Origin of the sequence: Aeromonas sp. R9-2 (assembly GCF_040908025.1) — a bacterium.
GTDB classification, from domain to species: Bacteria; Pseudomonadota; Gammaproteobacteria; order Enterobacterales; family Aeromonadaceae; genus Aeromonas; species Aeromonas veronii.
This window is the reverse complement of sequence record NZ_JBFOCX010000006.1, coordinates 1-57671: the sequence shown is the minus strand read 5'-3', so window position 1 is coordinate 57671 and position 57671 is coordinate 1. Positions and strand designations below refer to the sequence as shown.

Annotated in this window: 53 protein-coding genes (1 of these 53 running past the window's edge); 41 read left to right on the top strand and 12 right to left on the bottom strand. The window is 57.2% G+C overall.

Annotated elements, in window-relative coordinates:
- From fhuB to AB5Y71_RS01390, 5 genes are all read right to left on the bottom strand, one after another.
- On the bottom strand, nucleotides 1–505 hold the 5' portion of the coding sequence (gene fhuB, locus AB5Y71_RS01410) for a Fe(3+)-hydroxamate ABC transporter permease FhuB (protein WP_368170823.1). The gene continues 1478 nt to the left of window position 1, outside the view; the window shows 505 of its 1983 coding nt (coding positions 1–505); the start codon lies at nucleotides 503–505; the stop codon falls past the left edge of the window.
- A complete protein-coding gene (locus tag AB5Y71_RS01405) occupies nucleotides 502–1386 on the bottom strand; it encodes an ABC transporter substrate-binding protein (protein WP_368170854.1) in 885 nt (294 codons plus the stop codon). Before AB5Y71_RS01405 ends, fhuB begins: the two co-directional genes overlap by 4 nt.
- A 34-nt stretch (nucleotides 1387–1420) precedes the next feature.
- Nucleotides 1421–2185, bottom strand: a complete 765-nt coding sequence (locus AB5Y71_RS01400) for an ATP-binding cassette domain-containing protein (protein ID WP_076494161.1) — start codon at nucleotides 2183–2185, stop codon at nucleotides 1421–1423.
- Nucleotides 2186–2231: 46 nt separating this feature from the next.
- Complete coding sequence (locus AB5Y71_RS01395; protein ID WP_368170822.1) at nucleotides 2232–3878, bottom strand: multidrug ABC transporter permease/ATP-binding protein; 1647 nt, start codon at nucleotides 3876–3878, stop codon at nucleotides 2232–2234.
- A 79-nt stretch (nucleotides 3879–3957) separates the two neighbouring features.
- Nucleotides 3958–6081 (bottom strand): TonB-dependent siderophore receptor, encoded by a 2124-nt coding sequence (locus AB5Y71_RS01390; protein WP_368170821.1) that lies wholly within the window; start codon nucleotides 6079–6081, stop codon nucleotides 3958–3960.
- Between the two features lie 396 nt (nucleotides 6082–6477).
- Between AB5Y71_RS01390 and mioC the strand changes: the two genes are divergently transcribed.
- The 26 genes from mioC to AB5Y71_RS01260 all read left to right on the top strand — a co-directional run bounded on the left by mioC (nucleotide 6478) and on the right by AB5Y71_RS01260 (nucleotide 32493).
- The gene (gene mioC, locus AB5Y71_RS01385; RefSeq protein ID WP_033138545.1) at nucleotides 6478–6927 is read left to right on the top strand and encodes an FMN-binding protein MioC; all 450 of its coding nucleotides are present in this window, start codon (nucleotides 6478–6480) and stop codon (nucleotides 6925–6927) included.
- A 508-nt stretch (nucleotides 6928–7435) separates the two neighbouring features.
- Nucleotides 7436–9325, top strand: coding sequence for a tRNA uridine-5-carboxymethylaminomethyl(34) synthesis enzyme MnmG (gene mnmG / locus AB5Y71_RS01380; protein WP_005357220.1), 1890 nt, complete (start codon nucleotides 7436–7438; stop codon nucleotides 9323–9325).
- An 8-nt stretch (nucleotides 9326–9333) separates the two neighbouring features.
- On the top strand, nucleotides 9334–9960 hold the full coding sequence (gene rsmG / locus AB5Y71_RS01375; RefSeq protein WP_123174231.1) for a 16S rRNA (guanine(527)-N(7))-methyltransferase RsmG: 627 nt from the start codon (nucleotides 9334–9336) through the stop codon (nucleotides 9958–9960).
- 26 nt (nucleotides 9961–9986) lie between these two features.
- A complete protein-coding gene (locus AB5Y71_RS01370; protein WP_005357226.1) occupies nucleotides 9987–10790 on the top strand; it encodes a ParA family protein in 804 nt (267 codons plus the stop codon).
- Entirely contained in the window at nucleotides 10787–11695 is a 909-nt protein-coding gene (locus AB5Y71_RS01365) for a ParB/RepB/Spo0J family partition protein (protein ID WP_005342343.1), read from the top strand. The genes AB5Y71_RS01370 and AB5Y71_RS01365 overlap by 4 nt, the downstream gene beginning before the upstream one ends.
- A 190-nt stretch (nucleotides 11696–11885) precedes the next feature.
- Nucleotides 11886–12296, top strand: coding sequence for an ATP synthase subunit I (locus AB5Y71_RS01360; protein ID WP_019445506.1), 411 nt, complete (start codon nucleotides 11886–11888; stop codon nucleotides 12294–12296).
- Between the two features lie 8 nt (nucleotides 12297–12304).
- Nucleotides 12305–13087 carry a F0F1 ATP synthase subunit A gene (atpB, locus tag AB5Y71_RS01355; protein ID WP_005339335.1) on the top strand — a complete coding sequence of 261 codons (783 nt, stop codon included), beginning with the start codon at nucleotides 12305–12307 and terminating at the stop codon, nucleotides 13085–13087.
- A gap of 58 nt (nucleotides 13088–13145) precedes the next feature.
- Nucleotides 13146–13388, top strand: a complete 243-nt coding sequence (gene atpE, locus AB5Y71_RS01350) for a F0F1 ATP synthase subunit C (RefSeq protein ID WP_005307205.1) — start codon at nucleotides 13146–13148, stop codon at nucleotides 13386–13388.
- A gap of 54 nt (nucleotides 13389–13442) precedes the next feature.
- Nucleotides 13443–13913, top strand: coding sequence for a F0F1 ATP synthase subunit B (gene atpF, locus AB5Y71_RS01345; RefSeq protein ID WP_005339336.1), 471 nt, complete (start codon nucleotides 13443–13445; stop codon nucleotides 13911–13913).
- Nucleotides 13914–13926: 13 nt separating this feature from the next.
- Nucleotides 13927–14460, top strand: a complete 534-nt coding sequence (atpH, locus tag AB5Y71_RS01340) for a F0F1 ATP synthase subunit delta (RefSeq protein ID WP_005339341.1) — start codon at nucleotides 13927–13929, stop codon at nucleotides 14458–14460.
- Nucleotides 14461–14475: 15 nt separating this feature from the next.
- Nucleotides 14476–16017 (top strand): F0F1 ATP synthase subunit alpha, encoded by a 1542-nt coding sequence (atpA, locus tag AB5Y71_RS01335; protein ID WP_005339342.1) that lies wholly within the window; start codon nucleotides 14476–14478, stop codon nucleotides 16015–16017.
- 43 nt (nucleotides 16018–16060) lie between these two features.
- Entirely contained in the window at nucleotides 16061–16927 is an 867-nt protein-coding gene (gene atpG, locus AB5Y71_RS01330; protein ID WP_005339343.1) for a F0F1 ATP synthase subunit gamma, read from the top strand.
- A 33-nt stretch (nucleotides 16928–16960) separates the two neighbouring features.
- Nucleotides 16961–18349: a F0F1 ATP synthase subunit beta gene (gene atpD, locus AB5Y71_RS01325; RefSeq protein ID WP_005339344.1), complete on the top strand. Its 1389-nt coding sequence runs from the start codon at nucleotides 16961–16963 to the stop codon at nucleotides 18347–18349.
- Nucleotides 18350–18367: 18 nt separating this feature from the next.
- Nucleotides 18368–18796 carry a F0F1 ATP synthase subunit epsilon gene (locus AB5Y71_RS01320; protein ID WP_005339345.1) on the top strand — a complete coding sequence of 143 codons (429 nt, stop codon included), beginning with the start codon at nucleotides 18368–18370 and terminating at the stop codon, nucleotides 18794–18796.
- Nucleotides 18797–18889: 93 nt separating this feature from the next.
- A complete protein-coding gene (glmU, locus tag AB5Y71_RS01315; RefSeq protein WP_368170820.1) occupies nucleotides 18890–20257 on the top strand; it encodes a bifunctional UDP-N-acetylglucosamine diphosphorylase/glucosamine-1-phosphate N-acetyltransferase GlmU in 1368 nt (455 codons plus the stop codon).
- Between the two features lie 20 nt (nucleotides 20258–20277).
- A complete protein-coding gene (locus AB5Y71_RS01310) occupies nucleotides 20278–21681 on the top strand; it encodes an undecaprenyl-phosphate glucose phosphotransferase (RefSeq protein ID WP_139473916.1) in 1404 nt (467 codons plus the stop codon).
- Nucleotides 21665–22984 (top strand): outer membrane beta-barrel protein, encoded by a 1320-nt coding sequence (locus AB5Y71_RS01305; protein ID WP_368170819.1) that lies wholly within the window; start codon nucleotides 21665–21667, stop codon nucleotides 22982–22984. The genes AB5Y71_RS01310 and AB5Y71_RS01305 overlap by 17 nt, the downstream gene beginning before the upstream one ends.
- A 1-nt stretch (nucleotide 22985) precedes the next feature.
- Entirely contained in the window at nucleotides 22986–23525 is a 540-nt protein-coding gene (locus AB5Y71_RS01300) for a polysaccharide biosynthesis/export family protein (protein ID WP_368170818.1), read from the top strand.
- A 15-nt stretch (nucleotides 23526–23540) separates the two neighbouring features.
- Entirely contained in the window at nucleotides 23541–25682 is a 2142-nt protein-coding gene (locus AB5Y71_RS01295; protein WP_368170817.1) for a GumC family protein, read from the top strand.
- Nucleotides 25679–26893 carry a lipopolysaccharide biosynthesis protein gene (locus tag AB5Y71_RS01290; protein ID WP_368170816.1) on the top strand — a complete coding sequence of 405 codons (1215 nt, stop codon included), beginning with the start codon at nucleotides 25679–25681 and terminating at the stop codon, nucleotides 26891–26893. Before AB5Y71_RS01295 ends, AB5Y71_RS01290 begins: the two co-directional genes overlap by 4 nt.
- Nucleotides 26890–28269: a capsular biosynthesis protein gene (locus tag AB5Y71_RS01285; RefSeq protein WP_368170815.1), complete on the top strand. Its 1380-nt coding sequence runs from the start codon at nucleotides 26890–26892 to the stop codon at nucleotides 28267–28269. Before AB5Y71_RS01290 ends, AB5Y71_RS01285 begins: the two co-directional genes overlap by 4 nt.
- Nucleotides 28266–29276, top strand: a complete 1011-nt coding sequence (locus tag AB5Y71_RS01280) for a glycosyltransferase family 2 protein (RefSeq protein WP_368170814.1) — start codon at nucleotides 28266–28268, stop codon at nucleotides 29274–29276. The genes AB5Y71_RS01285 and AB5Y71_RS01280 overlap by 4 nt, the downstream gene beginning before the upstream one ends.
- Complete coding sequence (locus AB5Y71_RS01275) at nucleotides 29273–30487, top strand: glycosyltransferase family 4 protein (RefSeq protein ID WP_368170813.1); 1215 nt, start codon at nucleotides 29273–29275, stop codon at nucleotides 30485–30487. The genes AB5Y71_RS01280 and AB5Y71_RS01275 overlap by 4 nt, the downstream gene beginning before the upstream one ends.
- Nucleotides 30484–30975, top strand: a complete 492-nt coding sequence (locus AB5Y71_RS01270) for a serine acetyltransferase (protein WP_368170812.1) — start codon at nucleotides 30484–30486, stop codon at nucleotides 30973–30975. The genes AB5Y71_RS01275 and AB5Y71_RS01270 overlap by 4 nt, the downstream gene beginning before the upstream one ends.
- Entirely contained in the window at nucleotides 30962–32089 is a 1128-nt protein-coding gene (locus tag AB5Y71_RS01265; RefSeq protein ID WP_368170811.1) for a glycosyltransferase family 4 protein, read from the top strand. Before AB5Y71_RS01270 ends, AB5Y71_RS01265 begins: the two co-directional genes overlap by 14 nt.
- Entirely contained in the window at nucleotides 32086–32493 is a 408-nt protein-coding gene (locus AB5Y71_RS01260) for a hypothetical protein (protein ID WP_368170810.1), read from the top strand. Before AB5Y71_RS01265 ends, AB5Y71_RS01260 begins: the two co-directional genes overlap by 4 nt.
- A 32-nt stretch (nucleotides 32494–32525) precedes the next feature.
- Here the strand turns inward: AB5Y71_RS01260 and AB5Y71_RS01255 are convergent, their stop codons facing one another.
- The 6 genes from AB5Y71_RS01255 to blrA form a co-directional block, all read right to left on the bottom strand.
- Nucleotides 32526–33923, bottom strand: a complete 1398-nt coding sequence (locus AB5Y71_RS01255) for a DUF4832 domain-containing protein (RefSeq protein ID WP_368170809.1) — start codon at nucleotides 33921–33923, stop codon at nucleotides 32526–32528.
- A gap of 134 nt (nucleotides 33924–34057) precedes the next feature.
- Nucleotides 34058–35407 carry a cell envelope integrity protein CreD gene (creD, locus tag AB5Y71_RS01250; protein WP_368170808.1) on the bottom strand — a complete coding sequence of 450 codons (1350 nt, stop codon included), beginning with the start codon at nucleotides 35405–35407 and terminating at the stop codon, nucleotides 34058–34060.
- Between the two features lie 116 nt (nucleotides 35408–35523).
- Nucleotides 35524–36003, bottom strand: coding sequence for a DUF1566 domain-containing protein (locus tag AB5Y71_RS01245; RefSeq protein ID WP_041210468.1), 480 nt, complete (start codon nucleotides 36001–36003; stop codon nucleotides 35524–35526).
- A 112-nt stretch (nucleotides 36004–36115) separates the two neighbouring features.
- A complete protein-coding gene (blaOXA, locus tag AB5Y71_RS01240) occupies nucleotides 36116–36910 on the bottom strand; it encodes an OXA-12 family class D beta-lactamase (RefSeq protein WP_368170807.1) in 795 nt (264 codons plus the stop codon).
- 80 nt (nucleotides 36911–36990) lie between these two features.
- Nucleotides 36991–38412 carry a beta-lactam sensor histidine kinase BlrB gene (gene blrB / locus AB5Y71_RS01235; RefSeq protein ID WP_368170806.1) on the bottom strand — a complete coding sequence of 474 codons (1422 nt, stop codon included), beginning with the start codon at nucleotides 38410–38412 and terminating at the stop codon, nucleotides 36991–36993.
- On the bottom strand, nucleotides 38409–39083 hold the full coding sequence (gene blrA, locus AB5Y71_RS01230; RefSeq protein ID WP_236368129.1) for a beta-lactam response regulator transcription factor BlrA: 675 nt from the start codon (nucleotides 39081–39083) through the stop codon (nucleotides 38409–38411). The genes blrB and blrA overlap by 4 nt, the downstream gene beginning before the upstream one ends.
- A 122-nt stretch (nucleotides 39084–39205) precedes the next feature.
- Between blrA and AB5Y71_RS01225 the strand changes: the two genes are divergently transcribed.
- The 9 genes from AB5Y71_RS01225 (at nucleotide 39206) to AB5Y71_RS01185 (ending at nucleotide 51135) form a co-directional block, all read left to right on the top strand.
- Entirely contained in the window at nucleotides 39206–39979 is a 774-nt protein-coding gene (locus AB5Y71_RS01225) for a DeoR/GlpR family DNA-binding transcription regulator (RefSeq protein ID WP_005355851.1), read from the top strand.
- 56 nt (nucleotides 39980–40035) lie between these two features.
- Nucleotides 40036–41868, top strand: a complete 1833-nt coding sequence (gene glmS / locus AB5Y71_RS01220) for a glutamine--fructose-6-phosphate transaminase (isomerizing) (protein WP_139410403.1) — start codon at nucleotides 40036–40038, stop codon at nucleotides 41866–41868.
- Between the two features lie 117 nt (nucleotides 41869–41985).
- Complete coding sequence (locus AB5Y71_RS01215; protein WP_368170805.1) at nucleotides 41986–42840, top strand: TnsA endonuclease N-terminal domain-containing protein; 855 nt, start codon at nucleotides 41986–41988, stop codon at nucleotides 42838–42840.
- A complete protein-coding gene (locus AB5Y71_RS01210; RefSeq protein WP_368170804.1) occupies nucleotides 42824–44908 on the top strand; it encodes a Mu transposase C-terminal domain-containing protein in 2085 nt (694 codons plus the stop codon). The genes AB5Y71_RS01215 and AB5Y71_RS01210 overlap by 17 nt, the downstream gene beginning before the upstream one ends.
- Entirely contained in the window at nucleotides 44909–46579 is a 1671-nt protein-coding gene (locus tag AB5Y71_RS01205) for an AAA family ATPase (protein ID WP_368170803.1), read from the top strand.
- A gap of 2 nt (nucleotides 46580–46581) precedes the next feature.
- The gene (locus AB5Y71_RS01200) at nucleotides 46582–48087 is read left to right on the top strand and encodes a TnsD family Tn7-like transposition protein (RefSeq protein ID WP_368170802.1); all 1506 of its coding nucleotides are present in this window, start codon (nucleotides 46582–46584) and stop codon (nucleotides 48085–48087) included.
- Entirely contained in the window at nucleotides 48087–49685 is a 1599-nt protein-coding gene (locus AB5Y71_RS01195) for a Tn7-like element transposition protein TnsE (RefSeq protein WP_368170801.1), read from the top strand. The genes AB5Y71_RS01200 and AB5Y71_RS01195 overlap by 1 nt, the downstream gene beginning before the upstream one ends.
- Nucleotides 49686–49805: 120 nt before the next feature.
- Nucleotides 49806–50225 (top strand): GNAT family N-acetyltransferase, encoded by a 420-nt coding sequence (locus tag AB5Y71_RS01190; protein WP_368170800.1) that lies wholly within the window; start codon nucleotides 49806–49808, stop codon nucleotides 50223–50225.
- A 13-nt stretch (nucleotides 50226–50238) separates the two neighbouring features.
- Complete coding sequence (locus AB5Y71_RS01185) at nucleotides 50239–51135, top strand: GNAT family N-acetyltransferase (RefSeq protein ID WP_368170799.1); 897 nt, start codon at nucleotides 50239–50241, stop codon at nucleotides 51133–51135.
- 464 nt (nucleotides 51136–51599) lie between these two features.
- Here the strand turns inward: AB5Y71_RS01185 and AB5Y71_RS01180 are convergent, their stop codons facing one another.
- Nucleotides 51600–52376, bottom strand: coding sequence for a LuxR family transcriptional regulator (locus AB5Y71_RS01180; protein ID WP_005357256.1), 777 nt, complete (start codon nucleotides 52374–52376; stop codon nucleotides 51600–51602).
- A 210-nt stretch (nucleotides 52377–52586) separates the two neighbouring features.
- Here AB5Y71_RS01180 and AB5Y71_RS01175 point away from each other — a divergent pair, with 210 nt between their 5' ends.
- From AB5Y71_RS01175 to AB5Y71_RS01150, 6 genes are read left to right on the top strand one after another with little or no spacing between them, the layout of a single operon-like run.
- Nucleotides 52587–53348: a DUF3450 domain-containing protein gene (locus AB5Y71_RS01175; protein ID WP_236368131.1), complete on the top strand. Its 762-nt coding sequence runs from the start codon at nucleotides 52587–52589 to the stop codon at nucleotides 53346–53348.
- Nucleotides 53345–54649: a MotA/TolQ/ExbB proton channel family protein gene (locus AB5Y71_RS01170; protein ID WP_236368132.1), complete on the top strand. Its 1305-nt coding sequence runs from the start codon at nucleotides 53345–53347 to the stop codon at nucleotides 54647–54649. Before AB5Y71_RS01175 ends, AB5Y71_RS01170 begins: the two co-directional genes overlap by 4 nt.
- Nucleotides 54646–55176 carry a MotA/TolQ/ExbB proton channel family protein gene (locus AB5Y71_RS01165; RefSeq protein ID WP_005339367.1) on the top strand — a complete coding sequence of 177 codons (531 nt, stop codon included), beginning with the start codon at nucleotides 54646–54648 and terminating at the stop codon, nucleotides 55174–55176. The genes AB5Y71_RS01170 and AB5Y71_RS01165 overlap by 4 nt, the downstream gene beginning before the upstream one ends.
- Nucleotides 55173–55574 carry a biopolymer transporter ExbD gene (locus AB5Y71_RS01160; RefSeq protein WP_005339369.1) on the top strand — a complete coding sequence of 134 codons (402 nt, stop codon included), beginning with the start codon at nucleotides 55173–55175 and terminating at the stop codon, nucleotides 55572–55574. Before AB5Y71_RS01165 ends, AB5Y71_RS01160 begins: the two co-directional genes overlap by 4 nt.
- Entirely contained in the window at nucleotides 55571–56233 is a 663-nt protein-coding gene (locus tag AB5Y71_RS01155) for a TonB family protein (protein ID WP_368170798.1), read from the top strand. The genes AB5Y71_RS01160 and AB5Y71_RS01155 overlap by 4 nt, the downstream gene beginning before the upstream one ends.
- Before the next feature lie 2 nt (nucleotides 56234–56235).
- Nucleotides 56236–57414, top strand: a complete 1179-nt coding sequence (locus AB5Y71_RS01150) for a hypothetical protein (protein ID WP_167574090.1) — start codon at nucleotides 56236–56238, stop codon at nucleotides 57412–57414.
- Nucleotides 57415–57671 lie beyond the last annotated feature (257 nt).

The window sequence follows — 57671 nt, the reverse complement described above, 5'->3', positions numbered from 1 at the left end:
AGAACAGCAAGAGCCCCATGCTGATGGCCGCCAGATAGAGGTTGATCACCAGCCCGGCAAAGACGATGACCACCGGATTGAGCTGACGACGCCAGGCCAGGGCAAACACCAGTGCCATCGCGAGGCTGCCACCGGCCATGGCGATCCACTCCCGCCCCAGCAACAGCCAGGAGGGGGCAAACAGGGTCACCATCATCAACGCCAGTTGGGCACCGGAGGCCACCCCCAAGGTGGTCGGTGACGCGAGCGGGTTGCGCAGCACCTGCTGCATCAGGGTGCCTGCCAGCCCGAGCGCCGCCCCAGCCAGCAGGGTGACAACCAAGCGGGGCAGCCAGCTGAAATGCACCACCGCTTGGCTGACGTCATCCAGATTGGGGGCGAACAGGCTCTGCCACCAGAGCGCACCGGGCAGCTGGCGAGCCAGCTCCCAATACGCGAGCGAGAGGGTCAACCCCAGCAGGATCGAGACCGGCCGCAGCTGCGGCGATGTGAGCAGTCGCTTCATCGACCAGCCTCCATACGCTCGGCATCTTGCAGCAATGCATCACTGAGCAGACCGGCGAAACGGCGGGCGGCAAGTACGCCGCCAAAACTCCAGACCGCAGGCAGATGCAGCACGGGGACTTGGCGTACCAGCGGCAGATGCTGCCACAGCCCAGGCTCCTGCAGCCGTTCGCTCACCCCTACCGGGATGGGATCGACCACCACCAGCCGCGCGGTTGGCAAGGTCATAAACTGCTCGATGCTGACCACCGAGAAACCCCAGTCATTGGTCTGCTCCTGCCAGCCATTACGCAGCCCAAGCCGCGTCATCACCGCATCGAACAGGCTGTGGCGACCAAACACCCGCACATGGCGCTCATCGATAAACTGCACCACCAGCAGGGGCGGCAGATCCGCAGGCAATCCGGCCTGCATACTGGCAAGATCCCGATCCAGCCCGGCCAGCAGCCGTTCGCCCTCGGCGGTTTTGCCCACCATACGGGCGAGGGTCAGGGTCACCTCGTGCAGTCTCTGCCACAGATCGGTTTGCCCATCATAGAGGGCGATAGTGCTCACCGGTGCAATGCGGGAAAGAGTTGGCGCCAGCGGGGCCGCCAGCGGCGAGATGAGGATGCGATCGGGTTTGAGCTCCGCCAGCAGCTCACGGTTGGGCTGGGTGCGCAGGCCGATATCCACCACTCCGGCGGGTAGCCGTGGCTCGCCAACCCATGCCTGATAGGGGCCAACATCCCCCACCGCCAGCGGCGTCACCCCGAGTGCCAGCAGGGTTTCGGCTATGGTCCAATCGACGGTGGCGATACGGGGTAGCGGCGCAGAGGCGATCGGGGATGTTTCGGCCTGCGCCGCAAGTGGCAGCAGCAGGCTAATAAGGCAGGGTGCCATCTTCTTCAATAAACGGTTCAAGAGGGCCCCCCGGTCAGACGATGGCGATGGGATGAGCATGAGCCGGGTGGCGAATGACCTCCATCGGAATGCCATAGATGGCGTGCAGGGTCTCGCTGGTCATGAGCCCCTCAGGTTCGCCGTGGGTAAGCAGGCGGCCGGAGTGGAGCGCCACCAGCCGATCACAGAAGCGGGAGGCCATATTGATGTCGTGAATGACGATGATGACCCCAAGGTTCAGCTGACGGCTCAACTGCTTGACGAGCGTCAGCACCTCCACCTGATGGGCCACATCCAGCGCGGCCAGCGGCTCGTCCAGCAGGATGAAGCGGCTCTCCTGAGCCAGCAGCATCGCCAGCCAGACCCGCCCCCGCTCTCCGCCAGAGAGGGTATCCACCAGCCGATCTGCAAAGCGTTCAGTATGGGTAAGGGCGATAGCCCGATCGACCTGACGGTGATCCTCCGCCCCCATCCGGCCCAGCAGGCCACGCCAGGGGTAGCGGCCCATCTCCACCAGCTCCCGCCCGAGCAGATTCTCGGCGCTCGGCAGATGCTGGGGCAGATAGGCCACCTGACGGGCAAACTCCCGGTTGCCCCAGTCAGGCAGCGGCTTGCCATCGAACAGGATCTCGCCGTCGCTGAGGGGTTGCTGGCGTGCCAGCAGCTTGAGCAGGGTCGATTTGCCCGACCCATTGTGGCCGATGAGGCCATAGACCTGTCCCTGCTCGAAACGCAGGTCGGTGGGGTGCAGCAGCGTGCGGTCATTGACCGTGAAGCTGGCTGATTTCATCTCGAACATAAGCAATTCCTGTGCTGGCTTGCCGCCAGTCTCATCGGTGCCGGCATCAAGCCGGCACCTCGCAATCCAGATGGGCGATCGCATCGCGGCTCACCTCAGTACGGCGCGCGCCGGTCAGTTCGGTGAGCTGGCCCTGACGCATCTCCAGCAGGCGATCGGCCAGCGGGAAGTAGTGATCGTCGTGACTGATGGCAATCACCGTCTTGCCCATCTCCTTGAGGCGCGGCAACAGCACCTGATAGAAGATGCGGCGGAACTGGGGATCCTGATCCGCGGCCCACTCGTCAAACAGCATCACCTCGCGCTGCTCGGCCAGCGCCAGCAGCAGGGCGACCCGCTTGCGCTGCCCTTGGGAGAGATCGATATCGGTGATAAAGCCATCCTCGATGGTGAGCTTGCTGCCCATCTGCAACCGATCCAGCCACTCGGCCACCAGCTCATCCTTGGGTTCCGGCCCCAGCAGGTGCTGGAACAGGTGATAGTCGGTAAAGATGGCGGAGAAGAGCGCCAGATAGCCATTGCGATCGGTGATCGGCTCACCATCCAGCAGGATCCGGCCCGATACCGGCTGGTAAAGGCCGGTCAGCAGCATGGCCAGGGTCGACTTGCCGGAGCCATTGCCACCGATGATGAAGATCTGCTCCCCCTTTTCTATGACCAGATCGATGGGGCCAACGGCAAAACCGCCCTCCCCCTGGTAGTGAAAGCTCACCTGCTCCAACTCGATACGCTGCCAGGGTCGCATGGCGGGCGGCAGCGGGAAGTCCGCATCCGGCTCGGCCAGATTGAGGGCGGCGATCTTGTCGAACGCCACCTGAGCGGCAAGCAGGGTCGGCAGGGCGCCAATCCCCTGCAACAGCGGGGTGCGCAGGAACAGCAGGGTCAGGGCGAAGGTGGCGGCCACATTGGTGTTGGCCCAGCCAAGGCCGTTGGCCAGAAAGAAGACCAGACCGATGGCCCCCAGCATCATGATATTCGACCAGTTCACCGCGCTCAGGTGATAGGTGTCGGCGCGGATGATCTGCTGGCGGTAGTCACGGGCATTCTGCTCATAGAGCTGGTGGTAAACGAAGTGAGCCCGCTCGCGGTTGAGCGCCAGCTCCTTGCTGCCCGCAATGATGGCCTGATAGTTCTGATAGAGCCGATCTTCGGCCTGACGCATGTGGGAGAGATGGCGATAAACACGGTTCACCAGCAACCAGCCCACCACCATGGTGACGGTGACCCAGAGCGCAGTCACCCCGAGTAATGCAGGAGAGAGCCAGCCAAGATAGAGGGCAGAGCCCAGCGTGAGTACCAGCCCCTGCACCAGCTCAGGCAGGCGCACGAAGGCGATGGTGATCTGGCCGATATCGCTGGAGAGGGAGGCCAGCAGCGGCCCCTGACCAATCTGGCGGATGCGGGCGACATCGCTATCCAGCAGTTGCTTGAGCAGACGGCCACGCAACCGGTAGACAAAATGGTGACCGAGAGTGGTCAGGGCCAGCTGAGATCCGAGAGTGATCACCAGCAGCAACACAATCAGGCCGACCAGCTGACCGAGGATCGGCAGCGGATCACCTATAGATTCGATAAGAGACTGATTGATAAAAGCAATGACGCCAATCCCGCTGACGGCACTGAGCAGACTGAGCAGAGTAATGGTGATAAAGGGCCAACGATATTGGCGATAAACCAGAGACAAGAGTTCCATAACGGACCGGTATTCCAGAGAGATCAGAACAACTGCGGGTGAAAAGAAGGGCGGGAACCCGGTTCCCACCCGACTTCGATTACCAGCGGTAGTTGATGCTGCCCACTACGCTGCGCGGCTCGCCGTAGTAGCAGTAGTAGTCACAACTGGCCACGTAGGTTTCACCCAGCAGGTTGTTGACGTTGAGCTGGGCACGCCAGTTCTTGGCAAAGTCATACCCGATCATCGCATCCCAGACGGTATGGGCCGGCACCTCGGCAGAGCCGTAGATGGGGGTATAGTCCGCATTCACGGCGCCAATACCCACACTGGAACCGATATAACGCACACCGGTCCCCAGCTCCAGACCCGAAGCCACCCCTTGCTGCACCTTGTAGTTACCCCAGAAGGAGGCCTGGTGGCGCGGGATCAGGCTGGCACGGCGATCGCCACTGCCGGTGTCGTTAGTTTTGGCATCGGTGTAGGTATAAGCAGCGGTCAGACGCAGTGCATCGGTCACCTGCACGCTCCCTTCCAGCTCAATCCCCTGAGAGGTCACTTCACCCGCCTGGGTCTGCTGGCCGGAACCGGTAGAGACCAGCGAGTTGGTCTGGGCCAGATCGAACAGCGCCAGATTGATGTAACCGTCGAGGAAGGCTGGCGCATATTTGACGCCTGCTTCATACAATTTTCCCTCACGGGATTTATATGAAGTTTTGGTATTCGGATCGATCCCGGGCAACATCAAGAACGACTCAGAATAAGCAAGATATGGCGAGATGCCGTTGTCGGCCAGATACATCAAGCTGCCGGAAAGGGATAGCGCATGATCGTACTGCTTTTCATCTCTATCATATGTTTTGCTGATGTTATGGGTCTCGACATAGTCAAAGCGACCACCTCCTGTCAGCAACCAGCGATCGTCCCAACGGATCTGATGCTGGGCATAGATCCCCTCTTGAGCCATGGTTGTTTTCTGGTAAGTGGCAGTTGACTCATCAAATCCAGGGAAGCCGCTGTAATCCGGATTCTGGGTATCTATGGTCCCCATCCATGAGTCCGCTTCCATCCCCTTGTTGACATGACGCTGCAGATCCACCCCAAGCAGCAGGGTCTGCTCGGTGCTGTCGGTGTTCCAGTAGCCCACCATCTGATTATCCATAGTGGCACTCTTGGTATTGCCATCCCGATAGATCATGCCACGGCCACGAACCGGCATATTTTCATCGGGTGTCGCGGGCCAGGCAGCCCAAGGATAGATATAGGTCTGGCGCAGCAGCAGATCGTTATAGTTGAACCGAACCTTCTGCTTGAACTCCCAGCTCTGGTTGAGCTGGTGGGCCAACTCATAACCGGTGGAGAGCTGGGTATTGCGGTTGCGATCGTAATCCGGCTGGCTCAGGTTGGTGGAGGGATCAATCTGGCCACCTGACGTATTCAGGGTGCCATAGACCGGGAAGAAGCCGTTGGTCGGGACTCCTTCGTCGTGCAGGAAACTGGCCAGCAGGGTCAGGCTGGTACGATCCGAAAGATCGAAGGTGACGCTCGGCGCCAGATAAACCCGATCGTTGTAAGTACCGGTAAGCACCCCATCACGCTCTTTATAGAGAGCAACCATGCGGTAGCGGCTGTTGTCGGAGAGCGCATCAGAGACGTCCACCCCGACCTGACGATGATCCCGGCTGCCAAGCTGCAGATCCACCAGCCCTTGCGGCGTGGTGGTCGGTCGCTTGCTGATGGCATTGATCACCCCGCCCGGAGGCGCTACGCCGTAGAGCATTGAAGCGGGCCCCTTCAGCACTTCCAGACTCTCCAGGCCGAACGGTTCAGGCGTCCAAAGATAGTAACCAGAGCCAAACAGGATGCTTCCATCGAGATAGGAAGCAGCATCGAAGCCACGCACCTTGAACCAGTCGGTGTTGTTGTCGGAGCCATAGAGGCCGGTCAATACACCGGAACGGTAGCGAATCGCTTCATCCAGCTGCAACACGGCGTGCTGATCCAGCTCCTCGCGATTAACCACGGAGACGGCGCGAGGGGTCTCTGCCATCGGCACTTCAACCTTCATGGCCGTACCGGTCACCACCATGGTTTCGCTGGCTTTGGGCAGCTCAGCGGTGGTTTGTTCGGCCATCAGCGGCAGGGAGACGAGCAAACCGGAGAGCGAAAGCACGCCGAAGGCGCCCTTCTTGCCGGGTCCTGTAGTGTATTTTTGCGCAATCATATTAAAGTCTCGTTTATCAATGAGTTATGTTGTTTTAATTGTTATTTGTGGTCGTTTGTCACGACATCACCCTGTTCCATGGGCGAATAAAGCAGCGCAATCCTACTACAGGAGCCGTGATCGAATCGATTCAATAATTGCTAATCATTTGCATCTACATTGTTATCTGACTGCATCGTTGGCAGGATTCCGCGGGAGATGGGAGCCATCAGGAGAGCTATGAGCGGAGAAGAAAATGGAGAGGAATTTAAAGAAGCAGAAAAAAGATCGGCAGGATGGATCCGGTGGCATTATCTGACTGGATCCATTATCCCCAAGCTTTATCCATATTTATCCACACCCTTTGGCGGTAGAATCCGGCTTTCCGTTTCTTTGTCTGAAATCAGGATCCATTCCATGGCCAAACTCAATCTCGTCGTCGGCTCCATGCTGGGCGCCGCCGAATATGTCGCAGACCACGTCGCCAACCTGCTGGAACAGGCTGGCCACCAGACCCGGATCCACAACCCGGCCAAGCTGGCAGAGGTGCTGGATGATGCGGGATCCATCCTGCTGGTGGTCACTTCCACCCATGGTGCCGGGGATGTGCCCGACAACCTGCAACCCTTCGCCAAGGATCTTGCCGAGCAGCATCCGGATCTTAATTCATTGAAATATGGCGTGATCGCCCTTGGTGACAGCAGTTATGACACCTTTTGCCAGGGTGGCAAGACGCTGGATCGCCTGCTGGCCGAGTGCGGTGCCAGCCGGATCGGCGAGCGGCTCGACATCGATGTGACCCAACACGAGATCCCCGAAGATGCCGCAGAAGTGTGGATCCGCGACTGGATGACGATGATCGCCTGATCAGAGTGCGGGAGATCCTGAAAAAAAGCTTGATCTCCCCACTTATCCCCAGATCGACTATCCACCATGTTATTAACAGATTGATCCGGGGGAGTTGTTCTACAAGGTTACCCACAACGCCCAGGGGTAATGTGCATAACTACGATGTAAAGCTCTGCAAAACCTATAGTTATCCATGTATTAGATCCAGACCAACAGACCTCTGTGTATAAAAGTCCTGGTTATCCCCTCGTTCACCGGGCCAGGATCCAAGCTTTTCCACAAGCTAGGATCGTCCTTAAATTAATGATCTTTATGATCAAAAAGTGCTTATCAACAGAAAGGGCGGATCCTAATAAGAGATCCAGTAAAAGATCGATCTAAAGATCCTTAAGATCTAATTAGTGGATCCTCCCTTCATACTGAACGTTAAGTAGACGTTCCCCTCAGGACGCGAAACAGATAGAATGTTCCGCCCTTTAGCCCAGGCAAATAAAGATCTTCAGGCGTGCAGATCAAGGTGATCCCAATGCAATACCATGAACAATTTGATGTGATCGTCGTCGGTGGCGGTCATGCCGGAACCGAAGCAGCAACAGCGGCAGCCCGCATGGGCATGAACACCCTGTTGCTGACCCACAATATCGATACGCTGGGACACATGTCCTGTAATCCGGCGATCGGCGGGATCGGCAAGGGACACCTGGTCAGAGAAGTTGACGCTCTCGGCGGGATCATGGCGCGTGCCATCGATCTTGGCGGGATCCAGTTCCGCACCCTCAACTCCTCCAAGGGCCCGGCGGTGCGAGCCACTCGTGCCCAGGCGGATCGCCTGCTCTACAAGGCCGTCGTTCGCCAGATGCTGGAGAATTACCCGAACCTGAAGATCTTCCAGCAGGCCTGTGACGATCTGATCATGGACGGGGATCGTGTTGCCGGTGTGGTCACCCAGAGCGGGATCCGCATCAGCGGCAAGACTGTGGTGCTGACGGTCGGTACCTTCCTGAATGGTTTGATCCATATCGGGATGGAGAACTACAAGGGCGGCCGTGCCGGGGATCCTCCCTCGATCGCCCTGGCCCAGCGCCTGCGTGAACTGCCGCTGCGCATCGATCGTCTCAAGACTGGCACCCCGCCGCGCATCGATGCTCGCAGCGTCGATTTCTCCGTCATGCAGGAACAGCACGGCGACGATCCGCGTCCGGTCTTCTCGTTTATCGGCAATGCCAGTCAGCATCCCCGTCAGGTGCCTTGCTACGTCACCCACACCAACGAGCGTACCCACGAGGTGATCCGCAATAACCTGGATCGCAGCCCCATGTACGCCGGGGTGATCGAAGGGATCGGCCCGCGCTACTGCCCGTCGATCGAAGACAAGATCACCCGTTTCGCCGACAAGACGGCGCACCAGATCTTCGTCGAACCGGAAGGCCTGACCACCCACGAACTCTATCCGAACGGGATCTCCACCAGCCTGCCGTTTGACGTGCAGGTGCAGATCGTCCGTTCCGTGCGCGGCTTCGAGAACGCCCACATCACCCGCCCCGGCTATGCCATCGAGTACGATTTCTTCGATCCGCGGGATCTCAAGGCCAACATGGAGAGCAAGTGCATTCCAAACCTGTTCTTCGCTGGCCAGATCAACGGCACGACCGGTTACGAAGAGGCGGCGGCGCAAGGCCTGATGGCCGGCCTGAACGCGGCCCTGCGTGCCCAAGACAAGGATCCCTGGAACCCGCGTCGGGATCAGGCCTACATGGGCGTGATGATGGACGATCTCTCCACTCTGGGGACCCGCGAGCCTTACCGCATGTTCACCAGCCGCGCCGAATATCGCCTGCTGCTGCGGGAAGATAACGCTGATATCCGCCTGACCGCCATCGGTCGCGAGCTGGGTCTGGTGGATGACGAGCGCTGGAGCAAATTCAACGCCAAGATGGAACAGGTCGAGCTGGAGCGTCAGCGCATGCGTTCAACCTGGATCCACCCGCAACATCCGTCACTGGAAGCGGTCAACGCCCTGGTCAACACCCCGCTGACCCGCGAACAGAGTCTGGAAGAGCTGCTGCGTCGCCCCGAGGTGACCTATGATGCGCTGATGGCCATCGAAGGTGTCGGTCCTTCCGTGACCGATCCTGCCGCGGCCGAACAGGTTGAGATCCAGATCAAGTACGCCGGTTACATCGAGCGTCAGCACGATGAAGTGGAGAAGCAGCTGCGCAACGAAAACACCCTGCTGCCGCTGGATCTGGACTATCGCGAGGTGAACGGCCTCTCCAACGAGGTGAAAGCCAAGTTGAACGATGCCAAGCCGCAGACCATTGGTCAGGCTTCCCGCATCTCCGGTATCACCCCGGCGGCCATCTCCATCCTGCTGGTTCACCTGAAAAAACACGGCCTGCTGCGTAAAACCGCCTGAGGAATCCCATGCTGGAAAGATTGAACGGCCTGCTCAAGCAGGCCGAAATTGTTATCACCGATACCCAAAAGAGCCAACTGGTGCAGTTGGTCGAGTTGCTGCACAAGTGGAACAAGGCTTACAATCTCACCTCGGTGCGAGAGCCGGATGCCATGCTGGTCAAGCATATCCTCGATAGCCTGGTGGTAAGCCCCCACTTGCACGGTGAGCGCTTCATCGACGTGGGGACAGGTCCCGGCCTGCCGGGATTGCCGCTGGCGATCATCAATCCGGACAAGCAGTTCGTCCTGCTCGACAGTCTGGGCAAGCGGATCAACTTCATCCGTCAGGTGATCCAGGAGCTGGGTCTGACCAATGTGACGCCGGTCAAATCCCGGGTTGAAGAGTATCAACCCGAGGTGGGATTTGATGGTGTACTGAGTCGGGCATTTGCCTCGCTGGAGGACATGCTGAGCTGGTGTCACCACCTGCCGTCAGAGCAGGGCTGCTTCCTGGCACTCAAGGGACAATATCCCGAGCAGGAGCTGGCCCAGTTGCCTGCCAATATCCGTCTGGTAGCCTGTCATGAGTTGCGGGTGCCGGAGCTGGAAGGCGAACGTCATCTGCTGGAATTCAAACATATCCAGCCCGAATAGGGTCGCAGTTTCATTTAGGGGATCGTGTGGGAAAAGTCATCGCCATAGCCAACCAGAAGGGGGGAGTGGGTAAAACCACCACCTGTGTGAATCTGGCAGCCTCCATGGCTGCCACCCGGCGCAAGGTGCTGGTGATCGATCTGGATCCGCAGGGCAATGCCACCATGGGCAGCGGTGTCGACAAGTATGATGTCGAACGCACCGCCTATGAGCTGCTGATCGAGGATGCCCCCATCAGCGAAGTGATCATCCCCGAAACCACCGGGGGCTATCACCTGATTGCCGCCAACGCCGACGTGACCGCGGCCGAAATCCGTCTGATGGAATTTTTCGCCCGCGAAATCCGCCTGCGCAATGCGCTGGCCTCGGTGCGGGACAAATACGACTACGTCTTCATCGACTGCCCGCCCTCTCTCAACATGCTGACCGTGAACGCCATGGCCGCCGCCGACTCCGTGCTGGTGCCCATGCAGTGCGAATATTACGCGCTGGAGGGGCTCACCGCCCTGGTCGACACCATCAGCAAGCTGGCCGCCGTGGTCAATCCGGAGCTCAAGATCGAAGGGGTGCTGCGCACCATGTTCGATCACCGCAACCGGCTGGCCAATGATGTGTCCGATCAGCTAAAACAGCACTTTGGCGACAAAGTCTACCGCACCATCATTCCCCGCAACGTTAGACTGGCTGAGGCCCCGAGTTTCGGTGCCCCGGCCATGCACTATGACAAATCATCGGTGGGCGCCAAGGCCTACTTGGCACTGGCTGGCGAGATCCTGCGCCGCCAGGAGCAGGAACGTCAGGCGACCATCGCAGACCGAGAGAGCATATGACTCCGAAAAAACGTGGACTGGGCAAGGGGCTGGATGCCCTGCTCAGTACCAGCACGGCTGCCCGCCAGAAACAGGTGATGAGCGATCAACGTACTGAAGAGGCCATGGCCCCCACCAATCAGGGCGAGCTGCGCAAGCTGCCGGTGGAGTGGTTGCAGTCCGGCAAGTACCAGCCCCGCAAGGACATGTCCCAGGATGCACTGGAAGAGCTTGCCAACTCCATCCGCGCCCAAGGGGTGATCCAGCCCATCGTGGTACGCCCTCTCGGCGAACAATCCTTCGAAATCATCGCCGGTGAGCGGCGCTGGCGCGCGTCCCAGCTGGCGCGGCTCGAGGTGGTGCCCTGCATCGTCAAGGATGTACCCGATGAGGCTGCCGTCGCCATCGCGCTGATTGAGAATATTCAGCGGGAAGACCTCAATGCCATCGAAGAGGCGGTCGCTCTACAAAGACTGCTGACCGAATTCGAACTCACCCACCAGCAGGTGGCCGAGGCGGTGGGTAAGTCCCGCACCACGGTGACCAACCTGCTGCGTCTTAACCAGCTCAACGACGATGTGAAGCGTTTCGTTGAACATGGCGACCTCGATATGGGCCATGCCCGTGCCCTGCTGGCCCTGAGCGGCCAGGCCCAGTCTGAACTGGCCAAGCTGGTTGCCCAGAAGGGGCTGACCGTACGCGATACCGAGAAGCTGGTGCAAAAAGCGCTCGAACCGGCAAAAGCCAGGGTCGAACCGGCCCGTGATCCGCAGATCGGCTACCTGGAGCGCCAACTGGCAGAAAAAATTGGCAATCAGGTGCAACTTCAGCCTGGCAAGCGGGATAGCGGGAAGTTAGTAATAAGTTACGAGAATTTGTCCGATTTGGACCGTATATTGGGCTATTTTGGCGTGTCGGAATCGTGATTTTTACGCTTTTTGTAGTAATAAAACATCCATTCCTTTTGATATGACCATAACCCTGATTTGCCGCGGAAAGCCGCAAAAATTAAGGATTTTTGTCATATTGCAATAGCTGCCCTCAAGGGTATAATTTGACCGGCTTTAAGAGCTGTTAACATGGGGTCTTCGGATCCCGATTTTTTACAGTTCTGTAATGTTCAGGGGTAGGTTGGTGAAGCAGAAAATAGCCTTGGAAGGTTTGACACTGGCCTTGGTTATGCTCGTTTGTCAGCTCATCCTGATCCTGGCGATGAGTGCCGTCTGGTTTTACCTGACTGGTGCCAGCGCCGGTTATTCCGCCCTCTACGGAGGGGGGATGTACTGGGTTCCTCAAGCCTTGTTTACTGTCTGGGTGCTGCGCCGCAAGGTGACAACCGAGAGTGTGGGCCTGGTTTTGCGGGACTTTTATGGTGGGGCAGGGATTAAGCTCATTTCTACAACAGGTCTATTCGCCCTGATGTTTGGTGCGGGAGTCGAGGTCGTTACCGTCTCGTTTTTCGCCACTTATATCCTCGCCCTCGTTGTACAGTGGATGGTTTCATTCACGCTTAACAACCACTATTAGGAAAACTCATGTCTGCAACCGGAGAAGTCCTGACTCCTCAGGGATATATCTCCCACCACCTGACCCACCTTCAAGTCGGGTCCGGGTTCTGGACGGTCAATATCGACTCAATGGTATTTTCCGTCGTGCTAGGCGCCCTGTTTATCCTGCTTTTCCGCAAAGTAGCCGTTAACGCTACCAGCGGGGTGCCGGGTAAGCTGCAGTGCTTTGTGGAGATGCTGGTCGAGTTTGTGAATGGTAACGTCAAAGACATCTTTCACGGTCGCAACAAGGTCATCGCACCTTTGGGGCTGACGGTGTTTGTGTGGATCTTCCTGATGAACTTCATGGATCTGATCCCCGTTGACTTTATCCCTCACGCTGCACAATTGATGGGTATTCCCTATCTGCGTGTGGTTCCCTCTGCTGACGTTAACATCACCATGTCCATGGCTTTGGGCGTGTTCTTCTTGATCCTGTATTACAGCATCAAGGTCAAGGGTATCGGCGGGTTTGTGAAGGAGCTGACGCTTCAGCCTTTCAACCACCCGGCGGCCATCCCGGTTAACCTCATCCTGGAAACTGTTACGCTGATTTCCAAACCTGTTTCTCTGGGTCTTCGACTGTTCGGCAACATGTATGCTGGCGAACTGATCTTTATCCTGATTGCGGGTTTGTTACCCTGGTGGTCACAGTGGATCCTGTCCGTGCCTTGGGCAATTTTCCACATCCTGATCATCACTTTGCAGGCATTCATTTTCATGGTTCTGACCATCGTCTATCTGTCGATGGCGCAGGAAGACCATGGTTGATGCAACTCAAATAATCCTTTTTATACAATCAATTACATCTAAATAACTGGAGATCCTCATGGAAAACTTGAACATGGACCTGCTGTACATCGCTGCTGCAATGATGATGGGTCTGGCTGCTATCGGCGCTTCCATCGGTATCGGTATCCTGGGTGGCAAGTTCCTGGAAGGTGCTGCTCGTCAACCGGATCTGATCCCTGTTCTGCGTACCCAGTTCTTCATCGTAATGGGTCTGGTGGATGCGATCCCGATGATCGCCGTTGGTCTGGGTCTGTACGTGATGTTTGCGGTTGCTGGCTAAGTCGTTACGACTCTCCAGGCATAACCCATTAACTAACTTAAGAGGACATCGGCTGTGAATATCAATGCCACCCTCCTCGGCCAAGCAATTGCTTTTTTCTTCTTCGTAGTGTTTTGCATGAAGTACGTATGGCCGCCGCTGATTGCAGCCATCGAAGCCCGTCAGAAAGCTATTGCTGACGGTCTCTCTTCTGCCGAACGTGCCAAGAAAGATCTGGATTTGGCCAAGGCCAATGCCACCGATCAGCTGAAAGAAGCCAAGCTGCAGGCTGCTGAAATCATTGAGCAGGCTAACAAACGTAAAGCCCAGATCATTGATGAAGCTGCCGCTGGTGCCCAGTCTGAGCGGGAAAAAATCCTGGCTCAGGGCCGTGCCGAGATCGAAGCTGAACGTCATCGTGCCAAAGAAGAACTGCGTAAGCAGGTTGCTGCTCTTGCCATTGCTGGTGCAGAGAAGATCCTGGCGCGTCAAATCGACCAGGCTGCCAACAGCGACATCGTCGACAAACTGGTAGCAGAACTGTAACGGGAACGGGGCTATGTCTGAACTGACTACAATCGCTCGCCCCTACGCCAAGGCTGCTTTCGAGTTTGCCGTTGAGCACAAGGCGGTTGACCAGTGGCTGGGTATGCTCGGTTTCGCTGCGCAAGTAGTGGAAAACGAGACCATGCACAACCTGGTAAACGGCTCTGTGGCCGCCGAAGAGCTGGCAACGCTGTTTGTCGGTGTCTGCGGTGAGCAACTCGACGTGCATGGCCAGAACCTGATCCGGGTGATGGCCGAGAATGGTCGCTTGGGTGTGCTGCCGGCGGTCGTTGCTGAATTTGTAGCGTTCAAAGCTGAACTGGATAAAGAGGTTCAGGCTGACGTGATTTCGGCGATCGAACTGACCGACCAGCAGAAAGCCAATATTCAGGCTTCTCTGGAACAACGTCTCGCGCGCAAAGTGAAGCTGAATTGCAGCATCGATGCGTCCTTGATGGCCGGGGTGCTCATCAAGGCCGGTGATCTGGTAATCGACGGCACAGTCCGCGGTAAGCTGGATCGCATGGCTGACGCGCTGCAATCTTGATTGGGGTATTAGAGCATGCAACTGAATTCCACTGAAATCGCCGAGCTGATCAAGCAGCGCATTGCGCAGTTTGATGTAAAGAGCGAAGCGCGTAACGAAGGTACTATCGTCTCTGTGAGCGACGGTATCATTCGTATTCACGGCCTGGCTGATGCCATGCAGGGTGAGATGATCGAGCTGCCGGGCAACCGCTACGCTCTGGCATTGAACCTGGAGCGTGACTCCGTCGGTGCGGTGATTATGGGTTCCTATGACGGTCTGTCAGAAGGAATGAAAGTAAAAGGTACTGGCCGTATTCTGGAAGTGCCGGTAGGTCGTGGTCTGTTGGGCCGGGTGTTGAACACCCTGGGTCAGCCGATCGACGGTAAAGGTCCGATCGACAACGACGGCTTCTCGCCGATCGAAGTGATCGCACCGGGCGTTATCGAGCGTAAGTCTGTTGACCAGCCGGTCCAGACCGGTCTGAAAGCCATCGATGCCATGATCCCAATCGGTCGTGGCCAGCGTGAGCTGATCATCGGTGACCGTCAGGTTGGTAAGACCGCCATCGCGATCGACACCATCATCAACCAGAAAGATTCCGGCATTAAGTGTGTCTACGTTGCGATTGGCCAGAAGGCCTCCACCATCGCCAACGTGGTGCGCAAGCTGGAAGAGCACGGTGCCCTGGCCAACACCATCGTGGTGGTTGCCTCTGCCTCCGAAGCGGCTGCTCTGCAGTACCTGGCTCCGTATGCCGGTTGCTCCATGGGTGAGTACTTCCGTGACCGCGGTGAAGATGCGCTGATCATCTATGATGACCTGTCCAAGCAAGCCGTAGCTTATCGCCAGATCTCCCTGCTGCTGCGCCGTCCGCCAGGACGTGAAGCTTACCCGGGTGACGTTTTCTATCTGCACTCCCGTCTGCTGGAGCGTGCTGCTCGCGTTAACGCCGAGTACGTAGAGAAGTTCACCAAGGGTGAAGTGAAAGGCAAAACCGGTTCTTTGACTGCGCTGCCGATCATCGAAACCCAGGCGGGTGACGTATCTGCGTTCGTTCCGACCAACGTGATCTCCATCACCGATGGTCAGATCTTCCTGACTTCACAGTTGTTCAACTCCGGTATTCGTCCGGCGGTTGACCCGGGTATCTCCGTATCCCGTGTAGGTGGTGCTGCTCAAACCAAGATCGTCAAGAAGCTGTCCGGTGGTATCCGTACCGCGCTGGCCCAGTATCGCGAACTGGCGGCATTCGCCCAGTTCTCTTCCGATCTGGACGAGGCGACTCGCAAGCAGCTGGATCACGGTGTGAAAGTGACCGAGCTGATGAAGCAGAAGCAGTACTCTCCGCTGAGCGTGGCTCACCAGTCTCTGGTGCTGTTCGCCGCCGAGAAAGGCTATCTCTCCGATGTCGAGCTGAACAAAATCGTCGACTTCGAAGCCGCTCTGCTCTCTTACGCCAATACCCAGCATGCCGAGCTGATGGCTGAAATCAATGCCAAAGCCGACTACAACGACGCGATCGTTGGCAAGCTGACTGCGTTGCTGGATAGCTTCAAAGCAACCCAGACCTGGTAAGCGTGTGTGGCAGCGTGAGCTGCCACTTGATGGAGAGTAAGAGATGGCCGGCGCAAAAGAGATACGTAACAAGATCGGGAGTGTGAAAAACACTCAGAAGATCACCGGCGCTATGGAAATGGTGGCAGCAAGCAAAATGCGCCGTGCGCAGGAACGCATGTCTGCCAGCCGTCCGTACGCTGAAACCATGCGCAAGGTGATCGGCCATATCGCTCAGGGGAACTTGGAATACAAGCACCCCTACCTCATCGAACGTGAGGTCAAGCGAGTGGGTTACATCGTCGTCTCCACCGACCGTGGCCTGTGTGGTGGTCTGAACATCAACCTGTTCAAGGCTGCCCTCAATGATATGAAGCAATGGAGCGCGAAAGGTGCCAAGGTTGACCTGGCACTGATCGGTAACAAGGCCTCCAACTTCTTTGAACGGCACGGCGCCAAGGTTAAAGCTCATGTCGCAGGACTGGGCGATAGTCCGAGCGTCAATGACCTGATTGGTTCAGTCAAGGTCATGCTGAAGGCTTACGACAACGGTGAGATTGACAAGCTGTATCTGGTGTACAACAAGTTCGTCAACACCATGGTGCAGCAACCACGGGTCGATCAACTGCTGCCTTTGCCCGTAACTGAAGACAGCAAGCTCGCCAAGAAACACCACTGGGATTACCTCTATGAGCCGGATCCCAAGAAGCTGCTGGATACCCTGCTGGTTCGCTACGTCGAATCTCAGGTTTACCAGGGTGTAGTGGAAAACTTGGCAAGTGAACAGGCAGCCCGAATGGTTGCCATGCAAGCCGCGACTGACAACGCCGGTAACCTGATTAACGATCTGCAACTGGTATACAACAAGGCCCGTCAGGCCAGTATTACCCAGGAGCTTACAGAGATCGTATCCGGTGCTGCTGCGGTGTAAGGCAAGGGTTATCAAAGGTTTAGAGGATTTGACATGAGTAACGGTTTCATCGTCCAAATCATCGGCGCTGTGGTGGACATCGAGTTCCCGCAGAATGCCGTGCCCCAGGTGTACGATGCACTGAAGGTCGTTAGCGAAGGTCAAGGCCAGGGTCTGGTGCTGGAAGTTCAGCAACAGATCGGTGGCGGCGTCGTTCGTTGCATCACCATGGGCTCCTCCGACGGTCTGCGTCGTGGGTTGGAAGTAGTGAATAGCGGTAAATCCATCCAGGTTCCGGTCGGTACTGCGACTCTGGGTCGGATCATGAACGTACTGGGCGAGCCAATCGACGAAAAAGGTCCGATCGGTGAAGAAGAGTGCTGGTCTATCCACCGCGCGGCCCCCAGCTACGAAGATCAGTCCAACAGCAACGATCTGCTGGAGACCGGCATCAAGGTTATCGACTTGGTATGCCCGTTCGCCAAGGGTGGTAAAGTTGGTCTGTTCGGTGGTGCCGGTGTAGGCAAAACCGTAAACATGATGGAGCTGATCCGTAACATCGCGATCGAGCACAGTGGTTACTCTGTGTTCGCCGGTGTTGGTGAGCGTACCCGTGAGGGTAACGACTTCTACCACGAGATGATGGAGTCCAACGTACTGGACAAAGTATCTCTGGTTTACGGTCAGATGAACGAGCCGCCCGGAAACCGTCTGCGCGTTGCGCTGACTGGCCTGACCATGGCCGAGAAGTTCCGTGACGAAGGTCGTGACGTGCTGTTCTTCGTGGACAACATCTACCGTTACACCCTGGCCGGTACTGAAGTATCCGCACTGCTGGGCCGTATGCCTTCCGCAGTAGGTTACCAGCCGACCTTGGCTGAGGAGATGGGTGTTCTGCAAGAACGTATCACCTCCACCAAGACCGGTTCCATCACCTCCGTACAGGCCGTTTACGTGCCTGCGGATGACTTGACCGACCCGTCTCCGGCGACCACCTTCGCCCACCTGGATGCGACCGTCGTACTGTCCCGTCAAATCGCGGCACTGGGTATCTACCCGGCCGTTGACCCGCTGGACTCTACCTCTCGTCAGCTGGATCCGCTGGTGGTTGGCAAAGAGCACTACGAGACCGCTCGTGGCGTTCAGACCGTACTGCAGCGCTACAAAGAGCTGAAGGACATCATCGCCATCCTGGGTATGGATGAACTGTCAGAAGAAGACAAACTGACCGTAGCCCGTGCCCGTAAGATCGAGCGTTTCCTGTCCCAGCCGTTCTTCGTAGCAGAAGTGTTTACCGGTTCTCCGGGTAAATACGTGCCGCTGAAAGAGACCATTCGTGGTTTCCAGGGCATCCTGAAAGGCGAGTATGACGATCTGCCCGAGCAGGCGTTCTACATGGTTGGCGGTATCGACGAAGTCGTTGAGAAATCCAAGAAACTGTAAGCCTCGACAGGAGGGCCCATGGCAGAGATGATCTCCTTTCACCTGGACGTGGTGAGTGCCGAAGGAAAACTTTTTTCCGGTCGCGTGCAATCCGCTCAGGTATCAGGCTCCGAAGGTGAGTTGGGTCTCCGCCACGGTCATGCTCCGTTGCTGACTGCCATCAAGCCGGGCCTGGTCCGCTTGGTGAAGCAGAACGGAACTGAAGAGGTGCTGTACATCTCCGGCGGTATGCTGGAAGTACAACCTGAATCCGTGACCGTGCTGGCGGACACCGCGATTCGTGCTGACGACTTGGATGAGGCGAAAGCCCAGGAAGCCAAGCGCGCAGCCGAAGAGCGGATCCACAGCTCCCATGGTGATATCGACTACGCCCAGGCCGCCACCGAGCTGGCCAAGGCGATGGCTCAACTGCGAGTCATCGATATCGTCAAAAAGAATTACCGCTAATAACGGTGATGTAAAAAGCGACCTTCGGGTCGCTTTTTTTTTACCCGTTGGATAGACTCCGCCGAGTATTTTCCATGTTCCAAAGGTCAATTTATGTCACTCAACGTCGTGATCCTGGCTGCGGGTAAAGGTACCCGTATGCGCTCTTCCCTGCCCAAGGTACTGCACCCGGTAGCCAACAAACCCATGGTTTCCCATGTGATCGATACCGCTCGTCAGGTCGGTGCCGAGCAGCTGCATCTGGTCTATGGCCACGGTGCCGAGCTGCTGAAAGAGCGGATCGTGGCGGCCGATGTGAACTGGGTGCTGCAGGCGCAGCAGCTGGGGACAGGTCATGCCGTTGCCCAGGCCATCCCGTTCTGGAAGGATGAAGACGATGTGCTGGTGCTCTACGGCGATACCCCGCTGATCCAGCCCGAGACCCTGCAGCGACTGCTGGCTGCCAAGGCTGAAAACGGGATGGCACTGCTGACCGTGGTACTGGACAACCCCACCGGCTATGGCCGCATCGTCCGTGAAAACGGTCTGGTGGTCGGTATCGTCGAGCAGAAGGATGCCAATGCCGAACAGCTGGCGATCCGTGAGGTGAATACCGGCGTGCTGGTGGCCAATGGGGGCCAGTTGCGTCAATGGTTGTCTCGTCTCGACAACAAAAACGCCCAGGGCGAGTTCTATCTGACCGATGTGATCGCGATGGCTCACGGCGATAATTGCCCGATTGCCTCCGTTCATCCGGAGCGCGCCGCTGAAGTGGAAGGGGCCAACAATCGGGTGCAATTGGCTCAGCTTGAGCGCAGCTATCAGCAGATGCAGGCCGAGAAACTGATGATTGCAGGTGCAACCATGATCGACCCCGCACGCTTTGATTTGCGTGGGGTTTTGGAAATTGGTGAAGAGGTTGTTATTGATGCAAACGTCATCATTGAGGGCAAGGTGACTCTCGGCAATCACGTTCGTATCGGAGCCGGTTGCGTACTGAAAAATTGCGTCATTGGCGATCACACCGAGGTGAAACCCTACTCGGTTATCGAGGGGGCACAGGTGGCAGATCAGTGCTCAGTGGGTCCGTTTAGCCGCTTGCGCCCGGGGGCGGTTCTGGAGCAGGATGCGCACGTTGGCAACTTCGTCGAGATGAAGAAGGCCCGTCTTGGGGTTGGTTCCAAGTGCGGTCATCTGACCTATCTGGGTGATGCCGAGATCGGTGCCGGGGTGAATATCGGAGCCGGTACCATCACCTGCAACTACGACGGGGTCAACAAATTCCAGACCATCATCGAGGACGATGTGTTCGTCGGTTCTGATACCCAACTGGTAGCGCCTGTTCGCATCGGCAAGGGGGCCACCCTGGGTGCCGGCTCTACTATTACCAAGGACGTGGGTGAAAATGAACTCGTGATAACCCGGGTACCCCAGCGTCACATCAAGAACTGGGCTCGTCCGGTCAAGAAAACTGATAAGTGATATCAGTATGAAGGCGACCCATGAACAAACGAATCATCAAGCTCGCAGACGCGAGCCACAGTCTGTTTTCCCGCTTTGTCGATCTGGTGGGAATTTCAGTCTCAATGGTGCTGCTTTCGCGGCACTTTGGTTTGTTTCATGGGTTGGACGAGATGTCACTGGCCACGCTGGGCATGGTGGTCTTCTTTCTGGTTTCCCAGAATACCGGGCTCTATTGCAGCCGGGTTCGTAAACATCTGGCGCAGTCTCTGCTGCGCCTCATCTTCTCCTGGTTGGTAACAGCTACCCTGCTCTACCTGCTGGTCTATCTGGTTCCCATCTTTAAACCCTACCACCCTTTCCCGCTTGAGCTGGCTGTGCTCTGGCTTGCCATGGCCTGTCTTATTTCTACCGGCTATCGGGTGCTGTACCGACTGGTGACCCTCTGGTTCAGCGGTGCTTCCTGTTGTCGTCGTGTGGCCATCATTGGCGTGACTCCGGCTGGACTGGCGCTGGAAAAATCCCTCTGGGAGAGTCCGCGTCACGATATCCAGATGCTCGGATTTTTCGATGCCCGCAGCGAAGAGCGCTTCGGTTACCCGACTCGCAGTCCTCTGTTGGGTGATGTCGACGAACTGCTCGAGCTAGCCCGCAAAGGGCTGGTCGACGAAGTCTATCTGGCGCTGCCCCTGACTGCCCGGGAGCGCATCAATCACTACCTCTACGAACTCTCCGATACCACAGTCGATACCTATCTGGTACCCGATTTCTATGAGTACGGCCTGACCGTATCCCACATCGATCGGGTGGGCGATATCTATACCTTCAGCTTTTTCGATTCCCCGTTTGAAGGTGGCGCCGCCCTGCTCAAACGCATTGAAGATCTGGTGCTGGGTTCACTCATCCTGCTGCTCATCTCTCCGGTTATGGCGCTGGTGGCTCTCGGGGTGCGTCTCTCTTCCCCTGGACCCGTGCTCTTCAAGCAGGATCGCTACGGCCTGGGGGGGAAACGGATCCAGGTCTGGAAATTCCGCTCCATGCGCGTCATGGAGAATGATGCCGTGGTGACTCAGGCAACCAGAGGCGATCCCAGAGTGACGCCATTCGGTGCGTTTTTGCGTCGTACCTCGCTGGATGAGCTGCCGCAGTTTTTCAATGTGATTCAGGGCTCCATGTCGATCGTGGGGCCACGTCCCCATGCCGTGGCGCACAACGAGCAGTACCGCTCACTGGTGGAGCGGTACATGCTGCGCCACAAGGTCAAACCGGGGATTACCGGGCTGGCCCAGATAAATGGATTTCGTGGTGAAACCGACACCCTCGACAAGATGGAGATGCGGGTCAAGTTCGATCTCAAGTACATCCAGTACTGGTCGCTCGGACTGGATTTCAAAGTCATTTTCCTGACTGTATTCAAGGGGTTTGTCGGTGCGTCAGCTTACTAGCCTCGTTTGCGCCGGACTGCTGCTCTCCCCCTCTCTTTCAGTCCGTGCCGAGGTCACTCCCTTATCCCATCAGGGGCCGCTGGGTCTGGAGGTCCAGACCGAGATGGAGAGTCGTTATGGTCACGACAGCAACCTGCTGTGGCTGCGTGACAGTGGTCAGGCGATTGGCTCCGATTTCATCGGAATCACCCCGGAATTTCGCATGGTGGGCAAACGCGGCCTGGATCGCTATCAGTTCAGCTATCTGGGTGACTATCGTCGCTATGGCAGCAGCCATGGGGATGGCTATGCCGATCACCAGTTCCAGTTTGACGGCAGCTGGCGCTTCTCCCTGCGCAACGCCTTCAAGCTGATGTACCAGTATCGGCTGGGCCATGAGGCGCGTGGCGAGGGGCTGACCGAAGGCTTTATGTTGCAGGGGGATGAGAAGGCTGGCGGTGATGCCACTTTCGGCTGGTTCAACATTGCCGAGCCGTTGCGCTTCAAACGCAGCGAAGTGGGTGGCCGTTACAGTTACGGCGCTCCCGATGCCAGAGGCAAGCTGGAGCTGGCGCTCTCCCACAAGGATCTGGGCTATCTCGACAAGCACCTCTACCAGCATGACTTTGAACGCTATATGGCCGAGCAGGAGTGGCAGGAGAACACCGCCATTGTCGAGCTGTTCGATCAGGTGAGTCATGTCAGCCGTTTTCGTTACACCCTGCAGACCAATCTGCGACGCTATCCGGCCAATCCGCGCAAGGATTCCGACGAGTTTTTTCTCATCACCGGGGTGATGAGCCAGCTGACCGGCAAGACCCGGATCGATGCCAATATCGGCGGGATCTACAAGCGTTTCGTCAATGATCCACAGGCGGAGAGTTTCAAAGGGCTGAACTGGGATCTGCGTCTGGAGTGGCAACCGCTCAATTACAGCAAGCTCGCGCTGCTCTCCAGTCGGACCATTCGTGATCCGGGTGGTGACGGCGGCTATGTCAGCAGCCAGCTATATGGCGCCGAGTGGCTGCACCACTGGTCACCCGGAGTGGCAACCACGCTCTCTTATCACGATATCCGGGATGATTATCACCAGTCGGTGGTCTGTGGTAACGACAACCGCCACCGTCAGGACGACATCCATCGCTGGGGCATGGGCATCAGCTACGACATTCGTCCCTCCGTCAATCTGGGGCTCCACTACCAGCAGGCCGACTCCGGTTCCAGCTTTGCCGGGCAGCCCATCGACATCGGTGGCAACTGCTATGGCCGGGCCCTCGGTTACGACAAACAACAGCTTTCTCTTTCACTCAAGGTAGCCATTTAACATGAACAAAAGCGTGATGGTGCTTCTGCTTGGCTGGTTGTTCAGCCTGTCGGTTTGGGCTGGCCAGAGCCCGCAAGGCAACGATTCCGCCTACCGGCTGGCGCCGGGGGACGAGGTCGAAATCCGGGTGTATGGCGAGCCGGATCTGTCGATGAAGTTCAAGGTCGATACCAGTGGCCAGGTCAATTATCCCTATCTGGGTCAGGTGCTGCTGATGGGCCACACCACCACTGAGGTGGCCGAGCAGCTGGCCAGAGGGCTCAAGCACGGCGTGCTGCTCGAGCCCATGGTGACGGTCAACGTGACCACTTTTCGTCAGGTGTTTGTAGCTGGCGAGGTGGCTCACCCGGGTGGCTACGAATACCAGCCCGGCCTGACGGTGGAGAAGGCCGTCGCGCTGGCGGGTGGTTTCACCTATCGCGCCGCTAGACGGGATATCAGCCTGCGCCTCAATGGCAGCGATCAGTTGCTGGAAGAGGTGAGCCTGCAACGGCAACTCAATCCCGGCGACATCATCACCATCGAACAAAGTTTCTTCTGATCCAGGACGCTCTTCATGACTTCATTGTTGGTTGAAAATGGCCGTGCGCTAGAGAGCCGCCTCGATTTCAGCGGCCCTTGGCGGGTGATCAAGGCAAACTGGTGGAAGGTGGTGCTGTTTGCCGCCGTGGAGACCCTTGTGGCAGCCCCCTTTATCCTCAGCATGCCACCCTACTACCAGTCCAGTGCGACCCTGCTGCTGAAGGCTGATGCCAACAGCGCTTCCCCTATCGAGCCCGTCTATCGGGTCGATACCAGCCGCCGCGAGTACTACAACACCCAGTTCGAGCTGCTCAAGTCACGCCGGGTGGCCGAGAAGGTGGTTACTCATCTGGGTTTGGCCGAGTTGCCGGAATTCAACGGACAGCCCAATCCGGACAGCTGGCTGAGCCGCATCAAGGGGCTCTGGAGTGCCGCACATCAGGAGGATGCCTCCTCACGCCACCAGCATGCGCTGGAATATCTGGCCAGACACCTGACCGTCTCGCCGGTGCGCGATACCCAGCTGGTCAGCATAGGGTTCGAATCCCGCTCTCCCGAGCTGGCCGCCAGCGTCGCCAATGAGGTGGCCCAGACTTACATCGATCTCAATGTGGAGGAGCGGGTCGATGCCAACACCACGGCATCGCACTGGAACCAGAGCCGGCTGGTGGAGATAAAGGCCAGTCTGGAGAAGCAGGAGAAGCAGCTCGGCGATTTTCTTGCCCGCAATGATCTGCTTACATTTCGCGGCGTAGATGGTCTGCAAACCGAAGAGCTCGGCATCATCACCAACAAGTACGCGGATGCCCGCGAGCGGCGGCTGGCGGCGCAGGCCGAATTCCAGTCCATTCAGGAGTACGGCCGCAATCCGGCGGCGCTGGCCTCCCTGCCCGAGGTCTCCAACCACCCCCAGATGCAGGATCTGCGCATCGCCCTCATCAAGGCCCAACAGGAGCTCTCCGAGCTAGCCAAGCGTTATGGCTCCAAGCATGACCGTATTCTGCAGGCCGAAGCACGCATCAAGGCGCTCAATACCCAGTCAAACCAGCTGATGCGGGAGATTGCCGACGGTATCGAGGATCGCTACCAGAGCAGCCAGCGCAAGGAGCAGGAGTACCTCGCCCAGCTTGACGAGAAGAAGCGGGAGTTCTCCTCGCTGGCAGTCAAGAAGGATGAGTACAACAACCTGAAGAACAATATCGACAAGACCCGTCAGCTTTATAACGAGCTGTTTCGCCGTCAGGAAGAGACCCGCTTGAACGCTCAGCTGCACGAGTCGAATGCCATCCTCTACGACGCGGCATCGGTACCCTTGCTGCCTGCCAAACCAAACAAGATGCTGTTTCTGCTGATGGTGGTGATCATGGCGGGCATGGTTGCCGTGCTGGTAGTCATCACTGCCGGAGCGCTGCGCAATACCCTGGATCGTCTGAGCCAGCTGGTCTCCCAGCTCGGTGGTCGGGTGCTTGGTGAAATCCCGCGGCTGGCGGCCCTGCAGGATCAGAGTGCTCTGCTGCGGGTGGGGGCGGTCAATCCCAGAGTAGGTGCCAGTGCCGATGACCTCTACGCCATCATGCGGCTGGAGCCGGGTCAGCTGCAGCGCATCATGATCACCTCGACCCGTGCTGGTGAGGGCAAGTCGACGCTGGCGGCTCTCTGTGCCGCCAGCTTTGCCCGCCATGAGCGAGTGCTGCTGGTGGATGGGGATCTGCGCCGGGGCTCCCTTGGTCGCCAGTTGCTGGGGCAGGCAGCCAGACCGGGGTTGGCCGAGCTGCTCGCAGGCGAAGCCGATTTGGCTGCCTGTCTGGTGCCAAAAGAGGGATTGACCCTGCTGCCGGCTGGCCAGCCGGTCTCCTCCTCACTGGCACTGCTTGGCTCGCCACGCTGGAGCGAACTGCTGGCAACTCTGGCCGGGCAGTTTGACCGCATCATAGTGGACACCCCTGCGCTGGAGGTCGGCAAGGATGCCCTGCTGCTGGGGCAGCCGCTGGATGGTGCCATTCATGTGATCCAGTCCGGCCAGCTGCCGGCCAGTCGGGTGCTGAGCGTGCTGGCACAGCTGCGGGATGCCAGAGTGGCGGTGTTGGGGACAGTGCTGACCCAGGTCTCCGAGCGCGATCTGGAAGGAGCGGAGAACCTGAGATTCTGTGGTGCACCCACCCGGGGCGCGCTATGAAACTGCTACGCAGCATCACCACCATAGGGGGTGCTTCCGTGCTATCCCAGCTGATCGGGGCGTTCTCGGTCTGGTCACTGTCGCACAAGTTCGACATGGCTGCGGTCGGGCTCTATGCCCTCAGCTACAGTCTGGTGCTGATCGGTGCCCAGCTTGCCACCTTTGCCTCGCAACTGCTGTTGCCCAAGCTGGAGGAGGCCGAGCTGCCCGGCAACCTGATCTTTTCCCTGTTGCAGGTCTTGTTGCTCCCCATCCCCTATGTGCTGGTGGTGGTCTGCTTTTTCTCGCTGCCGCTCTGGCCGCTCTACCTGCTGACCGTGACCCACGGGCTGATCCTCATCGCCGAGAATCTGGCCCTGCGGGCCGGCCACTACCAGCGGCTCGGTCTGCAGCGTATCTCGGCCTCTGCCGTGGTGCTGCTCTGCCTGCTGCTGGCCCCTGACATGGCGCACTTCTATCAGTTATGGGCCTGTCTGCTGCTGCTGGTGATCGGGGGCTGGTTGTGGTCTGCCTTTGCCTGGCACAGTGCCATGCTGAGAGAGGCTGCCCCGCGCCGCTTGCAGCACTTCTTCTCCCGCCATAAAGCGCATCTGGCTGGTGTCGGCAGTGCCGAAGTGCTGGCGATGGTGACGGCCAATCTGCCGACCGTGCTGATCAACTTCTGGTTTTCCCCTCTGGTGGCGGGCTACTTTGCCGTGGTCAACCGCTTCTGTCTGGCGCCCGTGGTGATTGTTGGCAACGCCATCCGCCACTCCATCTTCTCGCGATGGTCGGAGGATTTCCGCCTGCGCCGTTTCAACGGGGAGGAGTTTCGCAAGGTGAAGCGGCTGCTGCTGGCGATGGGCAGTGCGGCCACCCTCGGGATCCTCATCTGCTATCCGCTGGTGATGAAGTGGTTCTTCAATGCGGAGTGGATCGCCTCCATCGATACCTCCCGCTACATGTTGCCCTATGTGTTTACTGCGGTGGCCATCTGCCCGCTGACCGTAATCGAGCTGGTGTTCGGCTCGCCCCGCTACTTTTTGCGGATCCAGCTTGAGCAGCTGCTGGTCGTAGTGATCGCCTTCGTGCTGTTGCCCTGGTTGCATCAGGAGTACGAGCTCTGCGTGCTGGCCTTCTCTCTGCTGACTGCGGTGCGCTACGGCTTCGTCTTTTTGCGGGTCAACCGCCGGGCTGCCGAGTTGCAGGGGCGGATGGAGCTGGCCTCGTGAACAGTGCCCTCATCATGCAGGCCAATCTGCTGCTGTCGCTGGTGATCTGCGGCCTGGCCCAGTACGTTACCGGTATTACGGCCTTCCTCTGGTTGCCCTTCCTGCTGGCGATTGCCACCTTGATGTTGCTGCCGCTGCAGACGCGTTACAGCCCGTTGCGGCTCGACTATCAGGAGAAGGTACTGCTGCTGCTCTACTGTGGCTTGCTGGTGCTGGCGCTGCTGGGCACCCTGCTTCAGCAGGGGGGCATGGTGACTATCATCGGTTTCAAGAACGAGCTGGCGCTCTCTCTGCTGCTTCCCTGCCTGTTGCTCGGCTTTTGCCGCGAGTCACAGATTTACCGCATCATGAAGCTGGTGGAGTGGGTCTTCTACCTGCAGATCCCGGTGGTACTGTTTCAGGTGCTGGTGGTGGTGCCGAAGCGGGTGGCAATGCGCGGCGAGTTTGAGAAGTGGGACTCGGTGGTCGGTACCTTCGGGGGGGATCCCATGGGTGGCGGCAATACCGGTGCACTCGGCTTCTTCTGCCTGCTGGTGATGTTGATCAAGCTCTCCGAGTTTCGCCACGGCCTCATTTCGCGTCGTTCGGTCGCTTTTCACATTCTTGCAGCTTTTGCCATCTGCGTGCTGGCCGAGGTGAAGTTCGTCATCCTGTTGTCCCCCTTGCTGCTAGCCTGGGTCTGGCTCTCGCCAAGCTATGTCAGGGGGATGAAAAGCTATGACCTCAAGCGTCTGCTGCTGATTGCGCTGGCAATGACGGCGCTGGTGGCGGTGGCCGTTCTGGTGCTGGCAGCCTCCTACTCATCCGCGTTCGAGGGGGCCGGGCAACAGGGGACCATTGAGCTGTTTATCGACTCCCTCGGCTATATCTTCGATCCCAACCACATCAACCCGGAAACCGGCGAGCTGGGGCGGGTGACGACGATCTTTTTCTGGGCCAGCAACGGTGATCACCACGGTCTCAGCAATCTGCTGTTTGGTTATGGCCTCAACACCACCAATCATGGCAGCACCCTGCCCGGTTTTCTCAACCCCCTGTTCAACGTGCTGCTCGACTCCACTTCCCTCAGTGTGTTGCTGTGGGAGGTGGGACTGATGGGCACCCTGATCTTCATCGTGCTGATCGTTCTGCTGCTCTGGTGCTGCCGTCCCCGTCCGTTGCTGGATCGCCAGCTGCTGAGCGCGGCAGATGTGCGTCTGCTCAGCTATCAACCCGCTTTCATCGCGTTCGGGATCGCCTGCCTGCTGAGCTTGCCTTACAGCCAGCTGCTGATGCTGATCCCGGTGCAGCAGTTTCTCTTCTATTTCGTGCTGGGTGCCGCCCTGGTGATCCGTTCTTCGGTTCGGCAGGCCACCCGTTCCCGTGAGGTGTCATGACTCCATCCCCCCTTATCTCCGTCATCATCAAGACCTACAACGAGGAGGCAGGGATTGCCGACACCATAGCCAGCATCAGAAGCGCTCTGGCCGACTACTCCCACCAGATTATCGTGGCGGACAGTCTTTCGACCGACCGCACCCAGGCGATCGCCTGCCAGCTGGGAGTGACTGTGGTGAGCCTGACCAATCCGGCTGATCGCTGTTGTGGTGTGGGGCCACAGCTTGGCTACCTCTTCAGCGAAGGGGAATTCCTGCTGCTGCTCGATGGCGACATGAAGCTGGAGCCGGAGTTTGTGCCAGCCGCCATTGCGCACATGCACTCCCATCCCGAGTGCGGTGGCGTGGCCGGGTGGGCCGAGATGGATGATGCCCACAGCTACGAGTTCAAGTCGCGCAAGCAGCGCATCAACCAGATCTATCCGCTGGGCGAGTCGCGCTGGCTGTGTGGTGGCGGCCTGTTTCGACGCAGCGCCATCGAGCAGATCGGCTATCTCACCAATCGCAACCTGCACGGTTACGAAGAGGCGGAGCTGGGTATCCGGCTGCGTCAGGCGGGCTATCGGCTGGAGCGGCTCGATGTCCCCTTCTTCTTTCACACCTCCCACACCATGGACTCACTTGCCCTGATCCGTTACCGCTGGCGCATGGGGTATCTGTTTGCCAGCGGCGAGCTGGTGCGCTCGGCGTGGGGGCAGCCCTATTTTCGCGAGGTGCTGTCGGTGATCCGCTCCGAGCTGCTGTTCGGACTCTACCTGCTGACACTCCTGTTCTGCGCGCTGCTTTTCGTAGCCGGACTGCCGTTCTGGTTGCCGTTGCTGGCGTTGACACCGCTGGGTGGCTTCATCGCTCTCAAGTGGTTGAAGAACCGCTCCCTGCAAGATGCCCTGCGCAGTGTCATGAACCTCTCCATCTATGCAGCCGGGCTGGTGCGCGGCCTGCTGTTGCCCCAGCGCTCTGCGCGCGAGGCGCCCGCCCATCGTCTGATCCAGGAGTCATTGCCGTGAAGGTGCTCTTTGCCAACAAGTTCTTTTTCATGAAGGGAGGTGCCGAGACCGTCCTCTTTCAGGAGCGGGAGATGGTGCGTCAGGCGGGTCATCAGGTGATCGACTTTGCCATGCAGCATCCGGATAACCTCCCCTCGCCCCAGAGCGGCTACTTTCCGGCCAACGTCGATTATCACCAGCGGCACGGGCTCTTCGATCGGCTGAAGATCGCCGTTCGATTCATCCACAATCAGGAGGCCTGTGATCGGCTGGCGGAGCTTATCCGTGCAGAGCGGCCCGATATCGTTCACTTTCATAACATCTACCACCAGCTCACCCCGGCGATCATCCGGGTGGCCAAATCCCTGGGCTGCAAGACGGTGCTGACAGCCCACGACTACAAGGTGGCCTGTCCCAACTACAGCATGCTGGTCGATGGCGAGCCGTTCGATCTGACCCGGATCGAGGGTTCCTGGCTCAAGCTGTTTCGCCATCAGTGGCAGGAGGGGTCGTGGGGCAAGAGCCTGCTGCTCTCTGCTGAGGCGGCCTGGCAGCAGTGGCGCCGCAACTATGAGCAAGTCGATGCATTGGTGGCGCCGAGCGCCTTCATGGCCGGGATGCTTCGCACCCGGCTGCCCGCTTCCCGCATCGAGGTGATCCTCAATGGCATAGATGTCGAGTCGAGCCGTGAAAGCGGAGAGGATCGGGGGTACTTTCTGTTCCTCGGCCGCCTGATGGCCGAGAAAGGGGGCGAGACGCTTGCCCGTGCCCATCAGCGCATGACGCGGCCGGCGGGCCTCAAAATTGTGGGCGGTGGCCCGCTGCTGGCGCACCTCGGGCAGCATTATCCCAATGCCGAACTGCTGGGGTTCAAGCAGGGGGAAGCGTTGCTCGATCTGCTGCGTCACGCCAAGGCCGTGGTGGTGCCGTCCGAGTGGTACGAGAACTGCTCCATGTCGGTGCTGGAGGCGATGGCCTATGGCAAACCGGTGATCGGGGCTCGAATTGGCGGGATTCCTGAGCAGATCCGCGACGGTCTCGATGGCCTGCTGTTCGAGGCGGGCAATGCCGACGAGCTGGCCCGCTGCATGGACAGGCTGGTGGCCGAGCCGGAGCAGACGGCTGCCATGGGGCGTTCGGCCCGTCAGCGGCTGATCGACCGCTACTCCCTCGCCAGCCACCAGCAAGCCCTGCTGGCGCTCTACCAGTCGTTGCTTGAGGAGCAGAGATGAGTTTCTGGCACGAGTTAAAAGCCGAACTGGCGCTCAATCCGAGCAAGACGGCGCGCCTGTTCCTGCTCTGCTACCGGCTGGCACAGGGAGACCGCTTTATGAGGCTGCCCGGCTTGTTGCTGCTCAAGGGATTCAAGCTGCTGTGTGGCCTCGATATCTCGCCAAGAGCCCGGCTGGGTTGGGGTCTTCGCCTCTATCACCCGCAGAATATCGTCATCGGTGACGGCGTGCAGATGGGGCGTGACTGCACCCTGCGCCACAACTGCACCCTGGGTAACAAGCCAGATCGTCAGAGCGGCCAGCTCCTCTCGCCCACCGTGGGGGACGGGGTCGAGTTCGGCACCGGCGCCATCGTTATCGGGGCAATCGCCATTGGTGATCATGCCTGTGTCGGTGCCGGCGCCGTCGTTACTCGTTCCGTCCCGGCTCGCGCCGTTGTTGCGGGCAATCCCGCCAGAATCATTCGAGAAGATCATGAAGCAGATTAGTGTGACCGTGCTCGGTACCCGGGGGATCCCCCATGTACTGGGCGGTGTCGAAACCCATTGTCAGTCCCTCTATCCGGAGTTGCACCGCCAGTTCGAAGTGGCCGCGACCGTGCTGGCTCGCGCCCCCTATGTGGATTACCGACGCGGCGAGTTTGAAGGGGTGGCACTGAAGGCGTTGCCTGCCCCCAAAAAGAAGTCGCTGGAGGCAATTCTCCACTCTCTGCTCGCGGCTTTTTACTGCCGCCGTCATGCCTGCGATCTGGTGCATGTTCATGCCATCGGCCCGGGTCTGGTGGTGCCGCTGCTGAGGTTGCTTGGCAAGCGGGTGGTCTTTACCCACCACGGCCCCGACTATGACCGCCAGAAGTGGGGGGCGCTGGCCAAGTGGGTATTACGCCTTGGCGAGCGCTGGGCGGTACGCTATGCCAGCGAGGTGATCGTCATCTCCGAAGTGATCAACGAGGCGATCCGCCGCCAGTACGATCGCCAGGATGCTCACCTCATCTACAACGGGGTGAAACGGGTCGAGCTGCCAGCTGCGGACAAGACGGACCAGACTCTGGCCCGTTTCGGGCTGAGTGCAGGCAACTATCTGGTGGCGGTGGGCCGCTTCGTCGAAGAGAAGGGGCTGCACGATCTCATCGCCGCCTACCGCCAGCTCGATACCGAGCTGCCGCTGGTACTGGTGGGGGATACGGATCACCCGACCCCCTACAGCGAGCGCTTGCAGCGGATAGCGGATGAAACACCGGGGGTTATCCGTACCGGTTTCCTCAATGGCGAGGCGCTGATCAGCGTATTTTCACAGGCGGCTCTGTTTGCCATGCCCTCCTATCACGAGGGGCTGCCGATTGCTCTGCTGGAGGCGCTCTCCTTCTCCCTGCCGGTGGTGGTGAGCGACATTCCCGCCAATCTGGCGGTGGCGCTGCAACAGGAGTGCTATTTCCCGGTCGGCGATGTGAGTGCGCTGGCAGAGCGACTCAACGCCCAGCTGACTCGCGGCAAGGTCGATTACAGCGATTATCTGCAGCGGTATGACTGGCAGCGGATCGCCGGCCAGACCATGGCGGTCTACAACAAGGCTCTGGGCCTACCCGCAGGAGAAAACCAATGAGCCAATTACCGCAGAAACCTCAGGGGGCGATCGACCGCTTCTACCGTGCTATCTCCCCCGAGGTGGCCGAGAGCCTGAGTGAAACCCAGCGCGACGGTATCGAGCAGGCGCTGCGGCTGATGAGTGATGGCAAGTCGCACGCCATCAACGTCAACAGCGCCTTCGGCATCGGTCGCTGGCGCTGCTATCTGGTGGTGCTGATGGGACGGGATCGCCGTTACCGCGGGCGGGAGAGCGGCTTGCGCTTTCACCTCAAGTTGCTGCTGACTACCCTGCTGTTGCTGCTGGGGATCTGCGGCATGGTGCTGCTGCTCTATCTGGTGAAGTCGGCCCTTGGCATCGACATCTTCAAGCACTTCTCGTTCGGGGTGTGGGATCTGTTCAAAAAGAGCGTGCTGATGTGATGAAAGAGGGCTCCTGCGGGAGCCCTCTTGTGTTACTGGATGTCGATCTCGGCCAGACGATACCAGCCACTCTCTTCCAGACCGGCAATACCGAGCTGCAGAGCGGGCTGCTTGTCCTGACCGATGAATGCCAGCTCGAGATAGTAGTGACCGCGCGCCATCCGGCTCGGCAGGGTCAGGCTGTCGCGAGTGGTAGCCTTGCTGCCCGGGATCCAGCGGGTCATGTCGTTGCGGGTCACCAGCATGGCGCCGACCTGCCCTTCCTCGTTGACCAGCCGGTAGGTGAGAGGCCAGTTGCGATAGGCCGGCGCTACTCCGTCGTTGTGCCAGTCACCGTTGAGGGCAAGGGTAGCCCCCGGCTTCATGGTTCCCTTGAGGGTCAGCTGGTCCAGCACGATGCGATAGCCCATCTTGCGCAGGGCATTGTCGACGATGGGTCGATATTGGGGCGGAACCGGATCCGATTTGAGATTGATGGTGGAGGCGTGTTGGGCCAGCGCCCAGTCAAAGGTGGCCTTGACCTCCTCCATGGTGTACTGCTGCTGGCCTGGCCACTCGCTCAGCTTGCCGCACACCTCGAAACTGACCGGCGCCCTCTGCCAGCTGGAATCGAAGTTCGCCACATTGGCGCGGGCGCTCGCCAGTCGTTCCGGGTAGGCATTGCGCATGTGGCTCCAGCTTTGGGAGAAGTGGTGCCAGTCGCCGAGGCAGTCTGCCCGCCAGCCAGATCCCTTGCCCACTGCATACTCGAACATGGGCAGGTTGTTGATGAGCATCAGCTTGGGGGTTCGCGGAAAAGCGGCCATCTGCAGGTCAACATAGGGTTTGAGCTGCTCGCTGCTGTAGCGCTGTTCCAGCGTCGGGCCGGGGAAGTTGCTCATGTGCCACTCCCCCCATGAACCTATCATGCCGATGTCGACATGACTCAGCGCCGGATTGCCATCGTAATAGTCTCCCAGCGCCTGAAACAGCCGGGTAGCACGGGCGAGGAACAGCGGGTCGCTGTAGTCGGGCACAAAGGTCTGGTGGTTGTTCACCCACTCTCCCCGAATCCCCTTGTTGATAAGCCACTCCGGGATCTTGCTGCCCGAGAAGGGCTCATCAAGGGTCATGACCCTGAGGGCAATCGACTGTTTCGGGGTGGCGTGCTGTGCCTGATCGATGGCCCTGTCGATCAGAGCAAAGTTGTATTCGCCCTCCCGTGGCTCCAGCTCGCTCCAGTAGAAGCGGAAGTAGTCGACCGTGCTGACCGGATGTTCAGCCAGAGAGAGGGGATGACCCCAGCTGTTGTGAAACTCTTCGATACCGACGCCGGGATTGTGCAAGAGGTCGTCGACCGGTTCGGGATGAATGGTGAGGGTTCCGGCCAGAGCTCCCTGAGCCCATAGCAAGCCGGAATAGAGCAGGGTTCTGCCCGGATGCATTTTCATGTGATCGTCCGCCAGTGGAACATGGTTGCATGCTAGGAAATTGGCGGACAAAGGCCCAGCCGGTTCCGCTGTTTTCGAGAAGAACCGACTGAAGCCTTTGTTGTCTAGGTCAGAGATTGACGGAGGTTGTGCCCTCAGTCGTCATTGTCATGTCCGGCTGAGCGGGACTCGGCAGCCTGTTGCCCCATCACCTGATACCAGTCGAGCTTGCGGGTCAGCAGCATGATCAGCGCCAGGGTGGCGAACAGCAGCAGGGCGCCGAGCAGCAGAGCTATCTCTTCGGCCTGCAGCAGGCTGTAGAGGATGGCATAGACCAGCCCGAGCAGCGCAGCGAAGCCGATCCCCTGCTTCGGGCCGCCCAGCACATGGCTGAGGTAGAAGCCGTTGAGCAGCACGCTGGCCAGCGCGGCCACCAGATAGGCCCAGCCAAAACCGAGGTGTTCGGTCAGCGCCAGCAGCACCAGATAGAAAATGGCCAGCCCCATGCCCACCAGCGCGTACTGGATCGGGTGAACCCGCAGCCCCTTGAGCAGCTCGAACATGAAGAAGCTGATAAAGGTGAGACCAATGAAGAGCAGAGCATACTTGGCCGCCCGTTCGTTGAGCTGATAGTGATCCACCGGCTGCACCAGACTGACGCTGAAGGTGGAGAGATTGCTATCGCCCCCGTTCATCATCCGGTTGAAGCGGGTCTCCATGTCGCTGGCGAACCAACTGGTTTGCCAGTTGGCCTCAAACCCTTGTGGGCTCAGGGTGCGACTACCCGGCAGAAAGTCACCGATAAAGTTGGGATGGGGCCAGTTGCCCGCCAGCTGCAGGGTGCTCTCCTTGCCCAGCGGCACTATGTCGAGGGCGTTCATCCCCTGTAGATTGAGCTCCAGATGGAAGGTGCCATCCTGCTGCGGCAGGCTGTCGAGCGGGGCATGGATACCCGCCAGCGCATCACCGAGGCGGGCGCCGGGGGCAAACGGGATCCTCTGTGTGCCGAGTTGCAGTTCGGGGACGCTGTTGATACCGCGGGCATCGGAGAGCACCAGACTCAGGTAGGGTTTGCCTGCCACCAGCTCGTTATCCCCGGCGAGCGGCGCGCTCTCTTGTAGTTGAGCGGCAGTCGGCAAACGGCTGGAGAGGGAGAGCCGGGCCTGATAGACCTGCGCCTGATAGATACCGAGCTTGCGCGGGGTCACCTCCATGGTGGCCTGCACGTCGAGCTGTTCCGGCAGCAGGTAGCGATAGGTCTGCTCCTGACGGACGAAGCGCTTGCCATCCTGCTCGACCGTCACCGAACGGGTATAGGGCTGCACGATAACCGGCCCCATCAGCCGTTGCGGGCCACTGCTGCTGGCCATGATGCTCTGGATCGCCTGATTGCGGTAAATCTGCCGCTCCCGGTTCAGCTCCATGATGGATTGCACCGGCACCATCAGCAGCAGGCTGAGCAACAGCAGCAGAAAGATCTTGTGGGTGAATATCTGTTTGACCATGACACGTCTCCTTGTTCTGAGGAGCGAGTCTGTCAGTCTGGCGTGAAGTGGTGATGGGCTTGTGTGAAGTGGCTGTGAACTGAGCAAAACGGCGCCATCAGGCGCCGTGGGATTGTTCAGGGGCGGGAGCGCACCAGCCGGGCGGCTTGCGCGAAGCGATCGGTATGGCCATCGATCACTCCGTGTATAAAGTCGATGTAGTAGACCAGTTCCGGCATCTCCTCGATGGTGCTGGATGTCCAGTAGGGAGCGGCATTTTCCCCGTTGTCATGGATGTCCGGAAAGAAGTTGGGGTCTGTCATCGGCGCCCGGCAATCTTCGTCGAGCAGGGTGAAGAGCTCCTCGATGGTGGGGAGTCGCCACCCCTCGCCAAGGCGGGCCGCTTCATCCTTGGCTTCAAGCAGCGTCAGCAGGGCCGGTGTGCCCACGCACCCTTCCCCCTCCCGCCACTCGCTGCCCAGGCTGCACGCCTGCCATTCGAGCTGGTTGAGCCGATCATGGATGACTCCCCCTTGCCGACTCAGGCGATCGGAGAGGTCGCAGGCGGCCAGCGCCATGCTGGCCGGAAGCCAGAGCAGCCACAGGAATAATTTCATTTTTGTCTCTTGTGCGGATGGCGGTCAGCCCGGTGTCGGCGGGCTGACCCTGATGATCGGAGCGGGTTGCGAAGCTTTGGCCTCCAGCCCTGTCGTCAGGTATATGTGGTGATCAGAGCTTCTTGAGTTGCGCGGGCAGGGCGGCCAGCACCTCTTCTTTCGCCTTGATAGAGGCGAATTGCTTGCCCGGTTTCTGCACTACGGTATGAACGAAAATGAGCTGCTTGCCCGGTTTGCTGGCCCAGCCGACGAACCAGCCGATCTGCTGATCGCGGTTGAGGCTGCCATCCAGCTTCTTCGGGTAGCCCATGCCGGTCTTGCCGTGGATCTGCCAGCCGTCGATCTCGCTCACCTTGAGGATATTGGCGGTGTATTGCAGGGTCTGCGCCGAGACCGGCAGCTTGCCGCTCACCATCTTCCCGAGGAAGCGAGCCTGCTCCTCCGGACTGATGGCGAGGCTGGAGCTGAGCCAGGCCTGAGTCAGGCCGTCATGCTTGCCCGGATTGCCGGAGAGATCCCGGTTGCCATAGTCGAAGCGGTCGACATATTGCTGGAAACGCTCCATCCCCAGCCACTCGGTGATCTGCTGGGAGAACCAGACCACCGAGTAGGTTTCCCAGCGGCGCGGGGTAGTGGTTTCGCGCCAGGCGGGCAGCCAGCCGTCATAGCTCGGCTTGTAGGGTAGCGCCGGATGCTCTTCATCCACCAGAAAGCCACTGTCATAACCCATCAGCGCCAGCGGGATCTTGAAGGTGGACGCGGGCGGCAGCTGGCTGGAGCAGTCCCCTTCGCTGGAGAGGGTCTGGCCGTTGCCGTCAGCATAGAGAAAGCAGCCGCTGGCGGCGGAGGCCGGCACTGCGCAGAGCAGACCGGTAGCCAGCAGGCTGGAGAGAAGCAGGCGGGACATAGCATTTCCTTGAGCAAATGGATGAGAGAAAGCGGCAGTCTAATGCCGCTTTGTGTGGGGAATGTGAAGTTGCGGGGTGACTAGGCGAACGGCAGCCAGAGTTCCGCCAGCGCGCCTCCTTCCGGTCGGTTGCTCAGGGTCAGACGGCCGCCATGCTGGTGGGCCACCTCATGGGCGAAGCTGAGCCCGAGACCACTGCTCTTGCCCTTGTCCGGTCGCGGCAGGGAGTAGAAGCGCTCGAAGATGCGCGGCAGGGCGTAGTCGGGAATGCCGGGGCCGCTGTCGGTGACCCGAAAACAGTAGCCCTCCTCCTGCTGGCTGCCGCTCAGGGTGACCTGCCCGTTGGCGGGAGAGAAGTCGATGGCGTTATCCAGCAGGTTGCCGATGGCCTGCTCCACCAGCAGCGGATCCCACTTCTGTTTCGGCGCGCTGGCCAGCTCGGCTACCAGCACCACCTGACGGCGCAGGGCGATGATCTGGCGGGCGTCGAGGGTGCGCTTGCCCAGTTTTGCCGGTTCCACCGACTGGCGATCCAGCCCCTGCCCCGACTCCAGCCGCGCCAGTTGCAGCATTCGCTCGATCAGCTGCTGCATGCGCGCGGTTTCCAGATTGATGTTGCCGATAAACCGTTTGGCAACTTCGGGGGGTGGCGTTTCGGCCAAAATCTCCCCTGCCCCGCGAATGGCCGCCAGCGGGCTCTTCAGCTCGTGGGTCAGGCTGTGAACATAGGCTTCGATGTAGCTTTTGCCATCGAGCTGGTGGCGCATGGTTTCCAGCGAGCGGCCGAGCCGATCCAGCTCGACGGTGTGCAACTGCGGCAGCGGTGCCGCCTCCCCCTTGCTGACCGAGTCGGCGTAGTGCACCAGCTTGCCGATGGCGCGGTTGAGCCACCACACCAGCAGGCTGCCGATCAGCAGCGAGATGAGCAGCATCTGGCCGCCGGCCCGCAGCAGCTCCTGTTCCCCGCGCTCGATGGCGGGCATCAGGGTGCGGTTGGGTTTGGCGACGGTGAGGGAGCCGATTATCTCGGCCCCTTCCCGCAACGGCGCCGCCACATACATGGTCGAGCTGGCGGCATCGTCGGGATCGGTGCGGGTGCTGCGGGCGCCATATTGGCCGCGCAGGGTGCGGTAGACATCGTTCCAGCGGGAATAATCCTTGCCCAGATCCGTGCCGTCGGAGTCGTAAATCACCATACCCTTCTGGTCAGTGACATAGATGCGGTACTCCGCCTGCTGCTTGAGGTGGCCGTCGATCATCGCATTGATGGGATTCTGGTTGAGGCGGGCGAAGGCGCTGGCCAACCGCCCGTTCATCATATTGTCCTCTTTCAGGTCATCGAGCGCGAGCGGCGCCAGCAGCTGGGTCATATCCACCAAAGTATCCTCGGTGGCGCTGCGCACCCCTGGTTTGATCTCCTCGACGAAGATCTCCAGCACGAACCAGGCGGCCAGCGCGAAGATCAGCAGCAGGCCGCACAGCAGTTGCAACCCGAGTCTCATGCCTGTTCCAGGCTGTAGCCCAACCCGCGGTGGGTGAGGATCAGGTTGGCCTCGGGATCATGTTCGCGCAGCTTGGCGCGGATGGTCTTGATATGGGTATCTACGGTGCGATCCAGACTCTCCTCCGCATCCTGCCACACCAGATCCATCAGCTGCTGGCGGGAGTAGACCCGCCCCGGCGCCAGCATCAGGGTCTTGAGCAGCAGATATTCGTAGCGGGTGAGGGCCAGCGGCTGGCCGCGAAAGTGAATGCGGGCACGCTCCTCATCCAGCACCAGCAGGGCGCTGGGCTGGGGGGCGACGGGCTGGCTGCGGCGCAGGATGACCCGCACCCGGGCACACACTTCCCGTGGCGAGAAGGGTTTGGCCACATAGTCGTCGGCACCGATCTCCAGCCCGATCAGTCGGTCTATCTCCTCGCTGCGGGCGGTGAGGAACATCAGGGGGATATCGGTCAGCGCCCTCACCTGCTTGCAGAGTTCGAAGCCGCTGATGTCGGGCAGCCCCACATCGAGGATCAGGAAGTCGGGTCGCGTCTGTTCCAGTCGTGTCAGCAACTGTTGGCCCAGCATGAACCACTCCACCTCAAACCCGTCGGTCTGCAGGGCGTAAATCAGGGTGTCGGCGATGCTGGCCTCATCCTCCACCAGCCAGATGACTCTCTTTTGCATGGCATCCTCGTCGCAAATTGGCACCCCATTCTGGCATCGAACCAAATCGGATCCTATTTGCTGTTTTATTTTTCCGAAAAAGGGGCTAATATTTCGATGTTCTTTCGAATCGAAACTTAATAATGACCAAACGTAATACTCAACAACGCCGCCACACCATAGTGACCCTGGTACAAGAGCAGGGTGAAGTGAGCGTCGACGCCCTCGCCAAACACTTTTCTACCTCCGAAGTGACCATCCGTAAAGATCTGGCGGTACTGGAGACCGGCGGTCTGCTGCTGCGCCGTTACGGTGGTGCTGTCCCTTTGCCGAGCGAGATGGTGGTCGAGGTCAACCCTGAACAAGTTTCGAACCGAAAGTTAGCCATTGCCCGTGCGGCGGCCGAGCGGCTGCGTGATCACAACCGCGTCATCATCGACAGCGGCAGCACCACCAGCGCCATGATCCCCATGCTGGGCAACAAGCGCGGCCTCATCGTGATGACCAACTCCCTCAATGTGGCCGGTGCCCTGCGCGAGCTGGAAAATGAGCCTACCCTGTTAATGACCGGTGGCACTTGGGACCCTCACTCCGAATCCTTCCAGGGGCAGGTGGCGGAACAGGTGTTGCGCTCCTACGACTTCGACCAGCTCTTTATCGGTGCCGACGGCATCGACCCGGAGCGTGGCACCACCACCTTCAACGAGCTGGTGGGCCTGTCGCGGGTCATGGCCGAGGTGTCGCGGGAGGTCATTGTGATGGTCGAATCGGAAAAGATCGGCCGCAAGATCCCCAATCTCGAACTTCCCTGGTCGAGCATCCATACCCTGGTGACCGACGAGGGGCTGGCCAGCGAGGCCAGAGAACAGATTCAAGCCCAGGGGGTGACGCTTATCTGCGCCCCGGTCACTTGCTGACATCGAGCTCTGAACCATCCAACTGACTTTACGATTTGCATCTCAAGGAGAAGTGTATGTGTGGCATCGTCGGGGCTGTTGCCCAACGTGATGTGGCTGAAATTCTGGTAGAGGGCCTGCGCCGTCTGGAGTACCGCGGTTATGACTCAGCCGGTGTGGCCGTGTTCAGCGCCAACCAGCCGTTGCAGCGGGTTCGCCGTCTGGGCAAGGTGGCCGAGCTGGCCAAGGCGCTCGACGAGCAGTCCGTCCATGGTGGTACCGGCATCGCTCATACCCGCTGGGCCACTCACGGCGAGCCTTCCGAGCGCAATGCTCACCCTCACGTTTCCGAGCATATCGTGGTGGTGCACAACGGCATCATCGAGAACCACGAAGAGCTGCGGGAAGAGTTGAAGGCGCTGGGCTATGTGTTCAGCTCCGACACCGATACCGAGGTGATTGCTCATCTGGTCCATCACGAGCTGAAGAGCGCCGGCAGCCTGCTGGCCGCCATGCAGACTGCGGTGAAGCAGCTGCGCGGAGCCTACGGTACCGTGGTGATGGACAGCCGCGACGACAGCCGCGTGGTGGTTGCCCGTTCCGGTTCACCGCTGGTGATCGGCCGCGGTATCGGCGAGAACTTTATCGCCTCCGACCAGATGGCGCTGCTGCCGGTGACCCGCCGTTTCATCTTCCTGGAAGAGGGTGATGTGGCCGAAGTGACCCGTCGCGATGTGCATATCTTCGATACCAACGGCAACGCCGTGGTGCGCGAAGAGCAGGAGTCCGAACTCTCCCACGATGCCGGTGACAAGGGCGAATACCGTCACTACATGCTCAAAGAGATCCACGAGCAACCCAAAGCGATCACCAACACCCTGGAAGGGCGTCTGGGCAGCGATCACGTGGTGGTCGAATCGTTCGGCAACGGCGCTCGCGCCATCTTTGACAAGGTCGAGCACGTGCAGATCGTCGCCTGCGGCACCTCCTACCACTCCGGCATGGTGGCTCGCTACTGGTTCGAAGAGATCGCTGGTGTCTCCTGCGATGTGGAGATCGCCTCCGAGTTCCGCTATCGCAAATCGGTAGTGCGCCCCAACAGCCTGCTGGTGACCCTCTCCCAGAGCGGCGAGACTGCCGATACCCTGGCGGCGCTGCGTCTGGCCAAGGAATCCGGCTACATGAGCTCGCTGGCTATCTGCAACGTGCCGGGCTCCTCGCTGGTGCGTGAATCGGATCTGGCTTTTATGACCCGCGCGGGGGCAGAAATTGGTGTGGCCTCCACCAAGGCGTTCACCACCCAGCTGGCTGGCCTGCTGATGCTGGTGGCCTCGGTCGGTCACTGCCGTGGCCACCTGAGCGCCGCCGCCGAAGCCGAACTGGTCAAGGCGCTGCAAGCCCTGCCGCTGCGTATTAAAGAGAGCCTGGCACTGGCCAAGGATATCGAAACCCTGGCCGAAGAGTTTGCCGACAAGCAGCACAGCCTGTTCCTCGGCCGTGGCAGCCAGTACCCCATCGCCATGGAAGGGGCGCTCAAGCTCAAAGAGATCTCCTACATCCACGCCGAAGCTTACGCCGCTGGCGAACTGAAGCACGGCCCGCTGGCGCTGATCGATGCCGAAATGCCCATCATTGTGGTGGCGCCGAACAACGATCTGCTGGAGAAGCTCAAGTCCAACGTGGAAGAGGTGCGCGCCCGTGGCGGTATCCTCTACGTGTTTGCTGATGCCGATACCGGCTTCAAGAGCGACGAGACCATGCGGGTCATGAACCTCAACCATGTGGAAGAGATGATCGCCCCCATCGTCTATACCGTGCCGCTGCAGCTGCTCTCCTATCACGTTGCCCTGATCAAGGGGACTGACGTCGACCAGCCGCGCAACCTGGCAAAATCGGTGACCGTCGAGTAAGTCACTTTTGATAAGTCACTTTCTTGTATGGGAGTAATAAAGATTCATACCAAGTAATAAAGAATCACACTAAGTAATAAAGTTGCATACTAAGGCCGCCCTAGCTAAGCTCAATTTATGAGCCAATGGCTGGGCGGTTTTTTCATGGCTGGGAAAAAGTACGTCAACACCGAGTTGCAGAGTCAGAAGTGGCTACGTGAGGGGCGAGGTAGTGGTCACGGTTCTGATTACAAACCATGGCTAACTGTCAGGGACCTATCCTCTCAAGGGCGTTCACATCGTGTATTTGGCCATAAATCCCAACGAACCCACCACTTGTTGTCAGATCTGGAATTGGCTGTATTCCTGCTTTTGGAGTGGAATCGTTCAACTGTAGATATTCGTGAGCAATTTCCTCTTCGATTGGAAGATACCAAGGCCTTGGCTTTGGAGTCCGGGATAGGTCACCCATCCGTTCGCGGCGTTCTGCAAGTGATGAGTTCAGATTTCCTCGTCAACACCACTAACGCCAGCCAGCCAAAATTTGCATTGCAAGCCAAGTATGCAGAGGCACTGAGTGATGCCAGAACCATTGAAAAATTGGAACTGGAACGCCGCTATTGGTTACAAAAAGGTGTTCCCTGGTGGCTGATCACGGAGAAGGACATTCCCGGCGTGGTTACGCAAAACATCAGTTGGCTCTATCCGGCACAACGGGATGAGATAGAGATTGAGGTCCTGATGGCGCGAGCTGCGTTTTATCAGCATCACTTTCAGAATGCTCCAAGGAGAAGCGTAATTGAGGTGGCCAAACAGCTGGATACGGCCTATCAGCAACCCATAGGGCAATCATTATTGGAGATTAGGCAGCTACTGGCTCAGCGCTGTTTCCTGTTCGACATTTTGACACCTGTGACCAAGTTGAAAGCCGGGGATTTGCAGTTAGAAAATATTGAGGCGATGTCAGGAGCGTTATGTGTTTCGAATCAATGAGGTTATCTGTGTTGAAGGTGTGACCTACCGCATTCTGGCTGAACAGCAGGATGAAATAGTCTGGATTTCTCTGGATGACGAGTCGGCTTTTCCTTCACTGATCTCTCGACAGGTATTGCTGGATGCTATCGATAATGAAGTACTGCAACGGAGCGAAGACCCCTATACCAAGCTTTACTACGCACAGCCCGATGAGGGAACAAAGGCAAGAGAGCTGCGTGATAAGAATTACCAGCTTATCCAACCGCTGATAACCAATCCAGAATGTCTTTTTCCCAGGGCCAGAACAAGAGCGGTAAATGAGATTGTCTCCACTCAAAGATCAACAAAACAGACTCTTTACCGGTTAGTCCGTCGTTATTGGCAGCGGGGGCAGACGCCGAATGCTCTTTTGCCGGATTATAAAAACTCAGGCGCGAGGGGAAAGAAGAGGGTTTCAAAGGGTGGAAAACTTGGTCGTCCAAGACAGATGGTAGCGGGGGCCGGAGTCGTCGTTGATGAGCATATAGAACGACTTTTTCGTACTGCTATAGAAAAACACTATCTGATCAACAATGGTAAATCGTTCGTTGAAACTCACAATCGTTTCAAGGGGATGTATCAAAACTATAACCCAAGTGTTCCAGAATCGGAGTTTCCTACTATTTGGCAGATGAAACACTTCTTCAAGAGGGAATACTCCCAGGTTGAAAAACTACAGAAGAGAATCAGCAAGATAGATTACAACAAGGATATCAAGCCATTACGGGCAACAGCGAACACGCAAGCCCTCGGCCCCGGGTCCCGATATGAGATTGATGCAACGATAGCCGATATCTATCTGGTTTCCGATAGCGACCGACAAAACATTGTGGGTCGGCCTATTGTCTATATGGTCATTGATGTGTTTAGCCGCATGGTAGCCGGTTTTTACATCGGTTTTGAGAATCCCTCCTATGTGGCAGCAATGCAGACTCTGTCGATGGCCATGACTGACAAGATCAAGTTTTGCCAACAGTTTGGTATAGAGATTGATGAATCTGACTGGCCGGTTGCAGGTATCCCAGATGCCATATTAGCTGATCGGGGCGAATTGCTGGGTTGCCAGATCGAATCTCTGGAAAAAAGCTTCTCTACCCGGATTGAGAATACCCCCCCTTTTAGAGGTGATTGCAAAGGCATAGTCGAGCGTTTTTTCAGAACCATACAGGCGGTATTCAAACCTTTCGCTCCCGGAGTTGTGTCTGGCACCACAATAAAGAAACGGGGAGGAAAGGATTACCGGTTGGATGCGATGCTTAATATCCATGAGTTCACATCCATCATTCTGTCAGCCATCTTGTTTCACAACCGATACCACGTGCTTGCAACCTATGATCGCGATATCGATATGCCTACCGATTTGCCTATGACGCCATTATCGCTTTGGAACTGGGGATTGCAGCATAGGTCTGGGCGGTTACGTATGGTTCCGGAGGATGCTCTCCGGGTTAGTTTGCTGCCGAGAACTCTGGCGACTATCTCACCTCTGGGGCTCCGCGTCTTTGGTGTGTATTACACCTGCCAAGAAATACTCAAAATGGGGTGGTTGCATAGGGGCAAGGATGTCTCTAGGCCAGAATCAGTGGAGGTTGCTTATGATCCAGCTGTTGCTGATGTTGTCTATTTGCTTCCTCGACAAAACAGCGCTGAATATTGGGTATGTGGATTAACCGATCGTGCCCGAGAGTTCCGCGGTTGTTCTTTCTGGGATGTATGGTTAATAACCAAACAACAGAAGGTCGTTGTGGCGGAGGGTAAGCTGGTTGCTGATCGTGAGAAGCGAAAAGTTGATGACCTGATTGACTCAAAAATTAAGCAAGCAAAAGCCCACGTGCAAGCTGAAGATTCACCAGAAGCGTCAGATCGTCAGCGGATTGCCGCTATTAGGGGTAATCGAGCCAAGGCGAAGGACGAGGAGAGAAAACGCGCCGAGCCGGTTACAACGTCCGAGCCATCAGCAGTGCCTGCAACCGTGATACCTCTTTCCCCAAGTACCGATGACTATAAGTATCCGGATTATATCGATGAGCTCTTCAAGGATGACTAGATGGTATTACCAGCCAATATGGCCAAAGCCGTATACAACGACCCAGGCATAGAACAGTACCGTGGCAATCCTCTGATAGAGGCGTTGCCACCAATCATGACCACACAGCAGATAAAGCAGGGGTTAAGCGGCTCCATCAAGTTTGATCCAAAGGATATCTATGTAGACGGCCCTTGGCGTGTTCATGTGATATCCCAGTTACTGGATGACTTTTTCCAACCGATAAGCCGCCACTTACAGTTGGAGTCAAAGTTATCCATTATGATCCGGCAGGGATATGTTGGACGTAATCTTAGTGATGGTTCTTTGAATGCACATCTGCAAAATGGTTATGAGCGGGTAATGTCTGGCGAGCTGGATGTTTTTCGGTTCGAGCAGGTTAAATCGACCGCTCGCAGCCTGTCTCTGATCGGGTGCTCTGGATCCGGAAAAAGCAGCACTATCAACCGGATATTGGCAACCTACCCTCAGGTGATCTACCACGAGCAATACAACTTTACTCAGATCGTCTACCTGAAGCTGGATTGCCCCCATGATGGTTCACTGAAAAGCCTGTGTCATCACTTCTTCAGGGCTATCGATGCGGTGCTGCATACTGACTATGAACGCAAGTATGCACTCAAGCGCCATAGTGTTGAGACACTGATGGCCCTGATGAGCCAAATTGCTAACGTGCATGCAATTGGGGTGCTGGTCATCGATGAGATTCAGCATCTGAGCATGAGCCGCTCCGGTGGGGTGGAGAAGATGCTCAACTTCTTTGTCACATTGGTGAATGTGATCGGCTTGCCTGTTGTCATGGTTGGCACACCCAAGGCGAGACCTATCTTTGAAATGGATTTGAGATCGGCAAGGCGCGGAGCCGGTTTGGGGTCATTGCTCTGGGAGCCGATGCAGGCAACCAAGCCCAGTGTGTATCCGGACACCAACCAGCTCAAACCCACAGAGTGGATGGCCTTCACCGATAAGCTTTGGCAGTTCCAATGGCTGCAACGACGAGAGGAACGCTTGTCCGATGAGGTTCGGGATTGCTGGTTTGATCTGTCCCAGGGGGTGCTGGACATAGTGGTAAAACTCTTTGTTCTTGCCCAGTTACGAGCCATTGCCACCCGTATTGAACGGATCACCCCTCAGTTGTTGCGACAGGTTTACGAGGATGAGCTCAAGCCAGTTCATGCCATGTTGGCAGCGTTACGCTCCAGAGATCCTGAGTTAATCGCCAGATATTCGGATCTGAGCATCCCTGATATAGACAAAAAGATCCTGGCGCTGAGTGCCAAGATTGATGAGGCAAAAGCCTCTCAGGATTCACATCAGAACCGCTATGGCGGCAATGAGCAGGCCATCCGTTTGCATAACCTGCTTGTGGGGATGGACTGTCATTCTGAACTGATTGTGCCCTTAATTGAACGCGCTTTTGGCTCCTATCCCAATCTGTCCGTCAGAGAGTTGATGCCGATTGTTCTTGATTGGTACAACCCGGATGAAAAGCCAGAGAAAAAGACTAAGCCCAAGCTTGCTGGCATTCGGCAGAAGGAGTGGCACACGCTGCACTCTGATGACCTGCGTTTCAAATTTTCCCAGTGTGGCAAGGGCAACCTCCTCTACCCTGCATTCAAGAAAGCTGGGCTCACCTTCGATGTGGATGATTGGTTGAGAAGGATGGGTTAGCCATGCTGAACTTTCCGGTTCCCTATCCTGATGAGCTGATTTACAGCTTGGTGGCCAGAGCCGGAATACACCTGGGGTTAACCAGCCCCAAGCAGTTGCTGGATGAGGTTTTTGCAAACCGGCATGTCATTGCAACGGTTGATCTGCCCAATCATCTGGCCCCTCTGGTCCAATTATTACCGGAGAGTATGGGGCTCGATGTCGCTTGTTTGGCTTATCGGCACACGCTATTTCCTCTGTATGCCCCATTTACCACTGAAGAGCGCAGGCGTCACTGTCTTGAGCAGATGGCCGGGGATTCTCAAGGTGCCATTCATCTGATTCTGGGGGTAGCGGCATCCCGAATTAAACAGTCCCACACCCTGCGCTACTGTCCGCAATGTTTGCAAAATCAGCGCAGCGGCCATGGCGAATACTACTGGCAACGGCAATGGCAGGTGATGGGGGCTGATTGTTGTCTGGTGCATGGTGGTTTACTGGAGGCAAATATTGAGCGCCATGCTTACCATCGCCACCAGTTTGTTGCCGCCTCCCCGTTAGTTTGTCCCCTACTGCCCCAGCCTTTATCGGATGAGCGTGCCTTCCGGATTACTCGCCAAGTGATTTCTTTGTTGCAACGGCAACCTGATACATCGCCCTCGTTTTCTCAATGGAGTGCTTTTTACCATCAGCTCGCCAATCAGGTGGGTTGTGCCAAGGCGAGGCATGTAAATCATCAAACGATCCATGAGCTTGTAATGGCTCGCTGGCCGGCTGATTGGTTAGAGCAGCATGGATTGATGCTTAATAACGATTCGGGTAATTGGTTGCAGGCTATCTTTCGCAAGCACCGAAAATCTTTCAGCTATCTGGAACATATTGTTGTCCTGGATAGCCTGTTGCCTGAGTATTGGAACATGGCCACAGTGCTGGGAGAGGTGCAGAGCATTCCAAATGGCATTTATGCTTTCCATTCCTGCCCACAGGACGGAAAAATATGCCAATCGGCAGAGTATCGAACCAGATGGCAGTTGTTGCTGGAAAGCCATGGGGTGAAGCAGGCCCGTTTATCTCATCAGGCGTTATATGCTTGGCTGTACCGTCATGATCGTCGTTGGCTTCTGGAGTTTAACAGGCAGAACCACCAGAGCAGTGTTAGAGAAAATCAGCGGGTCAATTGGCCACAAAAGGACCGTGTAACTTGCCGCCAGTTACTCAAAATCCTCAATGTGCATGAGCTGAGTTTAGATTGCCCCCGGCTATCTAGGCGATGGTTTCTATCAAAGCTTTCATCAAGCGCGATGATTGAGAAGAACCTCAGAAAAATGCCACTTACAAGCTTGTTTTTACAGCGATATTGTGAAGATATAGCAGATTATCAGATTCGTCGTTTGGCTCTTTCTGCCAGATCACTGGTGCAGAGTGGGCATTCATTGTGCCGGTGGCGACTTCTTCGTTTAGCTGGCTTGAGTGATGAGCGATTAACCTCGCTGGCTGATGACCTATTGCGAGATGTGTTGGGGGACTGATGCAGGATATTCGTTTTGAAAAGGTATCTGACGATACCACTATCTTGGCGATTGGTTCGCTTTTTCGACGGATTGATAACTCCCAATGGGGAATCAATCTGGATCTATCTCTCAAGGCAGAAACTGCTTCATTGAGGCTCTCGAATATCCCGGTTCTAGCCCGTAAGCGAGTATTGAACCCGACTCAGGATCATAAGCCTGCAGGGTATCATCTCGTTTTTACTATCGATAACACGGAAACTTGGCAAAGAAAGAAACTGAGTGATTACCCGGTTGCGTCAGTCGTTCGTGCTATGGACAAGCGCCAACACTGTTTCTGTTTTCTTGCCAATGACATAGAGATTTATCTTCCCCAACTGGAATTGGCGCGAGCGTTGTTGCTGCATGATGGTTACCTCTCTCGTTCAGCGTTGGATCCGGATTGTCTGAGAAGTGAGTTTTCGATTGAACACGTCAGTCCCGATGTTGCCCGAGTGAATGTGTTGCCTTCCTCCAGCTATCCGCTCAAGTCTCTTGATGACTATGAGTCGCGGCGCCTATTGAGTTGGATCTTGATCGACCACGACGCCCGAGCCTCCTACGAGAGCATCGGTCACTATCAGAAGCTGAACGGTTATGAGAAAGGGGGATATCGGCAATGGGAGTTCGAGTTTACTCCCCCGCCTCTGCCATCCGTCTCTTTTGAGGTCAGGGGCCGGTTTGATAAACAAACCAGAAGTATGCTGGTTTACGAGATTTCCAGTCTGAAAAATATCAAGGCTGCTATCCCAGATGAGGTCCAGTTTTTCCATCCCAAGCTGCGGGAGTATGTACGTGGGGAGGGGGAAGGCTCGGTGCGCTTGGTAGGTGAACGTCCTCATATTCATTCGGTGCATGATGGTGTGGAAGCCAACGCGGATACCTCACCAGTGTTATTACGGGCGCCAGCCGTAGTCTTTGAGTTTTCCAAGGCCTTCAATACACGCAAGGTTGCCGAGAAAAAGCAGGAGGGCGCAAAGGGCAAGGCTGATGAAGAGTTAGGATCTCTGGCTTCAGCCGATGTCAGTACCGAAGAGTCAGTTGTTGGTGGTGTGCTGCCTCGCGCCGAGTGGACTGCCGAATCGGATGAAACCGATGATCTGCACCTCTACGCCAACAAGTTTGATTGCTTTGGGACAATGCTGGATCAGTTGGTCACAGCTCATGGTTGCGTGATTAGATCCAAGCAACTGCGCAAGTTACCCAAGCTTTATCGATGCAACCGGCATCTGCTTCTGGATGGTAATCCCAGATGCCTGGCTGTTGTCGAAATAGAGTCGCAGAACCGGATTTTTCATATCCTTGAAGTAGATACCTCAGATGGGATATGCTCCCTATCAACCCAATTATTGAGGCTGACATCGCAGCAGGGGTGGCAGGAGCAGCTTAGATTATTGGAAGAAGAGTTAACCCAGAAATCACTGCACTGGCCAAGCAAGCGGCTGAAGGAGCTGTGTGGTAAGGATGGTTATTCCGGCATTCCTCATCCGCAGACTAAATCGCTGGATAAGGGCAAGTTGCCTGAGGGGTCGATAGAGCATTGGGCAGCAAGGTTTCATAGTTGGATGTCATCAATCTAATGGATATGTTAACCACGATTAGCTGAACCATCTACGCTAAGGAAGGTGCGATATACTTGTTCGCACCTTCTTCAGCAATCACAAAAGTATATAATTGGTAGATTGTTTTAGGAGAAGTCAATGATGGATATAAGACTAAAAAAAGAACTTAATGAGGACGAAAAAGCATTTACAGAAGTGGAAAATGAAAATTATGAAATCGCAAATGGCGTTGATTTCAACTATGCCCCTTTCCACTTTGTAGCAAAAGAAAACGAGGAGGTTTTAGGTGTAATAAGCGGGTTTGCTTGCTATGCAGAAGTATATATTGATGGGATTGTGGTAAAAGAACAAGAAAGAGCAAAAGGTGTCGGTCGCAAGTTACTTCAAACTGTTGAAGATAACTTCACAGGCAAAGGATTTAACAATATAAATTTAGTAACCAATTGTTTTCAGGCACCAAGATTTTATGAAAAATGTGGTTTCACGCTTGAATTTATAAGAAGAAATAAGACAAACCCAAAGCTTGATAAATATTTTTATGTCAAGTTTTTTGTGTAGTGGAATGAAATGCATGAGCTATAAATTAAAGAAAAACATAAAAAATTCTAAAAACGACTTTTTAGCCTTCAACGATCTTGCTGTCAAGGTGTTTGGTTTATCCTTTGAAAAATGGTATGACAGTGGTTACTGGAGGGATAAATATTTCACATATACCTATTTTGATGATGAAAAAGCAGTAGCAAATGTATCTGCAAGTAAAATTCACACAATTGTGGATGGTAAGCCTAAGCTGTATATACAAATTGGCACTGTAATGACAGACCCAAAGTATAGAAATATGGGGTTAAGCCGAAAATTAATGGATGAACTTTTCAAAGATTTTAATAATAACTGTGATGGCATTTACCTTTATGGTAATAATACTGTACTGGATTTTTACCCCAAATTCGGGTTTGTTACTGCAACTGAATATCAATATACAATGCAGATCGCTCCAAAACCGTATGGTTTTGTAGAACTTGATATGAGTGACAAAGTTAACATAGACCTTTTAGAAGTTTATTACAACAAGGGCAACCCATTTTCGCAAAGACCAATGCTTGATAACTTTGGATTGGCTGTAATTTCTTGTGCTGGATATTTTAGAGATTGCACTTTTTATGGAGAAGTACCGGAACAACAAGTTTTTTATTCAGAGCTACTGAAAGCAGTGGTTATTGCTTCATTCAAGGGTGAGGAAATGCTCTGCTATGATATATTTTGCGATGATGAAGGCAATCTGCATGATATTATAAAATCAGCGTCAATGCTTGGCACAAAAATGGTTTCATTTGGGTTTATGCCTAAAGATACAACCGACTGCCAGTGTAGAGTGCTTGAAAATGAAGACCAGCTTTTTGTTTTAAAATATAAGGAAAATATGTTTTTCGATAATAAAATGATGCTCCCTCTGTTGTCCCATGCTTAGGGAAGGTGCCAGGGCAAGATTATGAACGATAGATGAATGCATGTGAGCGACTAGTGAGCACTTGAAGTTTGTTTAATGTTCGATCATGGTAAGATCCAGTTTGCTGAATTTTACAACGACACGTGCTTGCTGCGTTTTGCTCGAATTTCAAACACTCATGCGGACGCCCTGCCTCTGGCTCCTTTGTTCTATCTACAGGGCTGACAGACTGCGCATAATGAAACGCTCTGTTAAATGGGGTCAGGGAACAATAAAACAGGTTGGTATGACACTTTATTGTTCTTGGGCGTGACCCAATGGGGGTAGATCTCGCCAGTTGGTATGATACTATTACCTCCAAGATGGATGTTCAAAACTATGAAACGTTGGCCAACCGTCAGATCTGGTATGAGACTCTATTACTCGCCTACATTTCTGAAATGAAAAAGAGCCGCAATTGCGGCTCTTTTTGTTGCTGCTGAGGGTTACGACAGCCGCAGGTTGGTGATGGTGACCTCGTCGAGGGAGGGTACTATGATGCCGCTGGTGATCCCTTTGGCGATGGCCTGACTGCGGTTCTTTGAGTCGGTCTTGTTGGTCACCTGGGTCAGGTGAAAGTTGACCGTCCGCTCACTGATGCCGAGGATGGTGGCGATCTCCCAGGAGGTCTTGCCCTCGCTGGCCCAGAACAGGCACTCCTTCTCCCGATCCGACAGTTCGGTCAGGTATTTCATCATATCCGGTCTGCTTTTGATCAGTTGCAGTGCGGAGTTGAAGATGTAGCTGGCGCAGAATGACAGCAGCGGAACATTTTCAAACATCAGATCGGAGTTGGATTTCTCCTTGGTGATGAATGAGAGGATGCCGTGCTCCCCCTGCGGGGTGTGCAGCGGAAAGGAGACGCCATTGCGTACCCCGAAATCGGCCGCCAGGTTCATCACGTCGCGGCTGGCGCTGGGCAGCCAGGGTGAGTCGCAGTCGAGCTTGTTCCAGAAGATCGGCTGGGTCTGTTTCAGCCCCAGATAGACCACCGGATCCTGGGTCAGATACTGGTTTTCGCTGTAGGCGTCAAACCAGGTGGTCGGACAGTTGTTGAACAGTGCCACGTGGGATTTTTGCATGCTGATGGGGAAAATAATCAGCAGCCGAAAGTAATCAAAGCCCATTTGATGACTGAAGCGCTCCAGCAGTTGCTGGATATCGCTGGTTTTTGTTGCCTTGGTGAACTTGTCGATATGTTCCCAGATCGCATCGTTGAGCATTACTTTCTCCTTTTTCGATCTCTATCACACTGATCGAAAAGATTTTTTATCGTTATTTATATTTGTGCGGTGGCTATTGGCGCCACTTATTCCGTGCGTGCTTAAAAATTATCCTGTTTTTGTGCATAAAGGCCAAGAAAATCCTCTCGTTGCCAGTCCGCCCCGCATTTGAGATAATGATAATAGTTATCATTAGTAAGATGTATTTCAATGAACAAATTATGGGGTGTGGCCCTGCTGCCACTGTCAGTCCACTTTGCTGCCATCGGGGATGAGCTGGTTGCTCCCGCCCTCAAGAACAGCATAGCTGCCGGGAAAGCCTCCCAGCAGCGAGTGGAAAAAGCCGCCGATGCCGCTGTTGCCGCACGACTGGAGCTGCAAAATGCCCAGCTGCAACTGCGCGACCTCGAAGCCTACAACCGCTACATGCAATCTCTGGTGGCCGATCAGCAAAATGAGCTGGGTAAATTGAGCCAGCAGCTGGAAGCGGTGCAAGAGACCCGTCAGGGCTTGATCCCGCTGATGTTGCAGATGCAGGCAGATCTGGAACAGCTGGTGCAAAACGACATCCCGCTGCGCAAGGGAGATCGGCTGGCGCGGGTTGAACAGTTGAAAGCGACCCTGGCCCGAGCAGACGTTAGCGAGGCAGAGAAATTCCGTCAGCTGCTGCAGGCCTATCAGATTGAAGCCGAGTACGGCAGCCGGATGGATAGCTATTCCACCGAGCTGGAGCTGGATGGTGCTCCGCGTCGGGTCGATGTGCTGGCGCTGGGTCGGGTCTCCCTGCTGGCAATGACTGCCGATCGCAGTCAGGCATGGCGCTGGTCTGCCGAGGCGAAGCAGTGGCAAGCTCTCGACAGCCAGTGGCTCTCCCCTATCGCCGAGGCGATGGATGTGGCCGCCGACAAGAAAGTTCCCCAGTTGCTCAATGTCCCCCTATCTGTCAGCCGCAGTCAGGAGGCCCAATCATGAGAGTCACCATGAAGTGGTTCCCCCTCCTTATTGCCCTCTCCTGCGGTAGCAACGCCGCTGTCGCCGATGAGTGGCAGCAGCAGGAACAGGCTCGTGAACAGCAGGCTCAGCAAGATCTGGCGACCGTAGCCAAGGAGCTCGGCACTGCCCGCGCCAAATTGGCCGAGGCCCAGCGCCTGAGCAAGGAGCTGGCTGGCAAGTTCGCCAGCAACGAGAAGCAGCTGGTCGAGCTTAACGCCCAGTGGGAGCAAGCCTCCGGCGATATGAACGAGATCTTCGCGGTCACCCGTCAGGGCGCCAGCGATGCAGTCAAGCTGCTGAGCGAATCCGCCGTCGAGGGCCAGTACCCGGAACGTCTCGCCCCGCTGAAAGCCATGGCACAGGATAAACAGGTGCCGGATCGCGCCGCCCTCGCCCTGCTGCCCGCCACTCTATTGCAGGAGATCCGCGAATCTGGCCGGATTGCTCAGTTCAACGGCAAGGTGCTCGATGCCCAGGGGGCTGCCAGCGAGCAGTCGCTGACCCGGGTTGGCAGTTTTGCCCTGCTGGGGAGCGAAGGCTTCCTGCAACCGACCGCCGAAGGCTTGAGCCCGGTACTGGGTCTGCCCGGTAGCGTGCTCTCTGCCGTTGCGGCTTATCAGGGTCAGGAAGGGGAAGCGCTGCCGCTGGATCCTTCGCATGGCACTCTGCTGGCGATGCTGGCACAGGCGCCCACCTTCTGGCAGCAGGTACAACAAGGTGGTCAGGTCGGCGCCATTATCGTGCTGTTGGCCGCCATCGGTTTGGGTATCGCTGCGGTACGGCTGTGGAGCCTCTCCCGCGAACTGGGTCGGGTGCGCCGCCAGCTCAAGAGCGGCGAGTATCACGCCGACAACGCCCTCGGCCGGGTGCTGACGGTGGCAGACAAACACCCCGAGCTGAGCATGGAGACCCTCGAGCTGCGTCTTGATGAGGCGATCCTGCAGGAGACCCCTCGCATGGAGCGCGGCATCGGCATGGTCAAGGTGATCGCGGCCATCGCCCCCATGCTGGGTCTGCTCGGTACCGTGACCGGGATGATCGGCACCTTCCAGGCCATCACCCAGTTTGGCACCGGCGATCCCAAGATCATGGCGGGCGGCATCTCCATGGCGCTGGTTACCACGGTACAGGGTCTGGTTGCGGCAATTCCGCTGATCCTGGCTCACAGCCTGCTGCAATCCCGCTTCACCGAGCTCTCCAATGTGCTGGAGCAGCAGGTAGCCGGCATTCTGGCGGAGCGTGCCGAGAGCAATAACGGCGGGATGGAGCGAGCAGCATGATGCTCGACATCTGGCAACAGCTGCAGAGCTTCATGGGCCGTGGCGGCCCGGTGCTCTGGGTCATTCTGGCCCTGCTGGTGCTGATGTGGATTTTGATGATCGAGCGGTTGCTCTACCTCAATCTGGGTTTCGGCCCGCTGCAGCAACAGCTGCTCGGCCGCTGGCAGGCGCGCAGCGAGCGCCACAGTTGGCACGCCCGGGCGATCCGCAGCCGCTGGCTGGCGCAGGCGGAGCTGGAACTGAACCGTCATCTGATCTTCATCCGCACCCTAGTGGTGCTCTGCCCCATGCTGGGGCTGCTGGGCACTGTGACCGGCATGATCGGCGTATTCGATGCGTTGGCTGCGGCCAACCGCTTTAACCCGGAGAGCATGGCGGGCGGGATCTCCCGCGCCACTATCCCCACCATGGCAGGCATGGTGGTGGCGCTCTCCGGCGTGTTGTTACTCAGTCGGCTCGAGAGTCAGGCCAAGCGTGCGCTGGCCAAGACCCGGGACGGCCTGCGAGAAGAGAAGGTAATGCAATGAGACGGCAATCCAAACGCCAGCGTGACGAAGTGCAGATCGACATGACCCCCATGCTGGATATCGTGTTCATCATGCTGATCTTCTTTATTGTCACCACCTCCTTTGTGCGCGAAGCCGGACTCGAGGTACACAGACCCCAGGCCAGTCAGGCCAAGGCGCAGAAATCTTCCAGCATCATGCTGGCGATCGGGGCTCAGGGTCAGATCTTCCTCGACCGCAAGCAGATCGATGTAGAGCGGGTACAGGCCACCATCGCCCGTCTGCTGGCGGAGCAGCCCGATGCCAGTCTGGTGATCCAGGCCGACGAGCGAGTGCCCCATGGCAAGGTGGTGCGGGTGATGGATGAGGCCAAGGCGGCAGGCATCGCCAATATCGCTGTGGCGGTGGCGCCGAAATGAAATACAAGCTGATGAGCCTGGGGCTGGGGATTGCCCTCAGTCTGGGCATCCTGCTGTTTATGGCCACGCTGGTTGAACCGCCCAGAGGCGAGAAGGTGGCGAGCGAGCAGAAGCCCATTGTCATCAATATGCAGAACGAGGTGACCGAGGTGCAGGTGCGCGAGCGTCCGGTACCGCAGGAACCCGAGCCTCTGCCAGAGCCTCCCGCTGCATTGGCCTCGACACCGCTGCCGATGCCCGCTGCAGCCCCCTTGGCGGCCGTTGAGCCGAGTCTGGATCTGGTCTCCAGCCTCAGTGCGGTGCAGGTCTATGCCCCCGGCGTGGCGACCAGTACCGCACCGGTATTGAGTGGCAACTACCACGGCCAGCAGCAGGGAGCGGGTATCGGCGCCGGTGACATGCTGATGCCGCTGAAACGGATCGAGCCGGTCTACCCCTATCGTGCCCAGCAGTCAGGGATCGAAGGATTCGTCACCCTGCGCTTTAGCGTGAATGCCGAAGGTGGCGTGCAGGATGTGGAAGTGGTCGAGGCCAAGCCCAAGCGTCAGTTCGAGCGGGCGGCCCTTCAGGCGATCAACAAGTGGCGCTATCAGCCGAGACCGGGCGCTACCGACAAGCTGGTGCAAGTCATCACGCTCAAATTCAAACTGGAGTCATAACTATGTTGCGGATCTGGATCTGTCTGCTGGCCCTGGTCGGCCAAGCCTGTCTGGCGATGGAGGTCAGCCCTCACTTCTCCCGTCAGCTTGAACCCGTGATGAAGCTCTATCAGTCCGGTCAGTGGCAACAAGCCCAGAGCAAGGCGTCCGGCCTCAAGCCAAATAGCGATGCCGAGCGTGCCTGGCTGGCGCAGTTGCAAGCCTCGCTGGCGGCCAATCTGCAACAGACCGCCCAGGCGAGCCGTTATGTCGAACAGGCTCTTGCCTATAAAGAGTGGCCCGAGCAGCAACAGCTCCAGCTATTGCGGCTGCGCGGCGATATTCAGGCCCAGCAATCCAACTGGTCTGGCGCCATCGCCAGCTACAAGGCGGCACTGGCACTCAAGCAAGACGATGCGCTGCGCCTGCGTCTGGCCGGCCTCTATTACCACAACAAGCAGTACGGTGACGCCGCCAGCCAGAGCGAACAGTTGTTGAAGAAGGGTTGGCAGAAGCAGGCCGCCATTATTCGTCTCTCCGCCCTCACCGCTCAGCAACGTTATGGCGTGGCTGCCGATCAGGCGGCCGAGTTGATCAGCCACGAACCCAAAGAGAGCAAATGGTGGCAGCAGGCGGTGTCGCTCAACCTCTCCGCCAAACGCGGCGATCAGGCGTTGGCTCTGTTGCAAACAGCTATCGACAGAAAACTGATGGATGATGCGTCTGCCCGCAATCAGCTGATCCGTCTCTATGCCTGGCAAGGGCTGCCTTATCGTGGGGCCCGTCTGCTGGAAGCGGCTATGGCCAAGGGACAGATGAAGCAAAGTGCTGAAAATCGCCAACTGCTGGCTCAATTGTGGGAAGGTGCCCGGGAGTGGTCACAAGCGGTCGATAGCTGGCAACAGCTGGCCAACCAGCACGGTCAGCCCAAAGCGGCCATGCGCGCCGCCGAACTGCTACTGCAACAGGGCAAGACAGATGCTGCCATGACCCAGCTCGCCGCCATCAAGTCGGTAAAAGGCGAGCAAGGCAATCGTGCCAAAGCGTTGCTGGTGCAGGCACACCTTAATAAGGAGCAGTATGCCCAGGCGCTGGAACTGGCCCGTGAGCTGCAGCAACAGGATAACTGGCAACAGAAGGCAACCAGCTGGGTCAACTATATCCGGGCACAAAGCGAAGAGTTGAGCAAAAAAGCGGCGTAAAAGAGGTGCCAAGGGGCTGTTTTGGGGCGTTCAGTTCGCTTTTTCAGCAAACGAACGCATTTTTGCAAAAAGCCCTTGTCATCGCGGCGCGGCTCCCTATAATGCGCCCCTACCAGCACGGCAGAACACGCCGAACTGATGAGCCAGCTTCCTAGCGAAGTGGGCGCCGAAAGAAAAGCGAAAACAATCGCTTGACTTTCGAAGTGAGAAGCGTAATATGCGCCTCCTCAACGCGACAAGCGTGACGCTCTTTAACA

Coding starts and splice junctions, on each gene's coding strand:
- AB5Y71_RS01170 (WP_236368132.1), top strand. CDS start 53,345: ATGAGAGTCACCATGAAGTGGTTCCCCCTCCTTATTGCCCTCTCCTGC.
- AB5Y71_RS01245 (WP_041210468.1), bottom strand. CDS start 36,003: ATGAAATTATTCCTGTGGCTGCTCTGGCTTCCGGCCAGCATGGCGCTG.
- AB5Y71_RS01215 (WP_368170805.1), top strand. CDS start 41,986: ATGAGCCAATGGCTGGGCGGTTTTTTCATGGCTGGGAAAAAGTACGTC.
- AB5Y71_RS01395 (WP_368170822.1), bottom strand. CDS start 3,878: ATGGAACTCTTGTCTCTGGTTTATCGCCAATATCGTTGGCCCTTTATC.
- AB5Y71_RS01360 (WP_019445506.1), top strand. CDS start 11,886: ATGTTCAGGGGTAGGTTGGTGAAGCAGAAAATAGCCTTGGAAGGTTTG.
- AB5Y71_RS01205 (WP_368170803.1), top strand. CDS start 44,909: ATGGTATTACCAGCCAATATGGCCAAAGCCGTATACAACGACCCAGGC.
- AB5Y71_RS01255 (WP_368170809.1), bottom strand. CDS start 33,923: ATGAAAATGCATCCGGGCAGAACCCTGCTCTATTCCGGCTTGCTATGG.
- AB5Y71_RS01295 (WP_368170817.1), top strand. CDS start 23,541: ATGACTTCATTGTTGGTTGAAAATGGCCGTGCGCTAGAGAGCCGCCTC.
- rsmG (WP_123174231.1), top strand. CDS start 9,334: ATGCTGGAAAGATTGAACGGCCTGCTCAAGCAGGCCGAAATTGTTATC.
- AB5Y71_RS01265 (WP_368170811.1), top strand. CDS start 30,962: ATGAAGCAGATTAGTGTGACCGTGCTCGGTACCCGGGGGATCCCCCAT.
- AB5Y71_RS01320 (WP_005339345.1), top strand. CDS start 18,368: ATGGCAGAGATGATCTCCTTTCACCTGGACGTGGTGAGTGCCGAAGGA.
- mnmG (WP_005357220.1), top strand. CDS start 7,436: ATGCAATACCATGAACAATTTGATGTGATCGTCGTCGGTGGCGGTCAT.
- AB5Y71_RS01175 (WP_236368131.1), top strand. CDS start 52,587: ATGAACAAATTATGGGGTGTGGCCCTGCTGCCACTGTCAGTCCACTTT.
- AB5Y71_RS01185 (WP_368170799.1), top strand. CDS start 50,239: ATGAGCTATAAATTAAAGAAAAACATAAAAAATTCTAAAAACGACTTT.
- AB5Y71_RS01150 (WP_167574090.1), top strand. CDS start 56,236: ATGTTGCGGATCTGGATCTGTCTGCTGGCCCTGGTCGGCCAAGCCTGT.
- AB5Y71_RS01155 (WP_368170798.1), top strand. CDS start 55,571: ATGAAATACAAGCTGATGAGCCTGGGGCTGGGGATTGCCCTCAGTCTG.
- glmU (WP_368170820.1), top strand. CDS start 18,890: ATGTCACTCAACGTCGTGATCCTGGCTGCGGGTAAAGGTACCCGTATG.
- AB5Y71_RS01190 (WP_368170800.1), top strand. CDS start 49,806: ATGATGGATATAAGACTAAAAAAAGAACTTAATGAGGACGAAAAAGCA.
- mioC (WP_033138545.1), top strand. CDS start 6,478: ATGGCCAAACTCAATCTCGTCGTCGGCTCCATGCTGGGCGCCGCCGAA.
- atpH (WP_005339341.1), top strand. CDS start 13,927: ATGTCTGAACTGACTACAATCGCTCGCCCCTACGCCAAGGCTGCTTTC.
- atpA (WP_005339342.1), top strand. CDS start 14,476: ATGCAACTGAATTCCACTGAAATCGCCGAGCTGATCAAGCAGCGCATT.
- AB5Y71_RS01180 (WP_005357256.1), bottom strand. CDS start 52,376: ATGCTCAACGATGCGATCTGGGAACATATCGACAAGTTCACCAAGGCA.
- AB5Y71_RS01270 (WP_368170812.1), top strand. CDS start 30,484: ATGAGTTTCTGGCACGAGTTAAAAGCCGAACTGGCGCTCAATCCGAGC.
- AB5Y71_RS01400 (WP_076494161.1), bottom strand. CDS start 2,185: ATGTTCGAGATGAAATCAGCCAGCTTCACGGTCAATGACCGCACGCTG.
- atpG (WP_005339343.1), top strand. CDS start 16,061: ATGGCCGGCGCAAAAGAGATACGTAACAAGATCGGGAGTGTGAAAAAC.
- AB5Y71_RS01225 (WP_005355851.1), top strand. CDS start 39,206: ATGACCAAACGTAATACTCAACAACGCCGCCACACCATAGTGACCCTG.
- blaOXA (WP_368170807.1), bottom strand. CDS start 36,910: ATGTCCCGCCTGCTTCTCTCCAGCCTGCTGGCTACCGGTCTGCTCTGC.
- blrA (WP_236368129.1), bottom strand. CDS start 39,083: ATGCAAAAGAGAGTCATCTGGCTGGTGGAGGATGAGGCCAGCATCGCC.
- AB5Y71_RS01195 (WP_368170801.1), top strand. CDS start 48,087: ATGCAGGATATTCGTTTTGAAAAGGTATCTGACGATACCACTATCTTG.
- AB5Y71_RS01160 (WP_005339369.1), top strand. CDS start 55,173: ATGAGACGGCAATCCAAACGCCAGCGTGACGAAGTGCAGATCGACATG.
- AB5Y71_RS01280 (WP_368170814.1), top strand. CDS start 28,266: ATGACTCCATCCCCCCTTATCTCCGTCATCATCAAGACCTACAACGAG.
- AB5Y71_RS01260 (WP_368170810.1), top strand. CDS start 32,086: ATGAGCCAATTACCGCAGAAACCTCAGGGGGCGATCGACCGCTTCTAC.
- glmS (WP_139410403.1), top strand. CDS start 40,036: ATGTGTGGCATCGTCGGGGCTGTTGCCCAACGTGATGTGGCTGAAATT.
- AB5Y71_RS01405 (WP_368170854.1), bottom strand. CDS start 1,386: ATGGCACCCTGCCTTATTAGCCTGCTGCTGCCACTTGCGGCGCAGGCC.
- atpB (WP_005339335.1), top strand. CDS start 12,305: ATGTCTGCAACCGGAGAAGTCCTGACTCCTCAGGGATATATCTCCCAC.
- atpD (WP_005339344.1), top strand. CDS start 16,961: ATGAGTAACGGTTTCATCGTCCAAATCATCGGCGCTGTGGTGGACATC.
- AB5Y71_RS01200 (WP_368170802.1), top strand. CDS start 46,582: ATGCTGAACTTTCCGGTTCCCTATCCTGATGAGCTGATTTACAGCTTG.
- AB5Y71_RS01165 (WP_005339367.1), top strand. CDS start 54,646: ATGATGCTCGACATCTGGCAACAGCTGCAGAGCTTCATGGGCCGTGGC.
- AB5Y71_RS01310 (WP_139473916.1), top strand. CDS start 20,278: ATGAACAAACGAATCATCAAGCTCGCAGACGCGAGCCACAGTCTGTTT.
- AB5Y71_RS01365 (WP_005342343.1), top strand. CDS start 10,787: ATGACTCCGAAAAAACGTGGACTGGGCAAGGGGCTGGATGCCCTGCTC.
- AB5Y71_RS01290 (WP_368170816.1), top strand. CDS start 25,679: ATGAAACTGCTACGCAGCATCACCACCATAGGGGGTGCTTCCGTGCTA.
- AB5Y71_RS01300 (WP_368170818.1), top strand. CDS start 22,986: ATGAACAAAAGCGTGATGGTGCTTCTGCTTGGCTGGTTGTTCAGCCTG.
- creD (WP_368170808.1), bottom strand. CDS start 35,407: ATGGTCAAACAGATATTCACCCACAAGATCTTTCTGCTGCTGTTGCTC.
- atpE (WP_005307205.1), top strand. CDS start 13,146: ATGGAAAACTTGAACATGGACCTGCTGTACATCGCTGCTGCAATGATG.
- blrB (WP_368170806.1), bottom strand. CDS start 38,412: ATGAGACTCGGGTTGCAACTGCTGTGCGGCCTGCTGCTGATCTTCGCG.
- AB5Y71_RS01390 (WP_368170821.1), bottom strand. CDS start 6,081: ATGATTGCGCAAAAATACACTACAGGACCCGGCAAGAAGGGCGCCTTC.